Here is a 47,075-nt window from a genome sequence, read left to right on the forward strand (position 1 = left end):
CAGGTCTCGGCAGTGACAGGCAGGCCGCGGCGACGCGCTTCCTCGATCAGGCCCACACCCTGTCCAGCGACAAGATGCAGAATATGAACGCCACAGCCGGTATCCCGCGAGAAGTGGATCGCGCGGGAAATCGCCTCGACCTCCGAAATCGGTGGGCGGGTGAGCCCGTGATAGCGCGGATGTGTGTGACCTGCGGCCACGGCCTCGGCGCGCAGTCGCTCGACGATACCGGCGTTCTCCGCATGCAGCACAAGCATCAGATCGTCTTTCGCCGCCTGCTGCATCAACGCATAAAGCGCGCCATCCTCGAGCTTCAACCCGTCTTCTTCATAGACGGTGTAGACCTTGAGCGAGGAGACACCCTCGGCCCGCAGCTGCGCGAGTTCGGCTAGGCTTTCGGCATTCACGTCGGTGGCGATCAGGTGCAGGCCGTAATCCAGCGTCACTACAGGATCAGCCTGTTTGCGGCGATGCTTGAGCCCCGCCAGCATCGAGCCGCCACGCCGCTGCAAAGCGAAATCAATCACGGTCGTGGTGCCGCCACGCAGAGCCGCTATCCCGCCGCTTTCGAAGTCATAGACGCTGCGCTGACCCATGAAGCCGATCATCAGGTGGACATGCGGATCGACACCGCCCGGCAGCACGATCTTGCCTGTGGCATCCACCATCGTCTCGCCACGGCCGGTGCCGGGATCAACGATATCCAGAATGGCCTCGCCGCGGATCAGGACATCCGCCTGGCGTGGACCTTCCGGCAGAACGACGGTTCCGTTGGCGATCACGAGATCGGTCATTTGCATCCCTCCAGGGCCTGGGAAAGATCGGCAATCAGGTCTTCGATATCCTCGATGCCGAGCGATATCCGCACCAGCCCGTCGGAAATCCCCATCTCCCGCCGCCGCTCGAGCGAGACCGAATGATGCGAGGTGTTGCCGGGCTGGCTGATCAGGCTTTCGACCCCGCCTATCGAGGGGCCGATGCCGAACAGCCGCGTTGCATCGACGACATGGCGCGCGTGGCCTGGATCCTTGAGTTCGAAGGACAAAAGCCCGCCGAAGCCGCTCATCTGGCGTTTCGCCAGCTCATGGTCCAGATGGTCAGGCAGGCCGGGGTAATGGACCTTGCTCACTCTCGGATCAGCGGCAAGGAAGCGCGCCACCTCGAGCCCTGCTCGATTGTGCTGTGCCATGCGCAGCGGATAGGTCGCCATGCCGCGTATCAAAAGCCAGGCGCCATGCGGGTCCATGATTGCGCCCGCAGCCTGCTGCAGCGAGCGTATCTCGCGCGTCAGCTTGCGCGAACCTACGACAGTGCCGACGATCAGATCGCCATGTCCATTCAGGTACTTAGAAGCGCTATGGATCACCAGATCGACGCCGAGCTGCAGCGGCCGCTGGTTCATCGGACCACCGAGAGTGCCGTCGACAATCAACTTGGCGCCGGCCTTGCGGGCAAGCTCCGACAGCGCCGGGAGGTCGACAACTCGCACCAGCGGATTGGTCGGCGTCTCGGCATAGATTATCTTCGTCTTTTCTGTGATGCAGGCTTCGACATCCTCGGGCGCGAGCGATGCGGCCCAGCGAACGCTCACGCCTTGGCGTGGCAGGATATCGTTGAAATGACGGATGGTGCCGCCGTAGATATCGGGCAGCGCCACCAATTCATCGCCGGCACACAGGAAAGGAGCAAGCGCGCCCGCAACAGCGGCCATGCCCGAAGCGAAAAGCACCGCCGATTCCGCCTCCTCCAGCGCGGCGATGCGTTGTTCGGCGGCCAGAACGGTGGGGTTGCGTATGCGGGAATAGACGAATCCGCGCCGCTTTCCCTCGTTGATTTCCTCCAGCTCCTCGGTGTTCGCCGAGATGAAGGTGGCGCTTTGATAGATGGGCGGCGTGACTGCGCCGAGGTTTTCGGCCGGCGCGAACCCGGCGTGAACCGCGCGCGTGGCAATACGGTCCCTCGGCGCATCACTCATTTCGTCAATTCCCGAGAGATGATGATGCGCAAAATCTCGGACGTGCCGCCGCCGATCTCGGCCAGCTTCGAGTCGCGGAAGTGGCGCTGCATGTCATATTCCATGAGATAACCCCAGCCGCCCATCATCCGCATGCCGTTCAGCGATCCGCGGACATAGGTTTCCGACGAGAAGAGGTTGGCCATGGCGCTTTCCTTGTTGTTCGGAATGCCCCGATCGACAAGGTTCGCACTGCGATAGAGCAGCAGGCGTGCGGCCTCGATCTCCATGTCCATATCGGCAAGCTTCGCGCGGGTCAGCTGGAAACTGTTGATCTTCTGGCCAAACTGTTCGCGCTCGGCAGTGTAAGCAAGGATCTTGTCGAGGCAGCTCTGTGCAGCACCGACGTTGACCGCCGACAGGCAGCAACGCTCATAATCCAGCGTTTTCAGCGCATTGGTCCAACCGGCATTCACCGTGCCGATGACCGCGTCTTTCGGCAGCCGGACATCGGTGAGGAATATCTCGTTCAAATCCATCGGCTTCAGGCCGAGCTTCTTCAGCTTGCGGATTTCCACGCCCGGCGTTTTGGGGTCGAGCAGGAACATGGTGATGCCCTTGTGCTTCGGCGCATCCACATCCGAGCGGGCCATCAACAGGATGTAGTCGGCCTCCTGCGCGCACGAGCAGAACATCTTCTGCCCGTTGATCACCCATTCCTCACCTTCCAGCACTGCGCGGGTGCGCAGCGAGGCGGCGTCAGAACCCGAGTTCGGCTCCGACAGCGAGAAGGCAAAGCGGATCTCTCCCTTGGCCAATTTCGGCAGCAGTTCGCGTTTCTGTTCTTCGGTCCCGAAATGGGTGATCGCGTCCGTCGCAATCACGACAGTGGTGTAATAGATGTTCGCGCCCGCCTCGAAATGCATGGCGAATTCTTCCAGGAACACCGCCAGATCGGCGCAGCTGCCACCCATTCCGCCATATTCCTCGGCGATCGGCAGGCCAAGCCAGCCCTCGGCTGCGAGTTTTTCATACAGTTCGAAGGGGAAGCGCTCTTCCTCGTCGCAGGCACGCACATATTCGATCGGACATTCCTTGGTCAGGAAGGTCCGCAGGCTGTCGCGCATCAAACGCTGTTCATCGCTAATTTCGAAGTCCATGGCTTATTTTCCTGTCCAGCGGGGCGCGCGTTTTTCGGCAAATGCCCGCGGCCCTTCGTGAAAATCTTCGGATGCGCGCATCCGGTCGCGTGCAGGCAGACCGGAATAAATTCTTTCGAATGCCGCGCGGTCCGAGAGCACCTCGACCTCACGGGTCACCTCAAGCAGTGCTGCAACTGCGAGCGGCGCGGCGGTGATGATCTGACCCGCCATCTCGCGCGCCACCGTCAGCAGCTGATCCGACGGTACGATGCGGTTGACGAAACCGTATTGCCTACCCTCTTGCGCGCTGAGCCGGCGACCAGTCAGCAGCAGTTCCGAAGCGATGTTCACCGGCAGGCGGCGATGCGCGCGCCACAGACCTCCGGCCTCTGGAATGAAACCGCGCTGCAGTTCGGGCAGACCGAACTCCACATGCGGCGCAGCGATCACCAGTGTCGCATTCAACGCAAATTCGAAACCACCACCGACAGCGAGCCCGTTGACTGCAACAATCACCGGCTTCTGCAGATCATGCCGGTTCAGCCCCATGAATCCATGCGGACCGAAATCTTCGCCATTCTCCCCCGCAGCCACGGCCTTGAGGTCCCAGCCGGCCGAGAACATCCGTTCACCGGTCGCTGTGACGATCGCCACCCGCAGCGCCGGATCAGTGTTCAACCGGGTCAGAGCGGCATCAAGATCGCGGCTGGCCTGCTGATTGAAGGCATGCGCTGGGGGATGATCAAAAGTGATCTCGAGGATCGGGCCGTTTGCCTCGACCCTTACACGCGAACCTTCGCTCATGCCTGGAACTCCCGCAGCACATCCTTGGAAATGATGTCCCGGTGGATTTCTGAAGTGCCTTCCCAAATTCGCTCGACGCGCACGTCGCGCCAGAAGCGTTCGAGCGGCATTTCCTTGGTCACACCCATACCGCCGAGGATCTGCATGGCATTGTCGGTAACGCGACCTGCCATTTCGGAACCGAAGAGATTGACCTGAGAGGCTTCACGCTGGGTGATGACGCCCGCTTCCATCTTGGCGGCGGCATCCAGCACCATCAGTCGCGTCGCATGGATCTCCATCGCCATGTCAGCGAGTTTGAAGGCAGTTCCCTGGAAACGGCCGATGGTCTGACCGAAGGCTTTACGGGTATTGGCCCATTGCGCGGCAATACCCATCGCGCGCTCGGCCACGCCGATGCAATTCGCTGCCAGCATAACCCGCCCCGAGAAGATCCAGTTCTTCGCGATTGCAAAGCCGCCACCTTCCTCACCAAGAATATTGCGCGCAGGAACACGGACATCCTGAAACGAAATGATGCAGGACTTCATGCCGCGGTTTGACACCACGTCGATCGGCGCGACTTCGATCCCTGGCGTGTCCTTGTCTACCAGAAAGGCGGTGATGCGCTTTTGCGGACCTTTCGGCGTCTCATCAACGCCGGTAACGGCGAACAGGATGATGAAGTCGGCGCGCATCGCCATGGTGATGAACTGCTTGGTTCCATTGACGATATAATCGTCGCCATCCTTCGTCGCGCGGGTGATGATCGATCGCGCATCCGAACCTGCTCCAGGCTCCGTCAAAGCGAAACATTCCCAGCGCTCGCCGCTGATCGTCGGCTTGAGATAGGTTTCGATCTGGTCGCCTGCACAAGCCTTCAGGATTGGCGCCGGACGGTTGCAGATGACATGCAGCGCGCGGCTTGTACGGCCGAATTCGACCTCGGCAACGCAGCGCAGGCTCTGGCCCAGGCCGCCGCCGCCGAATTCTTCCGGCATATTCATTGCATAATAACCCGCCGCGATCGCCTTTTGCTGGATCTCGCGGAACAGCTCGTCAGGAACGATATCCAGCTTCTCGATCAGCTCTTCATGCGGCTGCAGTTCGGTCTCGACAAAGGCGCGCACACCTTCGGCGACCATGCGCTGATCTTCGGTCAGAGAAAGTGACATGCGAGGCGTCCTCTGTTGACGATCGGGGACCTGCAGGTTGGACAGGCCAAGCGTTTTAATATATGAACCAATGTTTCATATCTTTGACATTCCTGTCAAGAAGCGCAATCATTATGAAATGCCGCTCGACGCGGCATTCATGTCGGGAATTTCAAATCAGGGATTAAGGAGCGACCGAGTGCCTTCGAAAATCACACTGGGCTACAAAGCCATGCTGGAAGCGGCCAATGCCGTGGTCAAGAGCTTGACGCCTGATGAGGCGATTACTCTCCAGAAGCACGAGGATGTCGTCTTCGTGGATTTGCGCGATCCGCGCGAGTTGACGCGCGAGGGCAAGATTCCTGGTGCTTTCCATTGCACTCGTGGCATGCTTGAATTCTGGATCGACCCTGAAAGCCCCTATGCCAAGCCGATCTTCCAGGAAGACAAGACTTTCGTTTTCTACTGCGCCTCGGGTTGGCGTTCCGCGCTGTCGGCGCGCACCGCGCAGGAAATGGGTCTGGGGCCGGTCGCCCATGTCACCGGCGGTTTCACTACCTGGCGCGCTGCCGGTGGCGAGGTCGAAAAGGTCGAGTCGCGCGGCTGACCGGAGCAACCGGATGCGGAATGCGCGGCGACAGGTTTTCCAGCCCGCATTCCGGTTGTAACGGCGGGGTGGCCTTGAAACGCCAACCAGAACAAGCGAATTTGCGCACAACCGCTGATTTGGTGAGCCGACTTGCGGCACACTGCAGCGGAAGGAGAACAGCACATGTCAGGAACCGTCGAAAAAGCGTTGAAGGTGCTGGAACTCCTGTCCACATACGACACACCCGTACGGCTTGCGGAATTGTCGCGCGAGTTGGGCATGAACAAAAGCACCACCTATCGGATGCTTGAGACCATGAGCCAGCACGGCTTTGTCCAGCAGGACGAACCGAACGGTCGCTACATGATCACCACCAAGCTGTGGGAGATAGGCGTGCGCGCCTTCCAGCGGCTCGACATCCGCGCCTGGGGTCGCCCTTACCTTGAACAGATCGGGCGCGAGTTGGAGGAAACTTCGGTTCTCGCCATCATCGACGACCAGGAAGTCGTGATCATCGAAAAGTGCGCTTCCTCACGCCCTGTGCAGACCTTTTCGCCGCTTGGCAGCCGCTCGCCTATACACTGCTCGTCTTTGGGCAAGGCTTTTCTGATGGTCGACACCGAAGAAAAATTGAAACGGCTCAGGCTTCCGCTGCAATCCTTCACAACCAGCACGATAACGACGCTGCCTTCACTCAGGGCCCATATAGCAAAGGCGGTCGAGGAAGGCGTATCAGTGGCATTCGACGAATTCAACGAGGGCGTTAGCGGTGCCGCAGCCCCGGTCCTCGGCGTGGACGGCACCGTTCATGCGGTGATCGGCGTCACCGTACCGACAACCCGGGCCGAGGGTGACGCATTCAGGCACGTAAAAGAAGTGATCCGGCTTGAAGCCGCAAAGTTCTCACGCGCCTTGGGATACGCGAGTCCTTCTCCCGATTCACTGCCCTGAGTGTCTCTGATGTAGAACGGTTAGCCGTAGCTGCCTTATCGATTAATCATGCGGCCGCTGGTGGTCGCTTTCGCTGACACCGAGCTTCCAGAAACTTACCGCACGCGTGTTCGTGCGAGAGAGGCCGAGCTCCTTGCGCCAATAGGTTCGCAAGGCGCGCGCCGTCGCCGATTCCGCGCCCACCCACAGGCCGAACGTTACATCGCTTGGAGGCTGGATTGCCTTCACCGCCTCTTCGAGCAAGGTTGAGCGCCCTGCGGCGACACCGTTGCGATACAGCCATCTGACCTTGATGCCAGCCGGAGATGAAAGCTGCTGTTCCTCGCCCCTGGCAGCCACCTCGATCAACACGACGCCGCGTGACGTATCCGGCAACAACTCGAGCATTCTGGCGATCGCCGGGATCGCGGTTTCGTCGCCGGCAAGCAGGCACCAGTCCATCGGCGGCATGCTGCCACCGCCCGGCCCCATCATGCCGATCACATCACCGGGGCGTACGGCCTCGGCCCAGGCGCTTGCAACGCCTTGATCGCCATGCAGCACGAAATCGACATCGACCTCGCCGGCTGCCACATCGATGCGGCGGATCGTATAGGTGCGTGTGGCCGGACGCTTGCCGTATGGCGGCCAGGCCGGTCGTCCATTGGGGCCGAGCACCGGCCATTCGGGAACCTCCAGATCGGCTGGCGGAAACAGCAGCCAAATATGGGGATCACCGCTGGTGAACCAGTCGAGATCCGTGCCTTGCAGCGTGATACGGCGCATGCGCGGCGTCAGGTCGGTGAATGCCGTGACCGTCATGATCCTCAGATTGGGCACGACACTCGTGTCGCATCCATCACCCGTCCACCGGATATCCGGCTTTTCGCGCCATGCGAACTCTTCGAGATGGCTGGCCAGCACATCCCTGACAGTCGCGAGCGACGTGAGATCGCCAGCCTCGGCATAAAGGTGCAGACCCTGGTCGGTCACATCCATTGTGCCGATGCCCCATGGAAATACCGCGCGGCCCATCCGGCCCGAGAAAATCGTCGGTACTTCTTCGGCGAAATGTTCGAAGACTTCCGCGATATAATGTTGCGGCGTCGACAGAGCGACCTCGGCGCGAGACGTCAGTTTTGTCATGAGACGGTATTTTCCTGAATTGATGATTCTGGGCGTGAGGCGGGATTCTCTCTATGGCGCCCGTCGACGACGATCTGCAGCCAACCTTGCGAGCAGCGTTCGACGCGCGCCCGAACCCCGTAGACCTCGGCGAGGGTCTGCGGGGTCAAAACTTTCTCGGGATTTCCCTGACTGTGCAGACTTCCGTGGTTGAGCAGGACGATCCTGTCAGCCCAGCGGGCCGCGAGGTTGAGATCATGCAGCACGGCCACAACAATCCGCCCTTCCGCCGTCAGTTCGCTCACGACCTCCATCACGTCCACCTGATGGCGAAGATCGAGCGCGCTCGTCGGTTCGTCGAGCAGCAGCAGCGCGGGATCGCGCACGATCGACTGAGCAAGGCTCGCAAGCTGGCGTTGCCCACCGGAAAGACGATCAAGCCGCTCCATGGCCAGATCGGCAATGGCAAGGCGTTCGAGTGTTGCTATCGCCTTTCGATTCACCTCGCGCGTAGCGGCTGTGAGCGATCCGGCAGGGATCGCCTTGATCGCGCTGATTACCGCTTCCAGAACCGTCAATTCGGTGGTGCGCGGCAGGGACTGAGGCATGAAGCCGACATGGCGAGCACGCGCGGCCAATCCCATGCGAGTCAGTTCCAGATCACCGAGGCGTACGGAACCGCTAGCCTGCACGAGACCCGCCAAGGCCCGCAGCAGTGTGGATTTTCCCCCAGCGTTTGGGCCGAGTATCGCGGTCAGCGTGCCGGCGGGAAACGGGGCCAGGCTGAGATCACTCAACACCGCTTTGTGCCGGTAGCCCGTGGTAAGTCGCGATACGATGAGACTGGTCATTGTCATCACCGTCGCCGAAGTATTAGCGCAAGGAACATCGGTAGCCCGATGAGCGCTGTGAGAACGCCTACGGGGATCAGTACCCCCGGTATGATTATCTTGCTGGCCACCGAGGCGAGCGAAAGGATGAGCGCGCCCGTCAGCGCGCTTGCCGGCAGGTAGAACCGATGGCCCTCGCCGACCAGCATGCGGGCAATGTGCGGTCCGACAAGACCGATGAACCCAATCGTGCCGACAAAGGCGACCGCGGTCGCAGCCAGCAGACTTGCCCGCAGCAGAGAATTGAAGCGAAGCCACTTGACGTTGATGCCGAAACTCCGGGCACGATCCTCCCCCAGACGCAACGCCGTCAATCGTCCGGCGACGGCAAATGACCACGGCGAGACCAGAACGAGGATCAGCATCAGAACGGAAACTGATGTCCAGTCCGATCTTGCAAGGCTGCCCATGCCCCAGAAAACAACCTGCTGCAGTGCATCGGCTGAAGCGATGAGTTGCAGCATGGCAAGCAGGGCATTGAAAGCGAACACCAGCGCAATTCCGAAAAGCACCAGCGTTTCCACACCGGCTCCCTTTGCCTGAGTCAGCAGTTGGAGAACGAGAACTGCCGCGAAGGCGAAGAGGAATGCGTTTGCAGCCACAAGCCATTGGGCTGGCAAGCCAGGAATGCCGACGCCGAGCACGATCGCCAGCGCCGCGCCGAACGACGCTGCCGAAGAAACGCCCAGCGTGAAGGGTTCGGCCAGTGGATTGTCGAGGATCGTCTGCATTTCTGCACCCGCAAGCGACAAGGCGGCGCCGACAACTATGGCGGTGACGGCCACCGGCAGGCGCACTTGCCAAACGATCACACTCGTCGCGCGTGGAAGGGTTTCCGGCGAAAGGATCGCACTTGCCATTTCTCTAAAACCCAGACCGGACGGCCCGGTCGCGAGATCGAGAACGAATGCGCCAAACAGAAATGCAAAAAGGCCTGCCACGATCCAGATGCGGCGACGCGTCGTCCTGGCATAGGCAACTAACGCCGGATGTGTTTCATGAATCGCGGGGGCTGCCATGATCAGCGCGTCGGTCCGGCAGCCGATCGCGGTGTCAGATCGGCCCAATAGGTCCCCTCCATAGGAACCGCGAGAAACTTCTCATTGATTTCTGTAAGCGTGCGTTGTGGATCGATATCGGCAAAGAGGTCCGGGTGAAACCATTTCGCCATTGCCTCAGCCGCAAGGACATTGGTCGGCGAATGAAAAAAGAAGAGCCAAAGCGCGTGCGCGCGGCCCTTGGCGAAAGCCGAAAGCAAGCCGATGGTCGGCTCTTGCGCGGCGGCCTCAAGCGCGGACTGGACCGTCGCCTGCTGAACGCCAGGCCCGACCGCGAAACCGCCTCTGCCTGGCAGATCGGCGCCGCCGGCGGCAATGTAGACGTCAGGATCCTGCGACAGGATATATTCGAGGCCTAGCTGGCCAGTAGCGCCTTTCACCACCGGTTTGGCGATATTGTCGCCGCCGGCGAACTCGATGAACTCGCCCACGCTGCCGCCCGCGGACCAGCAACAGTCCCAGCCACCGGCCCGCGCATGCAGCAGCACCTTCGGCCGGGGGGCGTTGGCGCCAGCCAGCCTGTCGGCAATGCGCTGCATGTGGCTTTCGTAGAAGGCGACATAGGCCTCGGCGCGGTTCTCCTGTCCGATCGCCTTGCCGAGTATCCTGATGCTGGCGGTGGTGTTCCTGAACGGATCGTTGAAGAAATCGACATATGCCACAGCGATACCCGCGGCGGTAAGCTGCGTTTCCAGCCGCGTGGAAGTGCCGAACCAAAGCGGGATGACGACCAGATCCGGATTGAGGCTCAAGGCTTTTTCGACCGAGAATGTGTCGGCTGTCGTTCCACCGACGAGGGGAATATCCGCGATCCCGGGGAAATGCCGTCTGTATTGTTCATAGGTGGACGGGTCGAACCGGGCCAGATTTTCCGCCCAGCCAACCACGCGTTCCGCAGGATCGGATTCCAGCAAGGCCAAAGCCGTCAGCAAATGCCCATCGGCAAGGACGATACGACGGGCCGGATGAGGTAGTTTCACACTTCGCCCGGCGATATCCGTGAATGTCATGCTCTGCGCACCGGCCTGAGACGCGCAGAGGGTCATTACCAGCACCATCATCCAGCCGGCAAGAAACGCCACGACAAGCGGCTGGGCCTGCCATCCGAAGGCACAGAGGGCCAGGCGGTTGCATCGTTTGCCAGACATGCCGGTGCTCAACAAACTACCATCGGTATTTCAGCGTGCCTGTTATCGTGCGGCCATTGCCGTAGAAGCAGGAATGAGCCGCCCAGCAGGACGATACGTAGGTCTTGTCGAACAGGTTGATGGCGTTGATGGAAAGCTGCGCACCCTTCAGTTCGGGATTCATCTTGCCCAGATCATAACGCAGACCTGCGTCCACAAGAGTATAGGAAGGCACCTTCAGCGTGTTCTCGGCGTCGCCATATGACGATCCGACATAGCGCACGCCGGCACCAATCCCGAGACCGTCCAACTTGCCATCGGTGAACTCGTAGTTTGCCCACAGAGACGCGAGATTGCTAGGCACGCCATAGGGGCGCTTATCCTTGAAGTTCGTGTCCTCGGTGTTCTTGATATCGACATAAGAATAGGAGCCGATCAGGCTGAAATTGTCGTTGAAATTGACATGCGCTTCGAGTTCCACACCGCGCGAATTGACCTCGCCTGTCTGTACACTGGCAAAAGGATGTGTGGGGTCCGGGTCACCGGTCTTCACGTTCTGCTGCGTTATGTCGAACAGGGAGGCGGTGACAAAACTTCTCCAGCCATCGGGCTGGTATTTTACGCCGACCTCATATTGCTGGCCCGTAGTCGGTTTAAAGGGATTGCCGGACCAGTCGGTGCCGAGCACCGGCTCGAATGAGGTCGAATAACTGGCATATGGCGCAAGGCCGTTTTCGAAATTGTACATGAGCGCTGCCCGCCAGGAGAATGCGCTGTCCGATTGGGGCACATATTCCGGCGCGTAGTTGTTGTGTGTTTCAGCTTCGACCCAGTCGCCCCGAATCCCGGTCAGCAGCGACAGCCCGCCCCATTTCATCTGATCCTGAGCGTAGACACCAACCTGGCTGAGCTTCTGATCAGTTGCATAGTCCAAGCTCGGCGACGCGATATCCTGACGATAGATCGGGTTGAGCACGTCGAGCGGATCTACCGCACCGTAGCCCATCAGGACATCCGCGCTATTGCGCCGGTAGTCGAGCCCAAGCAGAGCCGTATGCTGAATGTCGCCGGTGGCGAACTCTGCCTGCGCCTGATTGTCGACGGCAAGGCCGTTGAAGGATTCGATCGAGTGGATCGACATTCTCGTCAGTTCAGTCGGTGTCAGCCAGCCGTTCTGGAACACCGATTTGTAGTCGTAGTCGGCATGCATGAAGCGCAGATTCTGCCGCACCGTCCAGGTGTCGGTGAAACGATGCTCAAACTCGTAACCCAGCGCATATTGGGTGCGTTTCGATTCGTCGAAATTTGGATCAGCCTCGGTGAAGTTGCGGGGGAACTTCCCCCACGGCGCCTCAACAACCGTGCCGACATAGGGCAGATAGTTGAAATTGCCGGCGCTCGGATCGCGCTGGAAGTTGGTCAGAATGGTCAGCGTCGTGTCGGCATCCGGCTGCCACGTCAAAGCCGGCGAGATCGACAGACGCTGGTCTTCGGCAAAATCGACCTGTGCGTTGGCATCGCGCCCCACGCCGGTTAGACGATAGAGCAATGTGCCGTCCTCGTTGAGCGCGCCACCGAAATCGAAGCCGACCTGTCTGCGGTCATAGGTGCCGTACTGGATCTCGACCTCGTGCAGCGGGTCGGCAGTCGGCCGCTTGCTCCACAGGTTCACCACACCGCCCGGGTTGACCGCGCCATACAGGATTGAGGACGGGCCTTTCAGAACCTCCATCCGCTCCAGCATGTAAGGATCGATCGACGGCGCGATGTAGTAGACGCCACGCGGCATGCGCAGCCCGTCCATCAGGCCGACCCAGTTGGCCTCGGAGCCGCCCGGCGTGCCGAAGCCGCGGATGTTGGGATAATCGTAGCGCCCCGTGCGGGTTTCGGCGGCGACACCCGGCGTGTAGCGCAGCGCCTCGGATATGGTTTTGGAATTCTGATCCTCGATCTGCTTGCGTGTGACGACGGAGACCGACTGAGGCGTTTCGATCAACGGGGTGCCGGTCTTGGTCGCGGTCTGTGAATCGGCTGCGGTATAGCCGTCGGTGGCACCGAAGGCACCGTTATTGCCCTCTATGGTGATCGTCTCGAGCGCGATCGTGCCGTTCGCCTCTATCGCACCAGTCTGAATATCTGCAGTAGGATCGCTGATCGTGACTGTGTTTGCGCTGGTGAAGCGATAGGAGAGACCTGTTCCGGCCAGCAGACGTCCCAGCGCCTGGTCCCGGGAATAGGTTCCCGAGATGCCCTGGCTCTTTTTGCCTGCCACAAGACGCGACGGAAACAGAAGGCGCAGGCCCGCGCGATCGGCAAAAATGGTAAGGGCCTGGCCCAGGCCCTGCGGGCGGATGTCAACGGAAATGGTCTGCGTTGCGCTCTGGCCTGCCTGTTGCGCTGCGACGGAACCCGTCAGATACCCGCTAACTGCTGCAATCGCGACCAGTGCCGAAACCGTCCTCAGAAATGCGACCCTGGCTTTCCGGCCGGTCTCGCCGATCCCCTTCTCTCTCGTCACCCCACACCCCATGATCACGCCCCAATCCTTGAACAATGGAGACTGCGCCTGCCGCGCTTTCGCGCGTCGGCCAACGTTCCCCAATTGTGAAGACGAAACGACTGACGCCAACTTGCAGCGGGTTTTCAAAAAACTTTCCAGAAACACTCAAATTATTTTCGGGGAACGGTTTCTACCGGATCACCGTGACCAGCGGCAGCCGCGTGACAGTGACCGGAAGGGTCTCTTCAATCGTCCGCAGGATTGCGTCGGGATCGCCGAGGTCGAACACGCCAGTCACCTGCAGTGCGGACAGGCGGGAGCCGACAACAAAAATCCGCCCACTCCGGTAGCGCTCGATCTCGGCGGCAACGTCTGCCAATAGTCGCCCGTTGAAGATCAGCTTGCCCCGCCGCCAAGCCGTGGCGCTGTTGGCATCGATCGGTTCCGCAGCTGAAGGCGGCCCTTGCGTCGTGTATGTTATCTGCTCGTCCAGTGCGGCTCTGATCGGTTCAGGCCCGACATCGGTGGAAACGGCGACGATGCCTTCGATTACGGTTACGACGACTTCGTCAGGGCGCATGTCAACGTCGAAGATCGTACCGACGGCAAGAGACTGGCCCCCTCTCGCCTCGACGATGAAAGGACGAGCGCCATCATGCGAAACGGTGAAAGTCGCCTGGCCTTCGTGAAGCACCAGCCTGCGCACACCGTCTGAAAACGCCACAGACAGCGCGCTGCTGGCATTGAGACTGACTGAGGATCCATCCGGCAGAGCGACAGTCCGCTGCTCGCCAACGCCGGTGACGTGATCCGCAGTCATGTGCAGGTGCAGCGTATCTGCCAAGGCAAAACCGGCGATCGCAAAGCCTCCACCCGCGAGAAGCCTGCGCCTGGTCAGCTTCCCAGCGGGCTTTTCATCGGTGCGCCTTACATCCGCACCCGCGGTTCCTATACCGTGCCAGATCGCCTCCGCCTCGCGGGCGGCCAGTTCGTGATCGATGCTCTGGTCGCGCCATTCGGCAAAGGCTGCATGATCCGCAGCCGTCGCCCGACCCGAATTCAGCCTTACGATCCAATCAAGCGCTTCATCGCTGAGGGTGTCCTCTGCGCCGGCATCTTCCGATCTGTCATTGGGATTCATTGGCGAGGCCGCCGTCCTGTCAAAAATTATCGCCGCTCGCTGTCAACAAGAACGATGCTGCCAGCTCTTACAGGCAAGGACGAAACCAGGCGACCCGGGATACAGCGCAACGTTGATATTTTGTCATCCGGCCTGGCGGAAATGATCCCGGCAGCAGCGAAGCGCTTGCGCCAGATATTTCGCAACCATGCTCTCGGAGACGCCCAAGCGGATTGCAATCTCTGCATGCGGCAGACCATCGCAACGGCTCATAAGCAAGGCATTGCGCGGATTGGGCGCCAATGTGGAGAGCGCCAACACCAGTTGACGCAGCTGATCGCGATCCACTGCAAATACTTCCGGGGATGGGTAGCTGTCGGGAATCGCGAGAAGCAGCCCTTCATCGCTGATGCTGCGTGCCGTGTGGCGTCGTTCCTTCCGCTGCAAGTCGATAGCAATATTGCCGGCCACGCGCAAAATGAAGGCCTGCCGATCATGTACGGCAGCGGTTCCGTCTTTCATGGCCGAAAGCCGAAGCCAGGTCTCCTGCATGGCGTCATCGGCGAGGTCACGCGAACCGGTGCGCCGGCTCAGGAAATTGCGCAAGGATTTCCACTGACGGAGATAGACCGAAATCAGATCGTCATGTGTGTCGGTCGTGGTTGCGGCCATCAGCCTGTCTGTCATCGGTTTGGACCATCCGCCTGGAAGAATGCAGATGGCACTTGCTGAAACGCTGATAGGGAAACGAGAATATCCACGCAAGGTCAATGATTTAGAGCGTTTCTAAAAACACCCTGCGACCAGCAATTAAAACCTTCCGATAGCAATCATGTTTATTGTTGAATCTATTCGCTTTTATGGATTGCGGTCTTCGGGAGAATTTGGCTCCCGAGAAAGGCAGCAAGGTCGGCTTCAGGAGCGGTTTGCAAGCCTTTGTTGTCGGCATGCAACACTTAGCGCGGCCAGGGACAGAATTCATCAGTGAATAGCTCCCCTCGACGCCGGTCCTGCGGTTCCGGAGCGGGCTATCCGGCGAGCTTCATCTCAACCGATACACGCGGCACAGCGTCGATCAGCGCCTTCGTGTAGTCGTCCGCACTTCTTGGCAAGGCCCATATTCGACCACCTTGCCGTGACGCATCACCAGCGCGTCGTCGCACAGATAGCGGACGACGGAGAGGTCGTGGGAAATCAGCAGTAGGGTCAGGGACATCTCACACCGGAGTTGCGCGAACAGACCAAGGCTCTGCGCCTGGATCGTAACTTCGAGGGCGGAGGTGGCCTCGTCAGCAATCAGCAGCTTTGGTTCGGGCGCCAGCGCCCGGGCGATTCCAGGCGCTGCCTTTGGCCTCCCGAAAGCTCCATCGTGCGACGTTTCAGAAGCGAGGCGGGCAGACCCACCTTTGCCATGAGCGTGTTGACCCGCAGGCTCAGTTCATGCTCCGGGCACAGACGGTGGTGCCGCAAGACGCCTATGCGCTTGACGGGCTGGCCACGCTGGCGGAGAAACTTCCACTTGAGGTCGTTCTGGCCGCGGACCGTGCCGATGCTCGCTGGCCGGGGCTGATAGCCAATCCTGCCGCGGCGCTGAAATCAGTGAAATCTCTGCCGCTCGGAGCAGGCACGGAAGCGTATCTCTGTGGGCCACCGGGCATGTCGCGGCCGCCCGCACGGCGCTTGCCCCAGCCGGGCTTGCGGCTGGCGATGTTGTCAACGAAGAATTCGTCCACGCTGTAACGACGTTCTCTTCATGACGGGATGACAAGGGCAGTTACGTCCCCAAATACAGCCATCTGAAATCGCTCATTGGTATTTCAGATACGGCATCAGCCATCGTGATCTTGAACCCTGCTGTGCGAATGCGGGGGAGAGTGTTGACGCACAACGATCTACCGCTGGGTTCAGCATCATGCGCCGGAAATGGAAAAGCGCCTGCTTTGGTTTTGGACGCGACCGTCGATTTGGCGCAGGTGTCGGATCGGTGAGGCCTACGTGAAGGCCTAGGGCAAGTGGGGTACCGCTAGCAGGCCATCGACAAACACGGCGACACGGTCTCATTGCTTCGCTTCATCCCCGGCCGACCAACGGCATCTTCGTCGCCATGACGGTCATAGTCAGGACATTAGCCTCCAGCGGCAGGCTCGCCATGTATACCACGGCATCGCCGATATGGCTTGCAGGGATGGTCGGCTCGCTGGCCATCTCGCCATTGGCCTGCAACACGCCGCCCGCCATTCTCGCGGTCATCTCGGTTGCAGCGTTGCCGATGTCGATCTGCCCGCAGGCAATGTCGAACGGCCGACCATCAAGCGCCGTGGATTTGGTGAGGCCGGTGATTGCATGCTTGGTCGCGGTATAGGGCGCGGAATTGGGCCGGGGCGTTTGCGCCGAGATCGAACCGTTGTTGATGATGCGGCCGCCGCGGGGCGTCTGCGCCTTCATCAGCCTGAGCGCCTGCTGGGTGCAGAGGAACGCGCCCGTGAGATTGGCACCGACGACGGCACTCCATTGTTCGAAAGTGATTTCTTCCATCGGTATGGCGGGTGCGCCCATTCCGGCATTGTTAACCAGAAGGTCGAGCCTGCCGAACTCCGCCTTTATCGTCTCGAAAAGTGCTGCGACAGAGTTAGAACCCCCCACATCCGCCGGGATCGCCCGAACCTTACCGCCCGTGGCCTCTGCGAGCTCGCTCGCAGCCTTTTCCAGAACGTCCTGTCTCCGGCTGGTGATCACGACGGTAAAGCCCGCGCCGAGTAGCGCCTTGGCGATGGCCTTGCCGACGCCGGTGCCGCCACCCGTAACAAGTGCGATTTTGGCCTTTGCTGCTCCATCCGCCATGATCAGACCTTGCCTCCCGATTCATCCTCGATATGCGCCTTGATGATATCGTCAAACCGGGTTTCGGCCTTGAAACCTAGGCTCGCTGCACGTTGCGCGTCGAAATCACAGGGCCACCCGGCAACGATCCTGCGGATCGTTTCGTCCGGCTCGCGCCTTATGAGGCGCGCCGCCTTGTCGCCCGCTACGCGCGTCAATGCCGCTATCTCCTCGCCGACTGTCGCGGAAAGGCCGGGCATCGTCAGGTTGCGGCGGGTGCCAACCTTGTCGAGATCGAGTGTAGCGGCATGGGTGAAGAAGCCGGCAGCGGAACGCGGACTTGCGAACCAGTGGCGAACGCTCTCATCAACCGGAAGCACAGCTTCCTTTCCGGCCAGCGGTTCGCGCAAGATGTTGGAGAAGAAACCGGAGGCCGCCTTGTTGGGCGTTCCCGGGCGAATGCAGATCGTCGGCAGGCGAATGCCGATGCCGTCGAAGATACCGCGACGGCTGTAGTCCGACAGCAGCAACTCAGTGATCGCCTTCTGCGTGCCGTAACTGGTCAGGGGCGTAGTGAAGAACTCATCGCCGATTTTGTCCGGAAACGGCGCGCCAAACACCGCAACTGATGAAGCGAAGACGACGCGGGGCCGATAAGGCGACTTAATACCTTCGGCGCGGATTGCATCGAAAAGTGCACGCGTGCCATCGAGATTGACACGGTAGCCCTTGTCAAGGTCGGCTTCCGCTTCGCCGGACACGATAGCGGCCAGATGAAAGATCATGTCTGGGCGTGTCGCAATCATTTTGGCAGCCGCGCCATCGTCAGAAAGATCGAATGAGAACGACTGCGAAGACCCGGCGAGAGGCGTCGGCGCGACCGGCTCCACGACATCGACCAGCGAGAGCTGCGTCACGTCGCTGCCAAGAACGCCGTCTTCAGCCGCTATCCGGGTCAGGAGCTTGCGGCCAATCATTCCGGCCGCACCGATAACAAGAACGTGCATGCCTCGTTTCCTCCCTGAAATGCCGCGACCCAAAGACCGTGATCTGCCTTTGCCTGTCAATGCCTTTTCACGCTGGTTGATATCCTCGCCATGCCTTCGACATACTGCATACTCGAATGACTTAAAAACGCTTTTCATGTACATAAAATTATGAAATAGTTTTCTCATGTCGAAGGGAGAACGGCTGAATGCGCAAGACTGGCGGGCACGGCAAGAAGCTGTCTTATTACGATTTCGGGCATACAACCGTTTATGCCTCGCGCATGGACCAGCGTTTTCCCTACTGCGCCTATGTGCCTCAAGATTATGATGAAGACGGCGACAAGACCTATCCGCTCGCCGTTATCGTCCATGGAACCGAGCGCGGCATGCAGGCCTATCGCGATGGTTTCGCCGATTTCGCCGAAGAGAACGGAGTGATCGTACTGTGCCCACTGTTCCCAACCGGCATCTGCTTTCCTGGCGATCTTTCATCATACAAAATGCTACGCGCGGGCGATCTGCATTATGACGCCATAGTGCTCGATATGATCGAGGAGATGCGCGAGCGCTACCGCATCATGGGCGACCGCGTCATGATGTACGGCTTCTCCGGCGGCGGGCATTTCACGCATCGCTTTTTCTACCTGCATCCCGAACAACTGATGGCTGCATCGATCGGCGCACCTGGCGTCGTGACCCTGCTCGATTTCGATCATGACTTCTGGGTCGGCGTGCGCGATTTCGAGGCTGTGTTTGGCAAGAAGATCAATCTCGAAGCCATGCGCGATGTCGCCGTGCAAATGGTCATCGGTGGCGACGATCATGAGACCTGGGAGATCACCATCACGCCCGAGGATGCCTGGTGGATGCCCGGTGCAGATCTCGCCGGCCCCGACCGCAACGACCGCATGCGCTCCCTCAAGCGGAGCTTCGAACAACATGGGATCGCCGTGCGGCTGGATGTCGTTCCGGGTGTTACCCATGACGACCGGCTGCTGATCGCCAAGGTCAAGGACTTCTTTAAGCAATCGCTGAGCGCTGTCCGCGCGCCGGCCTGACAAAACAAGCAGCGGACGGAACACCTGGAGATAAAAATGAGCTGGAAGAAATCGATCTTTTCGGCCGCGCTGGGCGTTGGCTTGACGCTGGCCGGCGTGACCCATGCGGAGGAGCCCCAGACTGGCGGCACGCTTAACATCCGCATCAACTCGGATATTCGCGGCACTGAGGGCCTCAATCGTGACGGAAATACAGACACCGTCTTGCATCACATCTTCGAGACGCTCGTCGCCTATCGCGAAGACCTGACCATCGGGCCTTTGCTGGCGGAAAGCTGGGAGATTTCGCAGGACGGCAAGACCTACACCTTCAAGATCCGCGAAGGCGCCATCTACCACAATGGCGACCCCGTGAAGGCAGCGGACGTGAAGTGGAACTGGGATCGCCGCGTGGCGGCCGGGGAGGAATGGCTTTGCAACCCAATCTTCGATGGCTCCCGCGGCCTTAAGATCGAGGCCGTCGAAGCGCCGGACGATCGCACCGTCGTCTTTAGGATCAACGAACCCAACGCCCTGTTTCTTGCCCAGCTTGCCAACATCCAGTGCAGCACCTGGGTGGCGAGCCCCAAGAATGTTGGTGCAGACGGCAAATGGAATCCCGATCTTGCGATCGGCACGGGCCCGTTCAAGCTGAAGGAATGGCAGAAGGGCCAGTATATCACGCTCGAGCGCAACGCCGATTATAAGCCGGTGAAGGAAAAGATGAGTGGTCTTGCCGGCGATCGGACCCCCTATGTCGACGACGTGAAATTCCTCGTTATTCCGGATACATCAGCATCCGAAACCGCCCTCTTCGCCGGGCAGATAGACATTCTGCCCAATCTCGAAGCGAGCCGCATAGAGGAGACAAAGGGGCGCGGCGTCACCGTGTTGTCCACGCCGGGCCTGGCCTTCACGCCGCTGTTGATCCAGACGAAAGACCCTCTGCTGTCGAATGTGAAAATGCGGCAGGCAATTGCCCACGCGATCGACTTTGCGCAGATCGCCAATGCACGCACCAATGGTATGTCGGCCTTTAACCCTTCCGGCGTGGCGCAGGCCAGCGCCTTCTTTGACGACGATTTCCTGAACTGGCCCAAATACGACCTGGAAGCCACCAAGGCGTTGCTGGCAGAGGCCGGCTACAAGGGTGAGACGATCAAGATCCAGACCAACACGCGCTATCAGGGCATGTATGAGAACGGGGTGCTGACTCAGGCAATGCTTGCCGCAGCCGGCATTAACGCCGAGCTTGAAGTGCTCGATTGGGCAGCGCAGCTCGACAACTATCTCGCCGGCAAGTTCCAGATCCAGGCGTTCGGCTATTCGGCGCGCCTTGATCCGTCGCTTATGTACGGCGTGATCCTCGGCGACAAATCGACCGACCCGACCGCGCAGTGGGACAGCAAGGAAGCCTTCACCCTCTATCTGAAGTCGACCAAGACCACGGACTTCGAGCAACGCAAGGCGCTGTTCAAGCAGATCCACGCCTTGATGGCGCAGGAGGTTCCGATCCTCGGTCTCTACTATGAGCCGGTTACCGACGCGGTGAATGCGAAGGTCAAAGGCTACAATGTCTGGCCCGCCGACAAGACGCGCGCTTGGGGCGTGTGGAAGAGCAAGTAGAGCTCAGCTTCAAGCGAGTTTGCCACACGAAAAGGGCGGGGAAATCCCCGCCCTTCTTTTTTTGTCAGCGCAGCCAGAACGGCAGTTGGCCCGTTAAACAGCTATCGACTTTGCCTTGAATGGCAGCGCGATTGGGCGCGGGAAGAGACGGCAGCGGGGGTCGCGGGCGTTGTTCTTGAGCATGGCGGCGCGAGCGGTGTCGCTCTCGCCTGGGAACTACAGCTTCTCGCCAACCACGCCAAAGCGGACGCCTGATCATGACTTGACGGCCCGAACCTCGCAGCCTGCAGATCTATCAAAAGCGCGGCGGACGGGGTGCTCGACCATGGCCTGACTTTGACGTGACGAGATCCTCAATGAATCGGTTTTGACGCTGCCGGGTGTGACGGTGAATGCGGTCGGAGTGCTGCACCACCAGCCCTATCTCGAAAGCCTTGGCTACCGCTATACCAGCGACATTCAGATAGAAGAGACGGCCGACTACGAGCGCAGCCTGAGCCGGATAGGCAGGTCGGCCGACGTTTTGGTGCACTATTCCAACGCTTTCGATTTCGACCGCAGCGACGGCCGAGCCAGCAAGGCCCGGATTGTTGCAACCTGCGCGGAGAAATTAGGCGCCAGGAAGCTCGTGACGACCCACCATGGCCCCGCGATGGATCGTGACGAAGTCCGGACCCATGTTCTGGAAGCGTTTCGCGTTCATTTCTGTGGCGTAGCTGTATGGGGGGAGGACGGCTTGGTTTTTCAGGTTTGACGGCGAATTTTTCCTAGAGCGATCTCCACGCACCTGCCGCCGATATTCACGTCAAAAGAGACCCCACGACGGTGCCTCCGTCGATCACGTATTCCAGGTGATGGCCCCGGCACGGTTGGAGGCCAGGAAGCCAATTAGCTTGGCCACTTCTTCCGGCTTCGCCGATTGGCCAAGCGAGATGCCGCCGAGCGAAATCATAATGATCTGCTTGCCGCCTTCGTAGTCGGAGCCAGCATCCTTCGTGAGCCGCTCGGCCAGTTGCACCGAGGCCTCCGTCTCGATCCAGCCGGGCTAGACGCGCACCGCACCGGCCTGCGCGCGGTTCATATAGATCATGGCATACCCCTCGCGCATTGCGAGCGTGATCTGTTCCAGCCGCCCATCAATATGAGCATGAAGAAGAGAGCGCGCGCGGAGCATCCCTTTCTGCAATCGCCTCCAATATCGCGCTACGCTCTCCCTGCGTTTGCCGGCGCCGGCCGTTCTCCATGTTTACCCAACGGATGAATCTGATCCGCGCATTGATCGTTCGCAACGTATGCAGCATCTCGATGTTGCCCGAGAGCGCCGCCACCTGCTCGTGGAACTCTTCGTCTATGATGCGAAGACTGGCCTGCTTTTCGGCCATCGCAAACCTTTTCTGGAAATATTCCATAAAAGCGAGAACACGTTCCGACGACGGCGGCTGATAGCGGATGCCTGTGCGCCGCAGCTCAAAATAGCTGGGGCATAAGAATCTGATTCTGCGCCGCGTGTCGTGCGATCGCTACTGCACAACGACGGCGGCCGTAAAGGTATACCCAACGCCATAGACGACCTTTATGGGTACGGCGAGATTGATATGTTCCTCCAGTTTGCGGCGTAGACGACTGACGACAGCGTCGAGATGCCGGTTGTCGAAGCTCGCTCTGGGACGAGCCACGGCTTCTATCAGATCCTCGCGCTGGCAGATCTCTCCGCTGCTGCTGCACAGCACACTCATAAAGGCGAACTCGGTTGCCGTCAGTTTGAGCGAACGGTGATTGGGCGCGATCAGCATCCAGTTCGTGCCGTCAAGCACCCACTGATCATTGGTACTGTTTGCAGAGCCAGGCAGTTCTCCCGTCCGTCGCAGCAAGCTGCGAATTGCAGCCTCGATCTCACGCAAGGTGCTGTGTTTGACCAAGTAGATGTCAGCGCCGCTTTCAAAGCCGCGGATACGGTCTGCGCTTTCACCGAGTGCTGTCAGTATGATGATGCCGCAGGCACGTGACTTGCGGATTTCGGCTGCCAGCTCGAATCCATTCCCATCGGGCAGCCCGACATCCAGGATGATGACAGCGGGCGAACTGCCGTCCGCGAGTGCCTGACGCAATTCCCGCGCTGTGGCTACACCTTCAGACGTAAAGCCTGTCAGCTCCAGGAAATCAGCCAGATCCTTACGTAGCCGGGGCTCGTCCTCGACGATCAGAATATGCGTCATGCCGTCAGTTCCTCCAGCGAAGATTGACCTGTCGCTTCGCTTGACAGAGGTAGTTTCACGATCGCCGTCATGCCCTGGCCGTCGTTGGCAAGCAACTGCAGCTTGCCGCCATGGTAGACGAGCAGCTTGCGTGAAGAGTAGAGCCCGAGCCCGGTTCCGGTTCCCGCCATTGTATTGGACGCCCGGAAGAAGCGCCTGCCGATCTTGTGAAGCTCTGCCTGCGGAATGCCTATGCCATGATCGCAGACCCGGACGACCACATTTCGACCCTCCTTCCGCACATCGATATCGATCGCCAGGTCCTCTGAAGAATATTTGAGGGCGTTGTCGATGAGATTGATAAGGACGGTCGCCAGCATTTCGGGATCGGCGAAAAGCGAAAGGGCATCGTCATCGACTGTAAAGACCAGGCGCTCGCCGCGCTCGGTCATCTCGAAATGCAGTCGCACATCCGCGATCAGGGAACCAACGCGTATCATTTCCGGTCGAAACCCACTGTCGCGATCGTTGGCCATGAAGCGGTCGATCAGGGAAAACAGGCGATTGAGCGCCTCGCCAATGCCGACGATGCGTTCCTTGGTCGCTTCGGGCGACCTGTTGCCGACAAGGCCGATCATGTCGACCGCGTTGCGGATAATGGCGAGCGGGGTGCGGAACTCGTGACTGACGACGCGCATGAAGTCTGCCTGCTCGTCGCGAAGCGCGCGTTCGGCCTCCAGGCTTGCGTTCAACCGGCTTTCCAGCCGTCGTCGTTCCTGCACCTCTCGCGACAGGGCTGCGTTTTTCTCACGCAGGTCGGCGGAGAGCCGCGAACTGACCATGAAGAGCAGGCAGGCGAAAAATGCGATCAGGAAGAGCGTGCCTTGCAGAAGATACCAGGCGTTGCGGTCGGCCAGAATCGGGCCACTTTGAAAATCGGCAGGCAGCAGATATTCGATGACGCTCTGGATAATGCTGACGGCCATATACTCGGCGAGTATTCCAATTGTTATCCAGCGCAGGAGCGTCGGCTGCGTGCGGTCTCGCATCAGCCCCAGACACATCACCGACATGATCACGACGGTAAAGAAGGTCGACGTGTGGATGCGGATCGCTATGTTACCCGGGTCGACTGCAACAGCGGCGCTCCAGGCAACGATCTGGAAAATGAGTAGCGAAACACCGATCCAGGTATAACGCGGCTGTCCCAGAAAGCGGGCCAGGCCCTCGGCGAGCAGTACCAGACCCAGCTTGATGACCGTATTGTGCAACACGATAGCTAATGCGGCCGGTTCCGTGCCGCGAACGATCATCAAGAGAAGTCCGGCAGCAATCGCGGCAAAACCTGCAGCAAGAAACTTGAGTTCGTAGAGATGTCGCCACGCTTGCCAGACGAAAACCCAGGCTACTGCCTGCAGGCTTGCGGTTGCAAGAGTGACGACCAGAACGGTCTTGAGGTCAAGCATCCCTGAATATTCGCACGGGGTCCCCCTGCCGCACCTCTTGCCGCTTTGAAAGCTGAACCTTGCAGGAGTTGCACAAACACGCAAGCGCCATGCAGCAATGTAAGAATTGGTCAGAATTCAATAGAATTGATCGGTGGAATTGTCGGTCGCCATGACCTTATCGTGACCTGGATTTCGATGCGGCACTGACAAATCCCTCCGCGAGGCGATCTGGTTCGCCTGACGGAGTGTCAAGATTTAGAGAGGATTGACCGGGCGATGCCGAGAGGGGCGTCGTGCGGGCGATCTTGCAACACTCTCCGCCGCATGGAGAAGCGGTCGACCGCCCTGATGGTCGATCCATATCGGCGGGGGTGAGCATGACGTTTCGCGGTGGACACCGGAACATCGTCACTGATGGCGGCAAGGCGTGTCCGGTCAAATCGCCATTGTCCCGGCTCGTGCTCTTCCTGGCGCTTCTGTTTGCCGGGCTCGGTTTTGCCGCATCGGCACAAGCGCAGACGGCCACCATCACCTGGGATGAACCGGTACCGGTCTCGGCCATGGGGGGGCCTAGCGGTATGTTGAGCAGCGGCGATGCCGTGGACGTCGGCACGATTGTCACGTTCAGGATCGATATCCTCACCGGGATGACGTATCGCAGTCCGCCGAATGGCTGCAACATCTCTCATGACGATGGGGACACGTGGCGCGCCACCATAACCGAGTCATGCCACGTCACCATCCAAACCAGTGCTATTACGATGTTCGCCACCGGGCCGACCGAGGTTACGATCGGCGAAAACTACACCAACAACGTCATTGTAAGCGGCGGCAACAGCCCATTCACCTTTACGCTGGCGTCTGGAGAGCTGCCCGATGGCATCAGGCTTTCCGATGGCGGCGCGTTGTCGGGAACGCCTAGAGAAGAAGGACGTTTCGATTTCACAATTCGCGCGACAAATGAATACGGGCATTTTGGGACACGGTCCGCCACGCTGACGGTCCTCGGCGCGGGCTCCGCGCCAACGATTACCAACGTCTCGCCATCCACAGGCCCGGCAGAGGGTGGCACCAGCGTGGTCATCACCGGCACGAACCTGACCGATGCGACGGCGGTGACATTCGGCGGTGCCCCGGCGGCCAGCTTCGCGGTGATCACCGATACGGTGATCACCGCCACGACTGAAGCGCATGCGGAAGGCACGGTCGACGTGGCGGTGACAACGCCCGGTGGCAGCGCTACCGCGGCAAGCGCGTTCACCTACGACGCTCCCGTGGTGCTGTCGCTGTCGATCGACGACGTCACCGTTGTCGAGGGCGATTCCGGCAGCACCTTTGTCACCTTCAACATAACGTTCGACCGGACCGTGCCGCAGTTCAGGGAGGTGACGTTCGATATCGCCACGGCCGACGGTACAGCCACCGCAGGGGTCGACTACGTGGCCCTCAGCGGCACCGGCGTCCACATCGGTCCGGGGTCTATCGGCGGGCCTGTCACGGTACAAATACTCGGCGACACACTCAGCGAACCGAACGAAACCTTCTTCGTGAACGTGACCAATGTCGTCGGAGCGACGGTGGTCGACGGCCAGGGCATAGGGACGATCGTCGACAACGATACGTCGGCAGCGCCAACGATCACCAGCATCTCGCCGACCAGCGGCCCGACGACCGGCGGCACGAGTGTCGTCATCACCGGCACGAACTTGACCGGGGCGACGGCGGTGACTTTCGGCGGCACGGCGACGATAAGCTTCACGGTCGACAGCGCGACGCAGATCACCGCCACGACACCGGCGCAGGCGGCAGGCCCGGTTGACGTGGCTGTGACCACGCCCGGCGGCAGCGCTACCGCGGCGGGCGCGTTCACCTACGATGCTCCCGTGGTGCTGTCGCTGTCGATTGACGACGTCTCAGTGATTGAGGGCAGTGTCGCCACGTTCACCGTTTTGCTTATCCCACCCGCCGGTCCCGGTGGGGTAACGTTCGATATCGCCACCGCTGATGGCACCGCCATCGCCGGCATCGACTACGTGACCAGCAGTCTTACGGGTCAGACCATTCCCGCGGGCAGCGCCAATTACACCTTTTCGGTGCAAACGTTGACCGACGCGCTCAGCGAAGGGAGCGAGAGCTTCTCCGTGAACGTGTCGAATGTCGTCGGTGCGTCGGTGCTTGGCGGTCAGGGCACGGGGATTATCCTCGACAATAATGCGCCGGCAGCGCCAACGATCACCAGCATCGCGCCAACCGCCGGCCCGACCGCCGGCGGTACGCGCGTGGTCATCACCGGCACGGATCTCACCAGCGCAACGGCGGTGACATTCGGCGGCGTCGCGGCGTCCAGCTTCACGGTCGACAGCAACACGCAGATCACTGCCACGACACCGGCGCATGCGGAAGGCCCGGTCGATGTGGTGGTGCTCACGCCTGGCGGCGACGATACCGCGACCGGCGCGTTCACTTACAACGCCCCGGTGCTTCCGTCGCTGTCAATCAGCGACGTCACCGTGTCTGAAGGCAACGCCGGCCAGACATGGGCCGTGTTCACCGTGTCGATCGACCAGGCGACCTCAACTGCGGTGACGATGGACATCGCCAGCGCTGATGGCACCGCCATCGCCGGCGACGACTATCTGACCAGTGCCGTCAGCAGCGTAGGAATCGTGCCGGGGGTTACCAGCCGCCAGTTCGACGTCAGAATACTCGGCGATATTCTCGACGAACCGGATGAGACCTTCTTCGTGAACGTGACCAATGTCGTTGGCGCGACAGTGGTCAAGGGGCAGGGTGTGGGGACGATCGTCAACGACGATGTAGCCGCCCCGACGATCGCCAGCGTCGCACCCACCAGCGGTACGACCGAGGGCGGCACGAGCGTCGTCATCACCGGCACGGACCTGACCGGCGCGACAGCCGTGACGTTCGGCGGCACCGCGGCGGCCAGCTTCACGGTCGACAGCGCCACGCAGATTACCGCCACGACACCAGCGCACGCGGAAGGCGCGGCCGACGTGGTGGTGACCACGCCCAGCGGCAGCGCTACCGAGGCGGGCGCGTTCACCTATCAGGTGCCTACCTCGAACGACGCCAGCCTTTCGAGCCTCTCCGTCAGCGCCGGCACTCTGAACCCGGCCTTTGCTCCCAGCACCACCGGTTACACTGTGTCCGTTCCGAGCCCCGTCAGTTCGCTAACCCTGACCCCGACGGCCGCGGATACCGGTGCGACGATCACCGTCAACGGCCAAAGCGTCACATCGGGATCGGCTTCATCGGGGATTTCACTCGCAACCGGCGACACAGCCATCACGGCTGTCGTGACAGCACAGGACGGGACGACGACAAGAACCTACACGGTCACTGTCACACGCGCCGAACCAACAATCACCGTCGGGCCGAACGCGCTACCGGGTGGATCGGTGGGCAGTGGCTATGGGCCGGTAACCCTGACGGCCAACGGCGGCACCGGGCCTTACGGTTTCGAGGTGACGGCCGGCAACCTGCCTGCAGGATTGTCGCTCGGCACCGGCGGAGAGTTCAATGGCACCCCAACCGTGGCCGGAAGCTTTACCTTCACGGTAACAGCCGCCGACGACAACGACTTCACCGGCACCCGCGAGTACACGCTCGCCATCGACGCGCCAACGATCACGATCGGTCCAGACGCACTGCCGGGCGGATGGGCAGGCGTTGCCTATGAACCGGTCGCCATGACCGCCGATGGCGGCGAAGCACCCTACGCCTTCACCGTGACGACCGGTAGTCTGCCTGAGGGCCTGTCGCTCGCCACGACCGGCGAAATCAGTGGTACGCCAACCGAGGCCGGAAGCTTCACCTTCACCCTGACGGCAACCGACGACAACGGATTCAGCGGCACCCGGGAGTACACGCTGGCCGTCGATGCGCCGACGATTTCGATCAATCCAGACGCGCTTGCGGACGGTGTGGCCGGCTCGGCCTATGGACCGGTCGCAATGACCGCCGAGGGTGGCACCGGGCCTTACGGTTTCGAAATAACCGCCGGGGGCCTGCCCGCAGGATTGTCGCTCGCCACGACCGGCGAAATCACCGGCACCCCGAACGAGACTGGCAGCTTCACCTTCACGGTAACAGCCACCGACGACAACGACTTCACCGGCACCCGAGAGTATACGTTGGCCGTTGGTGCACCGGCGATCACGATTGATCCGGACTCGCTGGCGGACGGGACGGCCGGCTCGGCCTATGGGCCGATGTCACTGACCGCTGACGGTGGCAACGAACCTTACAGTTTCAAGGTGACAGCCGGTGACCTGCCAGCAGGATTGTCACTCGGCACTGACGGCAAGTTCGCCGGAACCCCGACCGAGGCCGGAAGCTTCGCCTTCACCGTGACCGCAACCGACGACAACAGATTCACCGGGGCACGGCGACTCTCGCTTTCGATCACCGCCCCTGAGATCGAAATATCGGTGCCGCCATTGGCTGATGGCAGGGTCAATTCAGTCTATGAAATGGTGCAGCTGTCTGCCTCGGGAGGTACAGCGTCCTATGAGTTCGCCGTGACCGGGGGTAAATTGCCTAAGGGCATCGCCCTCGCGGCTAACGGCGTATTGTCCGGGACGCCAACGGAAGCCGGCGGCTTCTCGGCCACAGTGACGGCCACGGATGGTCTCGGTTTCACCGGTACTGCCAATCTTTCAATCAAAATCAGGAACCTCAATGTTCCGGTCGCCCGAGACATGACATTGGAGGTCATGTCCGGAACCAGCGGCTCCATTGAGCTCACGAAAGGAGCCACCAACGGCCCGTTCACTCGAGCCGATATCGCTGTCTATCCCGCGACCGAGGCAGGCAAGGCATCCGTCAGGGGCGATCGCGCTGCCTATATGCTTGATTTCGCGGCTGCCGGCACCTTCGCGGGATCGGCAAGCCTGCAATACACGCTGTCAAACGCCGATGGGCGCTCGGCCCCAGCCACGGTGACACTCAATATCATCGCGCGCCCCGATCCGTCGCAGGATCCCGAGGTAATCGGCCTTTTGACGGCTCAGGCAGAGGCGGCGAAGCGCTTCGCCAGGACGCAGACGGATAATTTCAACCGCCGCCTTGAGCAGCTTCACGACGAAGGCGAGCGCCGGCGCAATTCGATGAACGTCAATATCGGCCTTACGCAGCGCGATTCGGATCGGACAGCCTATGCTGAGGAGGACGAACGCGATCCGGTCGCGGGTGCCTTCCGCAGGATGGACGCCGGCAAGAAGGAAAACGAGAAACCTGAACCCCGTTCTGCAGACTACAATCCTCTCGGCAACTTCGCGGTCTGGTCGGGTGGGTATGTCAATTTTGCGGAAAGCGACAATGGAAGCATCGATCTCGACAGCACACTGGTAGGCGTTTCCGGCGGCGTGGACTATCGCTTCACTCCCAAATTCGTAGGCGGCCTCGGCTTCGGTTACGGCCGTGACAAGACCGACGTCGGCGGGAACGGAACGGAAAGCCGTGGGCGAGCATGGTCCATGGCCGCCTATGGCAGCTACAAGCCAACGCCGGAGATATTCGTGGACGGCTTGATCGGCTACGGCCTCATGGATTTCGACAGTCGCCGCTATGTCACGGCAACCGGAGATTTCGCCACGGGATCGCGCGGCGGACAGCAGATCTTCGGTTCGCTGACGGCCGGATACGAATATCGTCAGGACCGCTGGCTGCTCTCGCCATATGGAAGGTTGGAAGCCTCTCGCTCCAAACTCGACGCCTTTTCGGAGAGCGACGGCGGTATATGGGGCCTGACCTATGGCGACCAAACCATCGACACGCTTTCCGGTATCCTTGGGCTTCGGCTCGAATACGCGTTGCCGATGGACTGGGGCGTCTTCAAACCTCGTGCCAGGCTCGAATACACCCACGATTTCGAGGGATCGAGCCGCGTCAGCCTTGGCTACGCCGATATCGGCACGCTGCCCTATTCAATCGATATCGATCACTTCTCCAAGGACCACCTGACAATAGGACTGGGCTTCGACGCACAGATCGGCGACGCCTGGAACCTCGGTTTCGACTACCAGACCTCCTATGGAAGCGGTCGGCAAAGTCAGGATCACACCTTCGCGGTCAAGGTCGGAACCCAGTTCTGAGGTTTTGGTCGGATAATTCTGGACGACAGCCGAACAGCACAAAGTGGACGTAGAAGCGATGGAGATCGCCTGTGGGATTAAAAGTAGCCGCGCCAATTTCGGATAAGAGGCAATACCGTTTCCTAGCGAAGCCGGTTTCGAAGAGATCGATCCCCTGGCCCTAAATTTGTTGCATCGCTTTGCGTTACTGTGGCGAAATCGTTCCGTCCTGCATGCGATTTTTCGAGCACAGATAGCGAACATTTCGGGCCAGTTCGCTTTGGGAAATAACGACCCGGCATGGGAATCAACGAGTAAAGCTAATGCGCCGTCCCAGAAGTCTGGCACGGTCCCGTTCCTCGGCTCCGCGCTTTGGTCTTGCGGCCAGAAGGTTCTTCCGGGCAACGAGTTCTATCAACAACCCGTGCCGTCAACCACGGGAACCAAGCCTATCCCACGATCTGCCATACGGCCCGCAAGGCTGCCGACCAGTTCGTCTGTCTGGCTTAATAGACCGCCGTGATCCAAAGCGAAGATCGAGGGTGGTTCAGTGTCCATTCCTCATTGTGGCAATATCCACCGATGGGACAAGAAAGACCATCGTCATCTCGGCAAATTTTTACAAGCAATAGCGCTAGAATGATCAAATCGCCGCGTACCACCTCGGCAGAAAATTGCAGCCCCCAATTATTTCCTCGCAGAGAGTCCCAAACCCCAGCCACCAACCGTCTCCCCTACGAGCGGAATGTATAACCGCTTCTTGTGGTGGACTGCGGCGCCTTGAACGCCGCATTATTGGGGGCTTTGATGGCTAAGAATATTTTGGTCAGGGCGATTTCGCGGAGGGCGCAGGCCAGCCTCCCGGCAGCGCTTTTGGCAAGCACGGCGGTGATTGTACTCACTCCGGTAACGCCGGCCGCAGCACAAGCGGCCACGCCGGCTCAGTCCGCCGAACGATCGATTTCAGTTCCGGTAGGGCCTCTTGCGCCGGCTTTGAACAGGCTCGCCGCCCAGACCGGCCTTCAAATTCTCTATGATGCGGCTGTGGCTGAAGGCAAGACAACCGCTGGCGCGAGCGGCAACCTGACGCCCCAGCAGGCTGTGAACGTCGTTCTTGCGGGCACGGGCGTGGAGGCACGTTTTGCCGGCAGCAATCAGGTGACGCTCAGCGTCGATACATCCTCGCCAGGGGGAACTGGCATAGACGCCAACGGGGCACTCGTGCTCGCCCCGATCACCATATATGGCGCGCGCGACGCAACGACGCTGAACGATACTACCGCGAGCGTCGGCATCGTGAACGCCAAGGCGATTGAAGACGGCCAAATCAGACATACGCAGGATGCCTACCGGCGGCTTGCGAATGTGCTGGACAGCGCGACGGTTAATTCCGGCTTCGTCATCCGCGGCATGAGCTCCGAAGGGTTCGTTCCGGGCGGCGCGCCAGTCGGCTCCCTCTATGTGGATGGCATTCTCCAGACACGCTACAATGCCCGTTTCGGCGCGAGAAACCTTTGGGATGTCGAACAGGTCGAGGTCTATCGCGGCCCGCAGTCGACGCTCTCCGGCCGCGCCGCCATGTCGGGAGCGGTCTATATTAAGTCGAAGGATCCGACCTTCGACAAGGAAGTGGAAGTGTCGGGCACCGTCGGTAGTAACCACCTGGTGGGCACGGCCTTCGTCATGAACACGCCGCTCATCGAGGACCAGGTCGCGCTGCGCATTTCCGGCGCGTTCGAACGTTCTCGTACCGACGTTTCCTATTCAAGTCTCAAGGATTACGCCGGCTATGACGATCTGATCACCGACGTCAGCGGGACCATTCGAGCAAAGCTGCTCCTCACGCCGTCAGAGATGCCGGACACCCGCGCCCTTCTGACCTATGCCTACTCAAAGGATCGTCCGAACGACCGACTGGTCGGCCTCGACAGTGGGCGCGGTGATTTCAACTTCATCACATACACGGAATATCGATGGACCGAGGTTCACAATCTCGGCCTTGAAATCAAGCATGATTTCTCCGACACGCTCCGCTTTACTTCGCAAACCGGCTTTCAGTACGGCATAAACACGCGGCGTTCCGTCGATGCGGACACGCCCGGCATCGACAATGGGATCTGGGGTACGGATGACGACTCGATATTCACCCAGGAGCTGCGCCTTAACTATGAAGGCGACCGCTGGAAGTGGGTTGCAGGCGTTTTCGGCAGTCATCAGGTCTTTGATGGCTGGTCGCGCTTCGTGGTGGCGCCTTACCAATTGGACGACCAGCAGACTCGCAAGACGTCGAACCTGGCTGTGTTCGGTGAAGCAACCTATGAATTCGCTGACACCTGGTTTGCGACCTTGGGCGGAAGACTGGATTACCTGGAAGAAACAAACACCGAGCAGAACTCATTTATCATGTTCCCCGGTACGCCGGTCTTCTCCGGAGACCCGGCATCTTTCGACGAAGTGAACTTCGTGCCGAAGATTGGCCTGTCAAAGGAATTCAGCGACAATCAAACGGTTGGTTTCACCTACACGCAAGGCTTCCGCTCGGGTGGCTCCTATGTCAATCGCAGCGATCCGACGTTCCCACTCGTAACGTACGATCCGGAGTACTCCCAGAGCTACGAGCTGTCCTACAAGGGAACCCTGCTGGACGATCGCCTCAGACTCAACGCCAATCTCTTCTACACGAAGTATGAAGACCAGCAGATCGAGATACGCCCCCCATCTTCCATTCCGGGCTATCGAATAACGGAAAATGCCGCGTCCTCGCGCGCATGGGGTTTCGAAATCGAGCCGACCTATCAGGTCACCGATCAGTTCTCGGCATTCGCCTCGATTGGATATCTGAACACCAGGTTCCTCGAATTTGATCACGGCGGCTTAGGCGACCAGTCTGGAAAAGCCTTTCCGGAAGCGCCGGAATGGAGTTTCGGCTTCGGCGGTCGATATGAGTTCGAGAACGGCATCTATGTGGGCGCCGATGCCAAATACACCAGCGACTACAATTCACGTTTCGGCACGGGAGGCATGTACGACATTGACTCTCGCTTCATCGTGAACGCACAAGCCGGCTTCAAGAAGGACAATTGGGAAATCACGGCCTTCGTGGAAAATCTCACCGACGAGAAATACTTCACTATCGTCGATCCGGATTACACCCCGGCCTTCGGTCAGGCCGGCCCCCGGCGGTCCTTCGGACTGAACCTTCGTACGAAGTTCTGACAAACCGGGGATTGTGGGGCGAAAGCCCCGCAATCCCTCTTTCTGCGCGTCCGTCTGAATTGGTATCCATTTTGCGCTTCTGTCTCGCCCTTCTTTTCCTCCTCTTTCCCCTCTCGATCGCGCACGCCGCCTGTCAGGGGAAGGAGATAGCGGAGGGCGTCTATAATCCCCCGTTCTGTGCACCAGTAGGGGTGAAGAGGATCGTCACGCTCGATCCGCTCCTGACGCTCGGCTTCCTGATTGAGCTCAAGGCGCCCGTCGTCGCTACGCCCTACATGGCCATCCAGGACAGCGAAGTGCTTGATTTCGTCAAGCGGTCGAAGATGGTCGACCTGGGCAATCCGAGGGAACCGAGCCTCGAGCGGATCGCGGCACTGAAGCCCGATCTCATCATCGGCAGCGCCGAGGCGCATTCTTCGATCTACGAGACGGCATCGAAGATCGCGCCAACCGTATTGTTTAACCACATGGACTGGAAGAGGTATCTCAAGCTTCTCTCAGAGAGCACCGGCCGTGAGGGCGCGGCCAACGAGGCTCTCGCCGCCTACGAGAAGCGAGTCGTCTCGATCCGCGAGCGCATGAAGGGCAACGACGTAACCGTCTCGACCCTCCGCTTCGCGCCTGGCCGCTTCGTCGTTTTCCTCGACGGCCCTGCCGCCTATGCGCCCTTTGCGGTGCTGCACGAGGCCGGCGTGAAGCGCACGGCCTACGAGACTGTGACCGATGGCTCGATCGTCAAGCGGCCGGATTGGGAGGAACTTGCCAATCTCGATGGCGACATTCTCCTCTACGTCTCAGCCAGTGGCTTTGAAAGCGGGCCTGACGATGCGCTCGAGAAGGAGGTCACTGGAAATCCGCTCTGGCAACTCTTGCCCGCCGTGCGGAACGGCCGCGCCTACCGCGTCGACCGGGTAACCTGGCAGAGCTTCCACGGCATTGGCTCCGCTAATCGGGTTCTCGACGACATCGAGCGCTATATCCTGGCGGATCGATGAGCCGCAGCAAAAGCATAGCGGCTGTACGGCCTTCGGGCCGCGTAAGCATGACCGGCAGGCTTCTCGCCCTACTCCTTGTTTTCTGTCTGCTTGTCGCAACATCGATGTGGGCTGTCACCCTCGGGACAGTGAGCATCCCGCACCGATCGGTAGGGAACGCGATCTTCGATTTCGATGGCTCGCGCGAGCACTTGCTGGTGATAACGATCCGGATCCCGCGCGTGCTTGCGGCCCTGCTTGCGGGGAGCGCACTGGCTGTCTCCGGCGCGATCATGCAGGCCGTAACGAACAATCCCCTCGCCTCGCCGGGCTTGCTCGGCATCAATGCGGGCGCAGCCTTCGCCGTGGTGCTGGTCATGACCCTCTTCGGCGCCGGGACCGGCGACGTATATCTGTGGTACGCATTCTTCGGAGCCGGCTGTGCCGCGATCGTCGTCTACGGGCTCGGTTCTTTCGGCCTGGCCGGTCAATCCAGCGTCGGGCTTGTTCTGGCAGGCGCGATCGTCGCGACATTCCTGACGGCCCTGACGAGCGCCGTGCTCATCTTTGATCAGAGCACATTGGATACCGTCCGGTTCTGGACGGCAGGATCCGTATCGGGGCGCACCATGACGCAGGTGGAAGCGGTCGCGCCCTACATCCTGATGGGGCTTGTGGCCGCCCTTCTCCTCGGGCGCCATCTCATGACATTGAGCCTCGGCGCCGATGCGGCAAGGTCGCTCGGACAGAACCCCCTTATCTGGCGCGCGATCGCCGTCGCCCTCATACTCTTGCTCGCTGGTAGTGCCGTTGCGCTTGCCGGCCCCATCGGCTTCGTCGGACTTGTGGTTCCTCATATCGCGCGCCTGACAATCGGCGTCGATTATCGCTGGATCCTGCCCTTCAGCGCGTTGGGTGGTGCCATGCTGGTAGTGAGCGCGGATACCGCTGGACGTATGCTCTTCACCAGCCAGAATTTTCCGGTGGGTGTGACGATCGCTTTGATCGGCGCACCATTCTTTCTCTGGCTTGCCCGAAGCCGAGCGGGAGGTGCGACATGACGCGGCTGCTCGCCATCCTGATACTCCTACTCATCGGCTTGACCTTGGCCAGCCTGGCAATTGGGGACATACCCCTATCCTGGCGTGAGCTTTTCGAAACGATCACAGGATCGCCGGAGGCAAGCTTGCAGAACGTGACGATCATCTTCGACCTGCGCCTTCCGCGAGTTCTGCTCGCCCTTCTCGTCGGCGCTGCGCTGGCGACGGCCGGCACGATCGCCCTGGCAGTCATGCGCAATCCGCTCGCGGAACCGGGCGTGCTGGGGATCAATAGCGGCGCGGCAGCAGCGGTGATGTTTGTCATCGTGCTGCTTCAGGATCCGCCCGGCGCTCTACTGCCGGCCGCCGGATTCCTGGGAGCGGTCGCGATGGCTGCGGCTGTATACCTTTTGTCATGGCGCGGCGGCACGTCATCGCTGCGCATCATCCTGATCGGCATCGGCCTCAGTTCGCTTGCGAGTGCCGCAACGACTTTCCTTTCAACCTTCGGAGACATCGGCGATGTCCAGAGGGCGATGATCTGGTTGGCCGGAAGTGTCTACGACGCCAATATCCTTAAAGTGAGACTTCTGTTCTTCTGGTTGATCATACCTTTGGCGCTGGCATGGATGTCGGCCCGCGAACTCGATCTCATCCGCTTCGGCGACAATTCAGCGCGAAGCCTCGGCCAGCGGGTCGACTTGATCCGCGGTGTCGTGATCCTGCTGTGCACGCTCATTTCCGGGGCGGCCGTTGCGGCTGCGGGGCTGATCGGCTTTGTCGGCCTCGTCGCGCCGCACGTTGCCAGCCGGCTGGTCGGCCCGTCGCATGCCAGGATATTTCCGGTCGCCGCGCTGATCGGTGCAAGCCTTGTGGCAGCGGCCGACCTCGTCGGGCGCGTGATCATGGCGCCAGCGCAGCTTCCAGCAGGAATCGTTACGGGCCTAATCGGGGCTCCCTTCTTCGCATATCTTTTATGGGGGCGTCGCCATGTCCGTTGATGACAGGAAAACGCCGGGGAAGTTCATAGGGCAACGCGTATCCATTGCCTATGGTCAACACCGGATCGTCGAGTATCTCGACCTCATCGTACCGCAGCGGCGCTTCACGGCGCTAATCGGGCCGAACGGCAGTGGCAAGTCCACCATCCTGCGCACCTTTGCTGGTCTTATGGCGCCGGCCGAAGGGACTATCCTGCTGGATGGCCACAGCATCGATACGCTCTCCACAAAGGAGATGGCAAAACGCGTCGGCGTCCTCTTGCAGGGACCGGTGGCGCCGGAGGGGCTGACGGTGCGCGATCTCGTGCAGCAGGGACGCTATCCTCACCGCTCCCTCCTCGGACGCTGGTCCGAGCAGGATCAGGACGCCTGCGAAGAAGCTTTGATGCTGACCGGCATGACGACGCTAGCCGAGACAGCGCTCGACAGCCTCTCCGGAGGGCAGCGCCAGCGCGCATGGATCGCCATGACACTCGCCCAGCAGGGAGAGGTTCTCCTGCTCGACGAACCGACGACCTACCTCGATCTCGCGCATCAGATCGAGTTGATGAATCTGATAACGGTTCTGGTGCGTGACCACGGCAAGACCGTCGTCGCAGTGCTGCACGATATCAACCAGGCAGCTCGCTACGCCGAGCACGTCGTCATACTGAAGGACGGAAAGATCACAGCCGCCGGCCTGCCCGGCGACGTGATATCAGCGGAGGCGATTGCGGATGTGTTCGGCGTCAAGTCGGTCATTGTCCGCGATCCGATCGCTGGAACACCGCTGTGCGTCCCTCTGTAGGGTGCGAAGAATCTGACGGCCATCGTTTTGCCGTTACAAAAATACAACACTACCCGCCCTTTTTTGGCGAAAGCCGAGATTCGAGTTCCGCTCTGCTACGGAGCAGCCGGAAGGAATCGGGCAACAAAATCAGATATAAAGATGACTGTTACAGTCTTGTTTTAGCACTACTCGATCAGCTACCTTCGAACCATTCTAACCTATTGCACTTGCAGGCATTTTACAGATTCGATAGCCATTTCGATGTTGCGGCCCGAAACAGCTTATGGGGACTCCGTCGGCTTCGGAAGCAAGGGAATCTGCAGGCTCTCCGCGTCTGGAAGCACCGGATACCACTTGGTCATCATCATTGGATCGGGAACAAAGTGCCAATGTCGAGCTCCTCCTCTCCTCTCGCTTGGGACAGCCTCGAAAGCAATGATCTTCTGAACCGGGCGATGGAAGCGCATTATGCCGACATCACGGCTGCGGTCAGACGCAAGGGGCATCCACGTTCCACCGTCATGGACGTTGTTCACGATCTCTATGTGAAGCTTGCGGCACAGCCCGACGTATTGCGCAACAAGCGGTCCATAAAGGCCTTCCTTTGCCGTTCGGCCATCAACCTGGGAATAGACAGGTTACGGCGAGAGAGTATGGAAGCGCGGCTCTTCTCCGGCACCGAACGGGAGGCTCTGTCGGTCGCCAGTGTTGGGACGGCGCCAGACCGTCAGCTCGAGATCGAGGCCCGCGTCGCTATTCTTCGCGATGCAATCGCCGAGTTACCAGCCCGCCGCCGCGTCGTGTTCATACTGCACCGGCTGCACCATCTTTCCCCTGACGAGATCGCGACAAAACTCAACATTTCCCGGAATATGGTCGATCGCCACCTTCGTCGGGCGTTCGCCCACTGCCTCGACTGCCTTCTTTAGATCGAGTACGAGTCCCTAATTGGCTATGCCAACCGTCTACTAGGCAGGACTGGATGCTGCTGGAGAAGCCAATGCCGGGCAATAAAGCGACCCGAGCTCAGCGAAAACGCAATGCAGAGGCAGCGGACTGGATTTTGCGCAACGCCGACCTCAAGCAATCCGCCGAAGACAAGGATCGCTTCAAGCAATGGTTGGATCAGGATCCGGAAAATCATCGCGCCTACCGTGCCGCAGAACGCTTGCTGGGCGACGCGCGAACGGCGATTGAATCCGACCCGGCACTGCTCAACATCAACATCAAACCGCACAACTCAGCCAAGCCGCTTACAGCGGCCGTGCTCTTGCTCGCCTGCGTCGGTACGGCCTTCCTGATGCTTGACGGGCCTATGCGCATACAGGCGGATGCGATCGCGGAAACCGATGAAATGCCAGTCCTTACTCTCGAGGACGGCTCAACCGTACAGCTCAACGCCTCATCTGCAATCGCTGTCAACTTCGATGGGAAGCATCGAAATATTCGGCTCCTGCGCGGGCAGGCTTTTTTTCAGGTGGCACACGCACCGGAGCGGCCGTTCACCGTCCAGGCGGGCACTACGCGTGTCACTGCATTGGGAACGGCCTTTGACGTACGCTTGGGCGAAGCCGATACCGAGGTGACCGTCACCGAAAACTCCGTCTTGGTGGAGTCGAACGACGCCACCACGTCTTCCGTGCGCGTCACGCAGGGCGAACAGGCCACCTATGACCAAAACAGTGGCCAGACGGCAATCCAGTCCGTCGACGCCCTCGTAGCTCTTGCCTGGCAGCGTGGACAGATCGCCGTGGAAAACGCCCCGCTGTCTTATGTGGTGGAAGAGATGAACCGCCACTTTTCCGGAAAGATCGTCGTCGCCGGCACCGCGCTGGCCCAGCGCCGCGTAAGCGGCACGATAGCGATTGCCGATACCAACGCTGCCCTCGCCTTCATCAAACAAGTGCTCGCGGTGAAAACGACCCGGATCGGCCCACTGGTCATCATCCGCTAGTGGGCCGCCTCTGAGGGCGAGGACTGGAAAGTTTGACGGGTTCCCTCGTGCATCTTATGCGACTTTGGCCTGGCCAGCTGACTGGTAGCTCCGCCTATAGGTCGAACTCAATGTCCGTATATTTCTTGATACCTTTTTTTATGAAGCCCTTAGCGATTGCATCCGGGTCTCAGCCCACGGCGGGATTTTGCAGGGCCTGCAGCCCTTCGGGGCATCGCATCCGGCCTGAATTTGGTCGCCAAATTACCGGACATGTTCTGGCCCTGGAGAATGACATGATAGGCAACCTCTTCAGCGTTCGCGCCTACACGATGAAATACGAGCCAAGGCGAACCGTCTATCTGTTGGTGTCGCAGGGGCGTTTGCGACTTGAATGAGCAAGTCGCGGACCACTTCAAGTTCTCTTTTCATGTAGGTATGCCCCTTTCAGAGTGGCTGAAAATAGACCGAGGAGATGTCAGTCGGCAAGAAGACAGCCGATCAAGGTCAGACCGTTGCGAACCCAGTGGCATGCTGGCATGTATTGTACAGACAGCAAACCCTTTTACAGGGAGCTTCGATTTTGACCTATTTCGGAGATCGAACGCTCACGAGCAATGGCTGGGCAGAGGCGCAAATGGACATTCGATCGACACTGAGGGAGCTAAGTGAGGCCTTCAACGCGCACGATCTTGATCGTATTATGGCGTTCTTTTCCGACGATTGTGTCCTCGAGATGCCGAGGGGAAACAAGCCTTGGGGATCTCGGTTCGAGGGCAAACAGACCGTACGGGAAGCGCTGGCAGCACGCTTTGAAGGCCTGCCTGATGTCCATTATGGCAATGATGAGCATTTTGTGGATTCGCCTGCCGATACTGGCATCTCGAAATGGACCCTCACCGGCACGACCCGCGATGGGACGACGGTGGAAGTCCGAGGTTGTGACTTCTATACCTTTCGAAACGGCAAGGTGATCCGCAAGGACTCATACTGGAAAATTGTGGAGTAAGAGTCTGATGCTGACGCTGTCATGGCGATCGCCATCGTCAACGGCATCTTCTCCCCCTGGGTGCTTGTGCTCTTCGTGCTTTACCCGGTCTGGTACCCATCCTGGGCTCCGTCCACGAGCCAGTTCGTCTACATGGCGAGCGCGCTCGTCCTGTCGACGCTAACTCTTATGGTCGCAGGCGTTCCGGCGGCGCTCTACGAACGCCTTTCGTCGCGCCCCCACAGTATCGTCGTTGCATCGATCTGGCTTGGATGCGCAGCGCCTCTGACGCTACCCGCATTGCCTAACATAATGCAGGCCCTGGGCGGCGGCTGGACACTGATCAAGCTGCGGTTTTCCCCGTCTGCCGGATGTGTTGATCCTCAAACTGCTGCTGCTGCGAACCTCGATGGAGTGGTGAACGCAGCTTGGTGGTAGCTTTCTCCGCTCGATGGCAGTTCTCAAGGCGGCGTGCGTCGATACTTCGGCCAGTTCTCATGCGCAATCAACAGCTTGTTGCGGATGTTCCTGCCGATTTGCTGGCACGCACAGCACCGTTCCTTCTGTTAAAGGACTCCCGTTCCAGCTTTGAGATCGAAGGCGAGGACCCGCCACAGGATCGTATCCAGCGTTGGGGGCAAGTAATTGGGGAAGCCGGACGACGTGCCATTGATCTGGATGAACTGCTACGCCTGCAGCGTATCGTAATCGGCGACGCGCGCTTCGTGCAGCTGGGACTGCGAACTGAAGGCGGTTTTGTTGGCAAGCACGATCGGAATACCGGTACGCCGATCCCCGACCATATCAGTGCCAAACACCAGGACCTCGAAGATCTAATGGCCGGCCTGACCGCATTCGACAGAATGGCGGCTGCCGAACTTGATCCGGTTATTGCTGCTGCGGTACTGGCCTTTGGCTTTGTCTATATTCACCCGTTTGAAGACGGCAACGGCCGTCTTCATCGCTTCCTGATCCATCACGTGCTGGCAGCGCGCGGGTTCAACCCTCCCGGGATTGAACGAAGCCGCTGACGCGGCATTTGGTGTGTGTGTTTGCGGATGAGGCTTTTGTTTTGAAGGATTGCGGCTGTTGAAGCGCAATCTTGAGAACAGGAGTTTGAGATGGCCGAGTTGAGCCCTCTTCGCCGGCGCATGATCGAGGACATGACGATCCGCAATCTGTCGCCGGCCACCCAGCGATCCTACGTTCACGCGGTGGCGAAGTTTTCGCGCTATTTCGGCCGATCGCCTGAGCGCCTTGGCCTTGAAGATGTCCGCGCCTTTCAGGTCCATCTGGTTTCGGCGGGGATTTCATGGCCGGCGCTGAACCAGACGGTGTGCGCGCTGCGGTTCTTCTACGGCGTGACGCTGGGCCATGCCGAGATCCCGGAGCGGATCGTCTACGCCCGTTCGCCACGCACGCTGCCAGTCGTGCTGAGCGCCGACGAGGTCGTGCAGTTTCTGGAGGCAGTGCCAAGCCTGAAGACGCGCACGGCGCTGACGACAGCCTACGCAGCGGGTCTTCGCGCCTCGGAGACCGTCGGGCTGAAGGTCGGCGATATCGACAGCGGCCGCGGCGTCATACTCGTTCGGCACGGCAAGGGTGGCAAGGACCGCACAGTGATGCTGTCGGCGCAGCTTCTTCGGATCCTGCGGGTTTACTGGCGGCTGGCGAAGCCGCAGGGCTGGCTGTTTCCCGGCCGCGACCCCGATCGCCCATTGATGTGCAGGTGCTGTATTCGGCCTGCCGCTCGGCGCGTGCGGCTGCCGGCATCGACAAGCGCGTTACGGTGCATACGCTCAGGCACAGCTTCGCCACGCATTTGCTGGAGAACGGTACGGACATCCGCATCATCCAGGTGCTGCTTGGCCACAACAATCTTTCCTCGACGGCACGCTACACCAAGGTCTCGAACGGCCTCATCCGGCGCACGACGAGCCCGCTCGACAGGCTGAACATTGAAGTGGTGCCGCCGGGCTGACCGGTTCCGCCCATGTCGGCGAGACTGGAGGTGGCGGATATCTTCGGCCGTCATGGCGAGGCGTATCGGCAGGTTCATGACGGTCATCTCGGACGTGTCGAGCGGCGTGTGATGAGCGCGATCGAGCTCTGCCGGACCGCCGAGCTCGGCGGCCATGTCGAGGGCTGCCGATCCTGCGGGGCGATCCGCGTGGCCTACAATTCCTGCCGCAACCGGCATTGCCCAAAATGCCAGGGACAGGCCTGCCGCGACTGGCTTGCCGCACGCGAGGCCGAACTCCTGCCGGTTCCCTACTTCCACGTCGTGTTCACGCTGCCGGCGCAAATCGCGGCGATCACCTTCCAGAACAAGGCGGCGGTCTACACAATCCTGTTCAAGGCGGTCGCCGAGACGCTACGCACCATCGCCGCCGATTCCAAACATCTCGGCGCCGAGATCGGCCTGATCGCAGTGCTGCACAGTTGGGGTCAGAACCTGCATTATCATCCCCACATCCATTGCATCGTGCCGGGTGGTGGGCTGTCACCCGATGGAACGCGCTGGATCTCTTGCAGGCCCGGCTTCTTCCTGCCGGTGCGCGTCCTGTCGCGCCTGTTCCGCCGGCTCTTTCTGGAGGAACTGCGGACAGCCTATGACGCGGGCAAGTTGAGCTTCTTCAGCGATCTTGCCGTACTGGCGCTGCCCGCAGCGTTCAAACGCCGGGCTGGCGAAGTCCGCCGCCTCGAGTGGGTCGTCTACGCCAAGCCGCCCTTCGGCGGGCCGGAGCAGGTGCTGGCTTATCTCGGGCGCTACACCCATCGCGTCGCCATCGCCAATTCCCGGCTGATCAGCATGGAGAACGATCGTGTCGGATTCCGCTGGAAGGATTATCGTCATGGCGGAAGGACAAAGGTGATGACGCTCGACGCGCACGAGTTCATCCGCCGCTTCCTGTTGCACACCCTGCCGGACGGCTTCCATCGCATCCGCCACTACGGCTTCCTCGCCAACGGCCATCGCGCCGCCAGGCTCGACCAGTGCCGTAGGCTGCTGGCCAAACCACAACAGGATGATCGCGAACCGGATGCCGAAAGCGCCGCTGCCGCTCCTCTTGCGGCAACGCACCGCTGCCCTTGCTGTGGAGGATCGATGATCACGCTGGCCATCTGGCGATGCGGACAGGTGCCGCCCAGCCCGTTCTGCTGCGACACCTCATGATCGCGGCCGGCACCTCCTCATCGCCATGCTCAGCATCCGTCACCATGGGCGCCGGAACGCCAACGCTTGGCCCATCGCACAAGGGCGCAAGCAGCCAACCCGGCGATAGAAGCCACCACAGCCTGTCCGACGGCGCCCGCCATCAAGATGCCGCCCCCCGTCGCAGCGTCCTTTGCCGTAATTCCAGCCCGAGAGCCCTTGATCATTCTGGCGAAGACTATCCCGGCCACAGCTCCGGGCTACAATCCCCATAGCGCCAGTCCTGCCCGCGGCTCCGTTCAATCCGGCTTGCAATGAGGTCCGACGTCGAGCCGCGTGCCCCCTGTGCCCCGGACCTCACAGAACCCTCCAGATTGTCTTCCCGGTATCGGCGGTGATTCTCGATCGCATCGACGACTACCGGCGCACATTGGAAAGTTATTCACAAAGATTGCTGCCGCTGATCCGCTGGACGCCGACCGAGCACGGCAACGTAGAAGTGCTTAACGAGACCGCAGACTTCTATCGTTTCTTCGATGCTACGCCGCATGCAGAGTTCCTGTTCTCCTGTGTAGCGCGGACGGTCGATGTCGATCTGCCGGCAGAGACTGCCTTTCTCGCTGGTTACGACACATTCAAAAAACAGGTGTCCGCTCTCATCGATATGCCGGACAGAGTAACGGACCTCCTGTTCCGCTTTCTGCGACAGAACAACGGCATGCTTTCCAAGCGTGCCCGCGAGCGCGAGTTCGTCGGTCTTACCAACGATGAGGCCGATGAAATACAGTCTATCTACGAAAAGATTTTACCGACGCTCGGCGGTGGCAAATCGTCCGCCACCTGAGCTGCTGGGCAATTGATTAAAGATGGGGTGGTTGCCGCCCTCCCCAGTCGGCATCGCGATGCCACAGAGCGGAGAGGACAGCAGATGAAGGATATGATGAACGGGGTGGATCTGGCGAAGAATGTTCACGGGCATCGATGACGGGTCACGTGCTGTTTCGAAAGAAGTTGTCCAGGGCATCAACAAGGACAAGTCACGGGTGCCGGGTGGCGGTTACGGTCTCTTTCGACGCGTTCGCCCGCGCGCGCTCGAACTTGCGCCGACGCGCGTCAATGTCGTCTCGCCCGGCTGGGTTGACACACAGATGTGGAACGGCGTCGTTGGCGAAGCGAAATCAGGCTTCTTCGACGACATGGCTGGCCGCCTTCCGGCGGGCCGCGTCGCGACGTCGACGAACATCGCTCTCCATCAGGTAGGTAGATGCAGGCTGGCGCGCTATTCTGCACCTTGGTCCCGACAACAGATGAGGGATGCGGCCATGGCCACAGCCTTTAGCTCGGGCGCCCGGCATTCGGACATAGCGTCGGCTGGCAAAGCGCAGAACCCGCGCGACCGGGTCGCCGGCTTCAGGGTCATGCAGCTTTTGCCGGGCGTCGGCCGCTCTTCGGCGCAGTCGGTTCTTGACGCGATCGCCGACAATCCGGATCCGATCGTGCACCTTGCAGCACTCCCCTGCCCTCAGCGCGCCGCCGCCGACTGGCCGGATTTTGTTGGGCTGCTCGATAATTTGCGAAATCGCCGCAGCGGTTTTTCACGCATGGCCAGTCGGCATCAGGCGATCGCCATATCTATGCTTCGCGCACCCGCTTTATCCCACAATCACTGCTGCCGTTCTTCGAGTGTCGGACATGGCCACTCGCTGTGCCAAAGCAGAGCGCGGGAAGCGCCGCCCGGCAGATTCGGGTCGACGTGGGCGCAAGAATACGTGGGATGTGGCGATAACGAGCCTCACCTTGGCTGCTCGCAAGAAACGTTAGCTTGGCTCCTGGATCGGCTTTAGTCGAATGTGCGGCGAAAGTTGCCCCCGCTACCTTGTTGCGTAAACATTGATTTCTCGCCATATTTTAAGAAGTTAGCGGGTTCCGTATTAGCGCCGGTGGACCCAGTTATTGTCGCTGTCCTCGCGCGCTGAACATCACCGGGGAAGCTACGACAAAGTTTGGATTGTCGAGCAACCGCAGCAGACGGTCCAGTTCGGCCGACGTGGCCAACCGTTCACCCAACAACTGATCCCGGACCTGAGACAGATTCGCTTTGTCGAGCTGCGCGCCGGGCGAACCGCCCTGCCGGAATTCGAAATGGGCGTCCACGTCAACGTTTGCCAGCCCGCTGGCAACGAGATGGCGATAGAGGGAGCGCCCCCAACTCATATCCATGCCACGCAATTCCATGAGAGAGCGCAGTGCACGAAAGCATTTCCGCACCACCTCGGAATCGTCGGCGTCGGCGCAGGGAAATGCCCGGTCAATGATCATTGTGTCGTAGTCCTCGACAACGAGCCAACCACCTGGCTTTAGCGCTGACACAAGCCGCGGGATTGTTGCCTCGCGGTCTTGCACATGAATCAGCACTAAGCGCGTATGGATGAGGTCGAATGCGGAATCGGGTAGTGCATCAAGGCCGACATCATGACGACGCACCTCAAGATTGCTGCGGCCCTTTTCAGCTAAGAACCGCGGATCGATATCGGTCATCAGCACATAACCTTCGGGTCCGACGCAGTCGGAGAGCCAGAGTCCTATCGATCCGCTCCCTCCACCTATTTCCCAGCACCGCCAACCTGGCCCTATGCCGGTCGCCACAAGGTGGCGCGTGGTGAGTGGGTCATAGAGCGACTCCAGACTGGAAAAACGTTGCTCCGTTTCACGCTCAGCCGCGTTGTCGAAGATATAGCTCGTCATTTGGCCACCTAGGGTGCACCGAACGTAACCAGCGAAAAATCTTGGCGCGTTTGCACTCCGGCAAAGGTTAGACCTTCAAAGAGGGTCACGCCAGCAGGAAAGGCTTCATGGCAGAGCATGCCCTGACCAGTTGCCATAAGATCGCCCTCCAGATCAGCGGCCCAGGAGCGCCCCCATGCTCAAACTATCTAGGTGGCCAGGTCGTGGCCGACCGTTTGCGCCTCATTCTCGTCGTTTAGGTCAATGCTTCCGGTCTCCAGAAGCTGACTGGCGGACATGCGGAAAGCTGCGCCTGCGCGCAAACCAGTCACTGACCGTGTTTCACAAACGACCGCTACCGAGACAGGCGCGTCCGCTTTACGCCTGCGGCTATGCGAGATAATTTCTTTCAGAACAGTCCGGAGAGCGCTATTTTACGGCGCAAGCCTTTTGGAGCGCTGCTTGGTGCGCCGACATAATTCGCGATGATGACTTCTCCGGGTATCAGCGTAGCCCCGGTTGCCATCCCCACATCGACCTGGCCCGACAGTCAAAGCGCCGCCACCCAAATTGGGGCGTCGTCGGGGGCTATATACTAGGGTTCAGACTCAATCATAGCCAGAACGCGACGAGGGTAGCCAAGGCGACCGCAGATAAGAAGTTTCTGGCAAGCTTGTCGTAACGCGTTGCG

The 47,075-nt window shown here is 60.1% G+C and carries 37 protein-coding genes and 8 pseudogenes (1 of these 45 cut by a window edge); 24 read left to right on the plus strand and 21 right to left on the minus strand.

The annotated features are described in order from the left end of the window. The 5 genes in view from hydA to BM413_RS05050 are tightly spaced (at most 3 nt apart) and all read right to left on the minus strand, a layout consistent with a single transcriptional unit that may run on beyond the window. A protein-coding gene (gene hydA / locus BM413_RS05030; protein ID WP_175544244.1) for a dihydropyrimidinase crosses the window boundary here: on the minus strand, positions 1-794 show its 5' portion. 595 nt of this gene lie to the left of the window's left edge; 794 of the gene's 1,389 nt are visible here — the first part of the coding sequence; its start codon is at positions 792-794; the stop codon falls past the left edge of the window. Further along, the gene (locus BM413_RS05035) at positions 791-1,975 is read right to left on the minus strand and encodes a trans-sulfuration enzyme family protein (protein ID WP_091911018.1); all 1,185 of its coding nucleotides are present in this window, start codon (positions 1,973-1,975) and stop codon (positions 791-793) included. Before BM413_RS05035 ends, hydA begins: the two co-directional genes overlap by 4 nt. Continuing rightward, positions 1,972-3,114 carry an acyl-CoA dehydrogenase family protein gene (locus BM413_RS05040; RefSeq protein WP_091911019.1) on the minus strand — a complete coding sequence of 381 codons (1,143 nt, stop codon included), beginning with the start codon at positions 3,112-3,114 and terminating at the stop codon, positions 1,972-1,974. The genes BM413_RS05035 and BM413_RS05040 overlap by 4 nt, the downstream gene beginning before the upstream one ends. Before the next feature lie 3 nt (positions 3,115-3,117). Further along, positions 3,118-3,900, minus strand: coding sequence for an enoyl-CoA hydratase-related protein (locus tag BM413_RS05045; protein ID WP_091911021.1), 783 nt, complete (start codon positions 3,898-3,900; stop codon positions 3,118-3,120). Beyond that, a complete protein-coding gene (locus BM413_RS05050; protein WP_091911023.1) occupies positions 3,897-5,054 on the minus strand; it encodes an acyl-CoA dehydrogenase family protein in 1,158 nt (385 codons plus the stop codon). Before BM413_RS05050 ends, BM413_RS05045 begins: the two co-directional genes overlap by 4 nt. 178 nt (positions 5,055-5,232) lie before the next feature. On the opposite strand from BM413_RS05050, the gene BM413_RS05055 reads away from it, so the two are divergent. Both BM413_RS05055 and BM413_RS05060 read left to right on the plus strand, forming a co-directional pair. Then, positions 5,233-5,640, plus strand: coding sequence for a rhodanese-like domain-containing protein (locus BM413_RS05055; RefSeq protein WP_091911144.1), 408 nt, complete (start codon positions 5,233-5,235; stop codon positions 5,638-5,640). Between the two features lie 165 nt (positions 5,641-5,805). Further along, positions 5,806-6,573, plus strand: a complete 768-nt coding sequence (locus BM413_RS05060; protein WP_091911024.1) for an IclR family transcriptional regulator — start codon at positions 5,806-5,808, stop codon at positions 6,571-6,573. 42 nt (positions 6,574-6,615) lie between these two features. Here the strand turns inward: BM413_RS05060 and BM413_RS05065 are convergent, their stop codons facing one another. The 8 genes from BM413_RS05065 to BM413_RS33000 form a co-directional block, all read right to left on the minus strand. Continuing rightward, on the minus strand, positions 6,616-7,698 hold the full coding sequence (locus tag BM413_RS05065; RefSeq protein WP_091911026.1) for a siderophore-interacting protein: 1,083 nt from the start codon (positions 7,696-7,698) through the stop codon (positions 6,616-6,618). Beyond that, a complete protein-coding gene (locus tag BM413_RS05070) occupies positions 7,695-8,528 on the minus strand; it encodes an ABC transporter ATP-binding protein (RefSeq protein ID WP_244537758.1) in 834 nt (277 codons plus the stop codon). The genes BM413_RS05065 and BM413_RS05070 overlap by 4 nt, the downstream gene beginning before the upstream one ends. Positions 8,529-8,533: 5 nt before the next feature. Beyond that, positions 8,534-9,634 (minus strand): FecCD family ABC transporter permease, encoded by a 1,101-nt coding sequence (locus BM413_RS05075; protein WP_244537759.1) that lies wholly within the window; start codon positions 9,632-9,634, stop codon positions 8,534-8,536. Then, positions 9,589-10,773: an ABC transporter substrate-binding protein gene (locus BM413_RS05080; protein ID WP_091911147.1), complete on the minus strand. Its 1,185-nt coding sequence runs from the start codon at positions 10,771-10,773 to the stop codon at positions 9,589-9,591. Before BM413_RS05080 ends, BM413_RS05075 begins: the two co-directional genes overlap by 46 nt. 16 nt (positions 10,774-10,789) lie before the next feature. Then, on the minus strand, positions 10,790-13,306 hold the full coding sequence (locus tag BM413_RS05085; protein ID WP_244537760.1) for a TonB-dependent siderophore receptor: 2,517 nt from the start codon (positions 13,304-13,306) through the stop codon (positions 10,790-10,792). A 136-nt stretch (positions 13,307-13,442) separates the two neighbouring features. Then, positions 13,443-14,393, minus strand: coding sequence for a FecR family protein (locus BM413_RS05090; protein ID WP_091911029.1), 951 nt, complete (start codon positions 14,391-14,393; stop codon positions 13,443-13,445). A 123-nt stretch (positions 14,394-14,516) separates the two neighbouring features. Further along, complete coding sequence (locus tag BM413_RS05095) at positions 14,517-15,044, minus strand: RNA polymerase sigma factor (RefSeq protein ID WP_244537761.1); 528 nt, start codon at positions 15,042-15,044, stop codon at positions 14,517-14,519. Positions 15,045-15,447: 403 nt separating this feature from the next. Then, entirely contained in the window at positions 15,448-15,588 is a 141-nt protein-coding gene (locus BM413_RS33000) for a hypothetical protein (protein WP_175544246.1), read from the minus strand. A 224-nt stretch (positions 15,589-15,812) separates the two neighbouring features. Between BM413_RS33000 and BM413_RS05100 the strand changes: the two genes are divergently transcribed. Both BM413_RS05100 and BM413_RS33525 read left to right on the plus strand, forming a co-directional pair. Continuing rightward, complete coding sequence (locus tag BM413_RS05100) at positions 15,813-16,112, plus strand: ferredoxin reductase domain-containing protein (protein ID WP_091911032.1); 300 nt, start codon at positions 15,813-15,815, stop codon at positions 16,110-16,112. 46 nt (positions 16,113-16,158) lie between these two features. Next, positions 16,159-16,334 (plus strand): annotated as a pseudogene (locus BM413_RS33525) (IS6 family transposase); the annotation flags it as partial. Between the two features lie 108 nt (positions 16,335-16,442). On the opposite strand, the gene BM413_RS05105 reads toward BM413_RS33525, so the two are convergent. Then, positions 16,443-17,219, minus strand: a complete 777-nt coding sequence (locus BM413_RS05105; protein ID WP_175544254.1) for an SDR family oxidoreductase — start codon at positions 17,217-17,219, stop codon at positions 16,443-16,445. Further along, a complete protein-coding gene (gene denD, locus BM413_RS05110; RefSeq protein ID WP_091911035.1) occupies positions 17,216-18,199 on the minus strand; it encodes a D-erythronate dehydrogenase in 984 nt (327 codons plus the stop codon). Before denD ends, BM413_RS05105 begins: the two co-directional genes overlap by 4 nt. A gap of 188 nt (positions 18,200-18,387) precedes the next feature. Between denD and BM413_RS05115 the strand changes: the two genes are divergently transcribed. The 4 genes and pseudogenes from BM413_RS05115 (at position 18,388) to BM413_RS05130 (ending at position 21,598) form a co-directional block, all read left to right on the plus strand. Continuing rightward, the gene (locus tag BM413_RS05115; protein WP_091911037.1) at positions 18,388-19,239 is read left to right on the plus strand and encodes a hydrolase; all 852 of its coding nucleotides are present in this window, start codon (positions 18,388-18,390) and stop codon (positions 19,237-19,239) included. Between the two features lie 36 nt (positions 19,240-19,275). After that, on the plus strand, positions 19,276-20,844 hold the full coding sequence (locus tag BM413_RS05120) for an ABC transporter substrate-binding protein (protein ID WP_091911038.1): 1,569 nt from the start codon (positions 19,276-19,278) through the stop codon (positions 20,842-20,844). Positions 20,845-20,961: 117 nt separating this feature from the next. Continuing rightward, a pseudogene (locus tag BM413_RS33530) lies at positions 20,962-21,099 on the plus strand (hydrolase); the annotation flags it as partial. A gap of 112 nt (positions 21,100-21,211) precedes the next feature. Continuing rightward, a complete protein-coding gene (locus BM413_RS05130) occupies positions 21,212-21,598 on the plus strand; it encodes an MBL fold metallo-hydrolase (protein ID WP_091911040.1) in 387 nt (128 codons plus the stop codon). A gap of 46 nt (positions 21,599-21,644) precedes the next feature. Here the strand turns inward: BM413_RS05130 and BM413_RS05135 are convergent. The 4 genes and pseudogenes from BM413_RS05135 to BM413_RS05150 all read right to left on the minus strand — a co-directional run. Then, positions 21,645-21,901: pseudogene (locus BM413_RS05135) on the minus strand (short-chain dehydrogenase); the annotation flags it as partial. Positions 21,902-21,980: 79 nt separating this feature from the next. Beyond that, the gene (locus BM413_RS05140; protein WP_175544247.1) at positions 21,981-22,226 is read right to left on the minus strand and encodes an FCD domain-containing protein; all 246 of its coding nucleotides are present in this window, start codon (positions 22,224-22,226) and stop codon (positions 21,981-21,983) included. Positions 22,227-22,364: 138 nt separating this feature from the next. Then, positions 22,365-23,060: a response regulator transcription factor gene (locus BM413_RS05145; protein ID WP_091911043.1), complete on the minus strand. Its 696-nt coding sequence runs from the start codon at positions 23,058-23,060 to the stop codon at positions 22,365-22,367. Then, positions 23,057-24,505, minus strand: coding sequence for a sensor histidine kinase (locus tag BM413_RS05150; RefSeq protein WP_091911044.1), 1,449 nt, complete (start codon positions 24,503-24,505; stop codon positions 23,057-23,059). The genes BM413_RS05145 and BM413_RS05150 overlap by 4 nt, the downstream gene beginning before the upstream one ends. A 359-nt stretch (positions 24,506-24,864) precedes the next feature. Between BM413_RS05150 and BM413_RS05155 the strand changes: the two genes are divergently transcribed. The 16 genes and pseudogenes from BM413_RS05155 to BM413_RS33540 form a co-directional block, all read left to right on the plus strand. Continuing rightward, a complete protein-coding gene (locus BM413_RS05155; RefSeq protein WP_091911046.1) occupies positions 24,865-30,603 on the plus strand; it encodes a putative Ig domain-containing protein in 5,739 nt (1,912 codons plus the stop codon). A gap of 759 nt (positions 30,604-31,362) precedes the next feature. Then, on the plus strand, positions 31,363-33,798 hold the full coding sequence (locus BM413_RS05160) for a TonB-dependent receptor (protein WP_244537762.1): 2,436 nt from the start codon (positions 31,363-31,365) through the stop codon (positions 33,796-33,798). A 191-nt stretch (positions 33,799-33,989) separates the two neighbouring features. Next, positions 33,990-34,793, plus strand: coding sequence for an iron-siderophore ABC transporter substrate-binding protein (locus BM413_RS05165; RefSeq protein ID WP_348272882.1), 804 nt, complete (start codon positions 33,990-33,992; stop codon positions 34,791-34,793). Beyond that, positions 34,790-35,833 carry a FecCD family ABC transporter permease gene (locus BM413_RS05170; RefSeq protein WP_091911052.1) on the plus strand — a complete coding sequence of 348 codons (1,044 nt, stop codon included), beginning with the start codon at positions 34,790-34,792 and terminating at the stop codon, positions 35,831-35,833. The genes BM413_RS05165 and BM413_RS05170 overlap by 4 nt, the downstream gene beginning before the upstream one ends. Next, the gene (locus tag BM413_RS05175; RefSeq protein ID WP_091911054.1) at positions 35,830-36,813 is read left to right on the plus strand and encodes a FecCD family ABC transporter permease; all 984 of its coding nucleotides are present in this window, start codon (positions 35,830-35,832) and stop codon (positions 36,811-36,813) included. Before BM413_RS05170 ends, BM413_RS05175 begins: the two co-directional genes overlap by 4 nt. Next, entirely contained in the window at positions 36,803-37,600 is a 798-nt protein-coding gene (locus tag BM413_RS05180; protein WP_091911056.1) for an ABC transporter ATP-binding protein, read from the plus strand. The genes BM413_RS05175 and BM413_RS05180 overlap by 11 nt, the downstream gene beginning before the upstream one ends. Before the next feature lie 371 nt (positions 37,601-37,971). Further along, complete coding sequence (locus BM413_RS05185; RefSeq protein WP_091911058.1) at positions 37,972-38,511, plus strand: RNA polymerase sigma factor; 540 nt, start codon at positions 37,972-37,974, stop codon at positions 38,509-38,511. Positions 38,512-38,564: 53 nt separating this feature from the next. Further along, complete coding sequence (locus tag BM413_RS05190; protein ID WP_244537763.1) at positions 38,565-39,536, plus strand: FecR family protein; 972 nt, start codon at positions 38,565-38,567, stop codon at positions 39,534-39,536. Between the two features lie 562 nt (positions 39,537-40,098). After that, on the plus strand, positions 40,099-40,524 hold the full coding sequence (locus tag BM413_RS05195) for a nuclear transport factor 2 family protein (RefSeq protein ID WP_244537764.1): 426 nt from the start codon (positions 40,099-40,101) through the stop codon (positions 40,522-40,524). Positions 40,525-40,545: 21 nt separating this feature from the next. Then, positions 40,546-40,941: a hypothetical protein gene (locus BM413_RS05200; protein WP_091911061.1), complete on the plus strand. Its 396-nt coding sequence runs from the start codon at positions 40,546-40,548 to the stop codon at positions 40,939-40,941. 77 nt (positions 40,942-41,018) lie between these two features. Further along, positions 41,019-41,519 (plus strand): annotated as a pseudogene (locus tag BM413_RS05205) (Fic family protein); the annotation flags it as partial. 147 nt (positions 41,520-41,666) lie between these two features. Further along, positions 41,667-42,484: pseudogene (locus tag BM413_RS05210) on the plus strand (tyrosine-type recombinase/integrase). A 12-nt stretch (positions 42,485-42,496) separates the two neighbouring features. After that, positions 42,497-43,681 (plus strand): IS91 family transposase, encoded by a 1,185-nt coding sequence (locus BM413_RS05215; protein ID WP_091911063.1) that lies wholly within the window; start codon positions 42,497-42,499, stop codon positions 43,679-43,681. A 373-nt stretch (positions 43,682-44,054) separates the two neighbouring features. Next, complete coding sequence (locus BM413_RS05220; RefSeq protein ID WP_175544248.1) at positions 44,055-44,504, plus strand: hypothetical protein; 450 nt, start codon at positions 44,055-44,057, stop codon at positions 44,502-44,504. A 232-nt stretch (positions 44,505-44,736) separates the two neighbouring features. Next, positions 44,737-44,886 (plus strand): annotated as a pseudogene (locus tag BM413_RS33535) (short chain dehydrogenase); the annotation flags it as partial. A 132-nt stretch (positions 44,887-45,018) separates the two neighbouring features. Continuing rightward, positions 45,019-45,446 (plus strand): annotated as a pseudogene (locus tag BM413_RS33540) (hypothetical protein); the annotation flags it as partial. A 164-nt stretch (positions 45,447-45,610) separates the two neighbouring features. Here the strand turns inward: BM413_RS33540 and BM413_RS05230 are convergent. Beyond that, a complete protein-coding gene (locus BM413_RS05230; protein WP_091911066.1) occupies positions 45,611-46,405 on the minus strand; it encodes a class I SAM-dependent methyltransferase in 795 nt (264 codons plus the stop codon). Between the two features lie 591 nt (positions 46,406-46,996). After that, positions 46,997-47,075: pseudogene (locus BM413_RS32410) on the minus strand (IS5/IS1182 family transposase); the annotation flags it as partial.

It is taken from the genome of Mesorhizobium sp. YR577 (assembly GCF_900116595.1).
In the GTDB taxonomy this organism is placed as follows: Bacteria; Pseudomonadota; Alphaproteobacteria; order Rhizobiales; family Rhizobiaceae; genus Mesorhizobium_M.

Coding starts and splice junctions, on each gene's coding strand:
- BM413_RS05150 (WP_091911044.1), bottom strand. CDS start 24,505: ATGCTTGACCTCAAGACCGTTCTGGTCGTCACTCTTGCAACCGCAAGC.
- BM413_RS05120 (WP_091911038.1), top strand. CDS start 19,276: ATGAGCTGGAAGAAATCGATCTTTTCGGCCGCGCTGGGCGTTGGCTTG.
- BM413_RS05090 (WP_091911029.1), bottom strand. CDS start 14,393: ATGAATCCCAATGACAGATCGGAAGATGCCGGCGCAGAGGACACCCTC.
- BM413_RS05100 (WP_091911032.1), top strand. CDS start 15,813: ATGCTCCGGGCACAGACGGTGGTGCCGCAAGACGCCTATGCGCTTGAC.
- BM413_RS05040 (WP_091911019.1), bottom strand. CDS start 3,114: ATGGACTTCGAAATTAGCGATGAACAGCGTTTGATGCGCGACAGCCTG.
- BM413_RS05145 (WP_091911043.1), bottom strand. CDS start 23,060: ATGACGCATATTCTGATCGTCGAGGACGAGCCCCGGCTACGTAAGGAT.
- BM413_RS05190 (WP_244537763.1), top strand. CDS start 38,565: ATGCTGCTGGAGAAGCCAATGCCGGGCAATAAAGCGACCCGAGCTCAG.
- BM413_RS05215 (WP_091911063.1), top strand. CDS start 42,497: ATGTCGGCGAGACTGGAGGTGGCGGATATCTTCGGCCGTCATGGCGAG.
- BM413_RS05140 (WP_175544247.1), bottom strand. CDS start 22,226: ATGGCCGAAAAGCAGGCCAGTCTTCGCATCATAGACGAAGAGTTCCAC.
- BM413_RS05155 (WP_091911046.1), top strand. CDS start 24,865: ATGACGTTTCGCGGTGGACACCGGAACATCGTCACTGATGGCGGCAAG.
- BM413_RS05230 (WP_091911066.1), bottom strand. CDS start 46,405: ATGACGAGCTATATCTTCGACAACGCGGCTGAGCGTGAAACGGAGCAA.
- BM413_RS05035 (WP_091911018.1), bottom strand. CDS start 1,975: ATGAGTGATGCGCCGAGGGACCGTATTGCCACGCGCGCGGTTCACGCC.
- BM413_RS05095 (WP_244537761.1), bottom strand. CDS start 15,044: ATGGCCGCAACCACGACCGACACACATGACGATCTGATTTCGGTCTAT.
- BM413_RS05180 (WP_091911056.1), top strand. CDS start 36,803: ATGTCCGTTGATGACAGGAAAACGCCGGGGAAGTTCATAGGGCAACGC.
- BM413_RS05175 (WP_091911054.1), top strand. CDS start 35,830: ATGACGCGGCTGCTCGCCATCCTGATACTCCTACTCATCGGCTTGACC.
- BM413_RS05045 (WP_091911021.1), bottom strand. CDS start 3,900: ATGAGCGAAGGTTCGCGTGTAAGGGTCGAGGCAAACGGCCCGATCCTC.
- BM413_RS05050 (WP_091911023.1), bottom strand. CDS start 5,054: ATGTCACTTTCTCTGACCGAAGATCAGCGCATGGTCGCCGAAGGTGTG.
- BM413_RS05200 (WP_091911061.1), top strand. CDS start 40,546: ATGGCGATCGCCATCGTCAACGGCATCTTCTCCCCCTGGGTGCTTGTG.
- BM413_RS05070 (WP_244537758.1), bottom strand. CDS start 8,528: ATGACCAGTCTCATCGTATCGCGACTTACCACGGGCTACCGGCACAAA.
- BM413_RS05115 (WP_091911037.1), top strand. CDS start 18,388: ATGCGCAAGACTGGCGGGCACGGCAAGAAGCTGTCTTATTACGATTTC.
- BM413_RS05065 (WP_091911026.1), bottom strand. CDS start 7,698: ATGACAAAACTGACGTCTCGCGCCGAGGTCGCTCTGTCGACGCCGCAA.
- BM413_RS05185 (WP_091911058.1), top strand. CDS start 37,972: ATGTCGAGCTCCTCCTCTCCTCTCGCTTGGGACAGCCTCGAAAGCAAT.
- denD (WP_091911035.1), bottom strand. CDS start 18,199: ATGCACGTTCTTGTTATCGGTGCGGCCGGAATGATTGGCCGCAAGCTC.
- BM413_RS05060 (WP_091911024.1), top strand. CDS start 5,806: ATGTCAGGAACCGTCGAAAAAGCGTTGAAGGTGCTGGAACTCCTGTCC.
- BM413_RS05170 (WP_091911052.1), top strand. CDS start 34,790: ATGAGCCGCAGCAAAAGCATAGCGGCTGTACGGCCTTCGGGCCGCGTA.
- BM413_RS05080 (WP_091911147.1), bottom strand. CDS start 10,773: ATGTCTGGCAAACGATGCAACCGCCTGGCCCTCTGTGCCTTCGGATGG.
- BM413_RS33000 (WP_175544246.1), bottom strand. CDS start 15,588: ATGTCCCTGACCCTACTGCTGATTTCCCACGACCTCTCCGTCGTCCGC.